This is a genomic window from Paenibacillus chartarius (assembly GCF_042432825.1).
In the GTDB taxonomy this organism is placed as follows: domain Bacteria; phylum Bacillota; class Bacilli; order Paenibacillales; family NBRC-103111; genus Gordoniibacillus; species Gordoniibacillus chartarius.
Window position 1 is genome coordinate 1 of sequence record NZ_JBHLWN010000016.1, and the last position, 56,541, is coordinate 56,541.

At 55.7% G+C, this 56,541-nt stretch carries 53 protein-coding genes, 2 pseudogenes and 1 riboswitch (1 of these 56 only partly in view); of the genes and pseudogenes, 36 read left to right on the forward strand and 19 right to left on the reverse strand.

The window, feature by feature from the left end; translation table 11 throughout:
• Positions 1-361: 361 nt before the first annotated feature.
• The 7 genes and pseudogenes from ACFFK0_RS02790 to ACFFK0_RS02820 all read right to left on the reverse strand — a co-directional run.
• Positions 362-595, reverse strand: a pseudogene (locus ACFFK0_RS02790) (transposase); the annotation flags it as partial.
• 276 nt (positions 596-871) lie between these two features.
• Positions 872-2,050: an ankyrin repeat domain-containing protein gene (locus ACFFK0_RS02795; RefSeq protein WP_377468364.1), complete on the reverse strand. Its 1,179-nt coding sequence runs from the start codon at positions 2,048-2,050 to the stop codon at positions 872-874.
• Between the two features lie 293 nt (positions 2,051-2,343).
• Positions 2,344-2,610, reverse strand: coding sequence for a helix-turn-helix domain-containing protein (locus tag ACFFK0_RS02800; RefSeq protein ID WP_377468365.1), 267 nt, complete (start codon positions 2,608-2,610; stop codon positions 2,344-2,346).
• Positions 2,603-2,779: a YvrJ family protein gene (locus ACFFK0_RS02805; RefSeq protein WP_377468366.1), complete on the reverse strand. Its 177-nt coding sequence runs from the start codon at positions 2,777-2,779 to the stop codon at positions 2,603-2,605. The genes ACFFK0_RS02800 and ACFFK0_RS02805 overlap by 8 nt, the downstream gene beginning before the upstream one ends.
• Before the next feature lie 4 nt (positions 2,780-2,783).
• A complete protein-coding gene (locus tag ACFFK0_RS02810; protein WP_377468367.1) occupies positions 2,784-3,455 on the reverse strand; it encodes a sigma-70 RNA polymerase sigma factor region 4 domain-containing protein in 672 nt (223 codons plus the stop codon).
• Between the two features lie 1,145 nt (positions 3,456-4,600).
• Positions 4,601-4,957 (reverse strand): hypothetical protein, encoded by a 357-nt coding sequence (locus tag ACFFK0_RS02815; RefSeq protein WP_377468368.1) that lies wholly within the window; start codon positions 4,955-4,957, stop codon positions 4,601-4,603.
• Positions 4,958-5,804: 847 nt separating this feature from the next.
• Positions 5,805-6,692 carry a LysR family transcriptional regulator gene (locus ACFFK0_RS02820; RefSeq protein WP_377468369.1) on the reverse strand — a complete coding sequence of 296 codons (888 nt, stop codon included), beginning with the start codon at positions 6,690-6,692 and terminating at the stop codon, positions 5,805-5,807.
• A 177-nt stretch (positions 6,693-6,869) separates the two neighbouring features.
• On the opposite strand from ACFFK0_RS02820, the gene ACFFK0_RS02825 reads away from it, so the two are divergent.
• Positions 6,870-10,061, forward strand: a complete 3,192-nt coding sequence (locus ACFFK0_RS02825) for a bifunctional cytochrome P450/NADPH--P450 reductase (protein WP_377468370.1) — start codon at positions 6,870-6,872, stop codon at positions 10,059-10,061.
• A 402-nt stretch (positions 10,062-10,463) separates the two neighbouring features.
• Here the strand turns inward: ACFFK0_RS02825 and ACFFK0_RS02830 are convergent, their stop codons facing one another.
• Positions 10,464-10,982, reverse strand: coding sequence for a DUF421 domain-containing protein (locus ACFFK0_RS02830; RefSeq protein WP_377468371.1), 519 nt, complete (start codon positions 10,980-10,982; stop codon positions 10,464-10,466).
• Positions 10,983-11,203: 221 nt separating this feature from the next.
• On the opposite strand from ACFFK0_RS02830, the gene ACFFK0_RS02835 reads away from it, so the two are divergent.
• Positions 11,204-11,563 (forward strand): YmaF family protein, encoded by a 360-nt coding sequence (locus ACFFK0_RS02835; RefSeq protein ID WP_377468372.1) that lies wholly within the window; start codon positions 11,204-11,206, stop codon positions 11,561-11,563.
• 102 nt (positions 11,564-11,665) lie between these two features.
• On the opposite strand, the gene ACFFK0_RS02840 is transcribed toward ACFFK0_RS02835, so the two are convergent.
• From ACFFK0_RS02840 to ACFFK0_RS02850, 3 genes are all read right to left on the reverse strand, one after another.
• Positions 11,666-13,255: a methyl-accepting chemotaxis protein gene (locus ACFFK0_RS02840; protein WP_377468373.1), complete on the reverse strand. Its 1,590-nt coding sequence runs from the start codon at positions 13,253-13,255 to the stop codon at positions 11,666-11,668.
• Between the two features lie 131 nt (positions 13,256-13,386).
• A riboswitch (cyclic di-GMP riboswitch) is annotated at positions 13,387-13,471 on the reverse strand.
• Positions 13,472-13,714: 243 nt separating this feature from the next.
• On the reverse strand, positions 13,715-14,581 hold the full coding sequence (locus ACFFK0_RS02845) for an SDR family oxidoreductase (RefSeq protein ID WP_377468374.1): 867 nt from the start codon (positions 14,579-14,581) through the stop codon (positions 13,715-13,717).
• 96 nt (positions 14,582-14,677) lie between these two features.
• Entirely contained in the window at positions 14,678-15,094 is a 417-nt protein-coding gene (locus ACFFK0_RS02850) for an Rrf2 family transcriptional regulator (RefSeq protein ID WP_377468375.1), read from the reverse strand.
• 93 nt (positions 15,095-15,187) lie between these two features.
• On the opposite strand from ACFFK0_RS02850, the pseudogene ACFFK0_RS02855 reads away from it, so the two are divergent.
• From ACFFK0_RS02855 to ACFFK0_RS02870, 4 genes and pseudogenes are all read left to right on the forward strand, one after another.
• Positions 15,188-15,367, forward strand: a pseudogene (locus tag ACFFK0_RS02855) (pyridine nucleotide-disulfide oxidoreductase); the annotation flags it as partial.
• Positions 15,368-15,502: 135 nt separating this feature from the next.
• A complete protein-coding gene (locus tag ACFFK0_RS02860) occupies positions 15,503-16,324 on the forward strand; it encodes a hypothetical protein (protein ID WP_377468376.1) in 822 nt (273 codons plus the stop codon).
• Between the two features lie 181 nt (positions 16,325-16,505).
• Positions 16,506-17,969 carry a hypothetical protein gene (locus ACFFK0_RS02865; RefSeq protein WP_377468377.1) on the forward strand — a complete coding sequence of 488 codons (1,464 nt, stop codon included), beginning with the start codon at positions 16,506-16,508 and terminating at the stop codon, positions 17,967-17,969.
• Positions 17,966-19,984 (forward strand): TOMM precursor leader peptide-binding protein, encoded by a 2,019-nt coding sequence (locus ACFFK0_RS02870; RefSeq protein WP_377468378.1) that lies wholly within the window; start codon positions 17,966-17,968, stop codon positions 19,982-19,984. The genes ACFFK0_RS02865 and ACFFK0_RS02870 overlap by 4 nt, the downstream gene beginning before the upstream one ends.
• Positions 19,985-20,045: 61 nt before the next feature.
• Here the strand turns inward: ACFFK0_RS02870 and ACFFK0_RS02875 are convergent, their stop codons facing one another.
• The 3 genes from ACFFK0_RS02875 to ACFFK0_RS02885 form a co-directional block, all read right to left on the reverse strand.
• Positions 20,046-20,168: a YjcZ family sporulation protein gene (locus ACFFK0_RS02875; RefSeq protein WP_377468379.1), complete on the reverse strand. Its 123-nt coding sequence runs from the start codon at positions 20,166-20,168 to the stop codon at positions 20,046-20,048.
• Positions 20,169-20,321: 153 nt separating this feature from the next.
• Positions 20,322-20,957 carry an FMN-dependent NADH-azoreductase gene (locus tag ACFFK0_RS02880; RefSeq protein ID WP_377468380.1) on the reverse strand — a complete coding sequence of 212 codons (636 nt, stop codon included), beginning with the start codon at positions 20,955-20,957 and terminating at the stop codon, positions 20,322-20,324.
• Positions 20,958-21,032: 75 nt separating this feature from the next.
• Positions 21,033-21,587, reverse strand: a complete 555-nt coding sequence (locus ACFFK0_RS02885) for a helix-turn-helix domain-containing protein (RefSeq protein WP_377468382.1) — start codon at positions 21,585-21,587, stop codon at positions 21,033-21,035.
• A gap of 183 nt (positions 21,588-21,770) precedes the next feature.
• Here ACFFK0_RS02885 and ACFFK0_RS02890 point away from each other — a divergent pair, with 183 nt between their 5' ends.
• The 5 genes from ACFFK0_RS02890 to ACFFK0_RS02910 all read left to right on the forward strand — a co-directional run bounded on the left by ACFFK0_RS02890 (position 21,771) and on the right by ACFFK0_RS02910 (position 26,174).
• The gene (locus ACFFK0_RS02890) at positions 21,771-22,145 is read left to right on the forward strand and encodes a DoxX family protein (RefSeq protein WP_377468383.1); all 375 of its coding nucleotides are present in this window, start codon (positions 21,771-21,773) and stop codon (positions 22,143-22,145) included.
• 23 nt (positions 22,146-22,168) lie between these two features.
• Positions 22,169-22,846 (forward strand): alpha/beta hydrolase, encoded by a 678-nt coding sequence (locus tag ACFFK0_RS02895; RefSeq protein WP_377468384.1) that lies wholly within the window; start codon positions 22,169-22,171, stop codon positions 22,844-22,846.
• Complete coding sequence (locus ACFFK0_RS02900; protein ID WP_377468385.1) at positions 22,843-23,613, forward strand: DODA-type extradiol aromatic ring-opening family dioxygenase; 771 nt, start codon at positions 22,843-22,845, stop codon at positions 23,611-23,613. The genes ACFFK0_RS02895 and ACFFK0_RS02900 overlap by 4 nt, the downstream gene beginning before the upstream one ends.
• Positions 23,614-23,655: 42 nt before the next feature.
• A complete protein-coding gene (locus ACFFK0_RS02905; RefSeq protein WP_377468386.1) occupies positions 23,656-25,152 on the forward strand; it encodes a hypothetical protein in 1,497 nt (498 codons plus the stop codon).
• A gap of 125 nt (positions 25,153-25,277) precedes the next feature.
• Positions 25,278-26,174 carry a putative protein N(5)-glutamine methyltransferase gene (locus ACFFK0_RS02910; RefSeq protein WP_377468387.1) on the forward strand — a complete coding sequence of 299 codons (897 nt, stop codon included), beginning with the start codon at positions 25,278-25,280 and terminating at the stop codon, positions 26,172-26,174.
• On the opposite strand, the gene ACFFK0_RS02915 is transcribed toward ACFFK0_RS02910, so the two are convergent.
• The gene (locus ACFFK0_RS02915; protein WP_377468388.1) at positions 26,142-27,416 is read right to left on the reverse strand and encodes a sensor histidine kinase; all 1,275 of its coding nucleotides are present in this window, start codon (positions 27,414-27,416) and stop codon (positions 26,142-26,144) included. The two genes, ACFFK0_RS02910 and ACFFK0_RS02915, sit on opposite strands and share 33 nt — an antisense overlap.
• Positions 27,416-28,096, reverse strand: a complete 681-nt coding sequence (locus tag ACFFK0_RS02920) for a response regulator transcription factor (RefSeq protein ID WP_377468389.1) — start codon at positions 28,094-28,096, stop codon at positions 27,416-27,418. Before ACFFK0_RS02920 ends, ACFFK0_RS02915 begins: the two co-directional genes overlap by 1 nt.
• A gap of 172 nt (positions 28,097-28,268) precedes the next feature.
• On the opposite strand from ACFFK0_RS02920, the gene ACFFK0_RS02925 reads away from it, so the two are divergent.
• From ACFFK0_RS02925 to cyoD, 9 genes are all read left to right on the forward strand, one after another.
• Positions 28,269-29,012, forward strand: coding sequence for a polyphosphate polymerase domain-containing protein (locus ACFFK0_RS02925; RefSeq protein WP_377468390.1), 744 nt, complete (start codon positions 28,269-28,271; stop codon positions 29,010-29,012).
• Positions 29,005-29,688: a DUF4956 domain-containing protein gene (locus tag ACFFK0_RS02930; RefSeq protein WP_377468392.1), complete on the forward strand. Its 684-nt coding sequence runs from the start codon at positions 29,005-29,007 to the stop codon at positions 29,686-29,688. The genes ACFFK0_RS02925 and ACFFK0_RS02930 overlap by 8 nt, the downstream gene beginning before the upstream one ends.
• 27 nt (positions 29,689-29,715) lie before the next feature.
• Positions 29,716-31,665 carry a carbohydrate-binding domain-containing protein gene (locus ACFFK0_RS02935; protein WP_377468393.1) on the forward strand — a complete coding sequence of 650 codons (1,950 nt, stop codon included), beginning with the start codon at positions 29,716-29,718 and terminating at the stop codon, positions 31,663-31,665.
• A gap of 122 nt (positions 31,666-31,787) precedes the next feature.
• Entirely contained in the window at positions 31,788-32,036 is a 249-nt protein-coding gene (locus ACFFK0_RS02940) for a hypothetical protein (RefSeq protein ID WP_377468394.1), read from the forward strand.
• Between the two features lie 99 nt (positions 32,037-32,135).
• On the forward strand, positions 32,136-32,699 hold the full coding sequence (locus tag ACFFK0_RS02945) for a Uma2 family endonuclease (RefSeq protein WP_377468395.1): 564 nt from the start codon (positions 32,136-32,138) through the stop codon (positions 32,697-32,699).
• A 362-nt stretch (positions 32,700-33,061) separates the two neighbouring features.
• Positions 33,062-34,060 carry a ubiquinol oxidase subunit II gene (gene cyoA / locus ACFFK0_RS02950; RefSeq protein ID WP_377468396.1) on the forward strand — a complete coding sequence of 333 codons (999 nt, stop codon included), beginning with the start codon at positions 33,062-33,064 and terminating at the stop codon, positions 34,058-34,060.
• A 17-nt stretch (positions 34,061-34,077) separates the two neighbouring features.
• Positions 34,078-36,048, forward strand: a complete 1,971-nt coding sequence (locus tag ACFFK0_RS02955) for a cbb3-type cytochrome c oxidase subunit I (protein ID WP_377468397.1) — start codon at positions 34,078-34,080, stop codon at positions 36,046-36,048.
• Positions 36,048-36,686: a cytochrome o ubiquinol oxidase subunit III gene (gene cyoC, locus ACFFK0_RS02960; RefSeq protein WP_377468398.1), complete on the forward strand. Its 639-nt coding sequence runs from the start codon at positions 36,048-36,050 to the stop codon at positions 36,684-36,686. The genes ACFFK0_RS02955 and cyoC overlap by 1 nt, the downstream gene beginning before the upstream one ends.
• 1 nt (position 36,687) lies before the next feature.
• Positions 36,688-37,059: a cytochrome o ubiquinol oxidase subunit IV gene (gene cyoD / locus ACFFK0_RS02965; protein ID WP_377468399.1), complete on the forward strand. Its 372-nt coding sequence runs from the start codon at positions 36,688-36,690 to the stop codon at positions 37,057-37,059.
• Between the two features lie 529 nt (positions 37,060-37,588).
• Here cyoD and ACFFK0_RS02970 read toward each other — a convergent pair.
• Positions 37,589-38,509 carry a LysR family transcriptional regulator gene (locus ACFFK0_RS02970; protein WP_377468400.1) on the reverse strand — a complete coding sequence of 307 codons (921 nt, stop codon included), beginning with the start codon at positions 38,507-38,509 and terminating at the stop codon, positions 37,589-37,591.
• A 179-nt stretch (positions 38,510-38,688) separates the two neighbouring features.
• On the opposite strand from ACFFK0_RS02970, the gene ACFFK0_RS02975 reads away from it, so the two are divergent.
• Genes ACFFK0_RS02975 through ACFFK0_RS02995 form a run of 5 tightly spaced genes read left to right on the forward strand, consistent with a single transcriptional unit; the run spans position 38,689 to position 43,446 of the window.
• Entirely contained in the window at positions 38,689-40,068 is a 1,380-nt protein-coding gene (locus ACFFK0_RS02975; RefSeq protein WP_377468401.1) for a GntP family permease, read from the forward strand.
• Positions 40,069-40,089: 21 nt separating this feature from the next.
• Positions 40,090-40,878: a 3-hydroxybutyrate dehydrogenase gene (locus ACFFK0_RS02980; RefSeq protein WP_377468402.1), complete on the forward strand. Its 789-nt coding sequence runs from the start codon at positions 40,090-40,092 to the stop codon at positions 40,876-40,878.
• A gap of 26 nt (positions 40,879-40,904) precedes the next feature.
• Positions 40,905-41,609, forward strand: coding sequence for a CoA transferase subunit A (locus tag ACFFK0_RS02985; RefSeq protein ID WP_377468403.1), 705 nt, complete (start codon positions 40,905-40,907; stop codon positions 41,607-41,609).
• Positions 41,606-42,262 carry a 3-oxoacid CoA-transferase subunit B gene (locus ACFFK0_RS02990; protein WP_377468405.1) on the forward strand — a complete coding sequence of 219 codons (657 nt, stop codon included), beginning with the start codon at positions 41,606-41,608 and terminating at the stop codon, positions 42,260-42,262. The genes ACFFK0_RS02985 and ACFFK0_RS02990 overlap by 4 nt, the downstream gene beginning before the upstream one ends.
• Positions 42,259-43,446 carry an acetyl-CoA C-acetyltransferase gene (locus ACFFK0_RS02995; RefSeq protein WP_377468406.1) on the forward strand — a complete coding sequence of 396 codons (1,188 nt, stop codon included), beginning with the start codon at positions 42,259-42,261 and terminating at the stop codon, positions 43,444-43,446. The genes ACFFK0_RS02990 and ACFFK0_RS02995 overlap by 4 nt, the downstream gene beginning before the upstream one ends.
• Positions 43,447-43,491: 45 nt before the next feature.
• Here ACFFK0_RS02995 and ACFFK0_RS03000 read toward each other — a convergent pair whose 3' ends face one another.
• Both ACFFK0_RS03000 and ACFFK0_RS03005 read right to left on the reverse strand, forming a co-directional pair.
• Positions 43,492-43,704 (reverse strand): hypothetical protein, encoded by a 213-nt coding sequence (locus ACFFK0_RS03000; protein WP_377468407.1) that lies wholly within the window; start codon positions 43,702-43,704, stop codon positions 43,492-43,494.
• Positions 43,679-43,876: a hypothetical protein gene (locus tag ACFFK0_RS03005; protein WP_377468408.1), complete on the reverse strand. Its 198-nt coding sequence runs from the start codon at positions 43,874-43,876 to the stop codon at positions 43,679-43,681. Before ACFFK0_RS03005 ends, ACFFK0_RS03000 begins: the two co-directional genes overlap by 26 nt.
• Before the next feature lie 372 nt (positions 43,877-44,248).
• Between ACFFK0_RS03005 and ACFFK0_RS03010 the strand changes: the two genes are divergently transcribed.
• The 11 genes in view from ACFFK0_RS03010 to fabG are tightly spaced (at most 51 nt apart) and all read left to right on the forward strand, a layout consistent with a single transcriptional unit that may run on beyond the window.
• Positions 44,249-45,772, forward strand: a complete 1,524-nt coding sequence (locus ACFFK0_RS03010) for a class I adenylate-forming enzyme family protein (protein ID WP_377468409.1) — start codon at positions 44,249-44,251, stop codon at positions 45,770-45,772.
• 42 nt (positions 45,773-45,814) lie between these two features.
• The gene (locus tag ACFFK0_RS03015; RefSeq protein WP_377468410.1) at positions 45,815-49,138 is read left to right on the forward strand and encodes an ATP-binding protein; all 3,324 of its coding nucleotides are present in this window, start codon (positions 45,815-45,817) and stop codon (positions 49,136-49,138) included.
• Between the two features lie 51 nt (positions 49,139-49,189).
• Positions 49,190-50,524, forward strand: coding sequence for a substrate-binding domain-containing protein (locus ACFFK0_RS03020; protein WP_377468411.1), 1,335 nt, complete (start codon positions 49,190-49,192; stop codon positions 50,522-50,524).
• Between the two features lie 21 nt (positions 50,525-50,545).
• Complete coding sequence (locus ACFFK0_RS03025) at positions 50,546-51,310, forward strand: ABC transporter ATP-binding protein (RefSeq protein WP_377468412.1); 765 nt, start codon at positions 50,546-50,548, stop codon at positions 51,308-51,310.
• Positions 51,297-52,004, forward strand: a complete 708-nt coding sequence (locus ACFFK0_RS03030) for an ABC transporter ATP-binding protein (RefSeq protein ID WP_377468413.1) — start codon at positions 51,297-51,299, stop codon at positions 52,002-52,004. Before ACFFK0_RS03025 ends, ACFFK0_RS03030 begins: the two co-directional genes overlap by 14 nt.
• Positions 52,005-52,022: 18 nt before the next feature.
• Positions 52,023-52,883, forward strand: a complete 861-nt coding sequence (locus ACFFK0_RS03035; protein ID WP_377468414.1) for a branched-chain amino acid ABC transporter permease — start codon at positions 52,023-52,025, stop codon at positions 52,881-52,883.
• 7 nt (positions 52,884-52,890) lie between these two features.
• Positions 52,891-53,901: a branched-chain amino acid ABC transporter permease gene (locus ACFFK0_RS03040; RefSeq protein ID WP_377468415.1), complete on the forward strand. Its 1,011-nt coding sequence runs from the start codon at positions 52,891-52,893 to the stop codon at positions 53,899-53,901.
• Positions 53,892-54,104 carry a hypothetical protein gene (locus ACFFK0_RS03045; protein WP_377468416.1) on the forward strand — a complete coding sequence of 71 codons (213 nt, stop codon included), beginning with the start codon at positions 53,892-53,894 and terminating at the stop codon, positions 54,102-54,104. The genes ACFFK0_RS03040 and ACFFK0_RS03045 overlap by 10 nt, the downstream gene beginning before the upstream one ends.
• Positions 54,097-55,143, forward strand: a complete 1,047-nt coding sequence (locus ACFFK0_RS03050; protein ID WP_377468417.1) for a 3-oxoacyl-ACP synthase — start codon at positions 54,097-54,099, stop codon at positions 55,141-55,143. Before ACFFK0_RS03045 ends, ACFFK0_RS03050 begins: the two co-directional genes overlap by 8 nt.
• The gene (gene phaZ / locus ACFFK0_RS03055; protein WP_377468418.1) at positions 55,140-56,075 is read left to right on the forward strand and encodes an intracellular short-chain-length polyhydroxyalkanoate depolymerase; all 936 of its coding nucleotides are present in this window, start codon (positions 55,140-55,142) and stop codon (positions 56,073-56,075) included. Before ACFFK0_RS03050 ends, phaZ begins: the two co-directional genes overlap by 4 nt.
• Positions 56,072-56,541, forward strand: the 5' portion of a protein-coding gene (fabG, locus tag ACFFK0_RS03060) for a 3-oxoacyl-ACP reductase FabG (protein ID WP_377468419.1). The gene runs 283 nt beyond the window's last position; only the first 470 of its 753 coding nucleotides appear in the window; its start codon is at positions 56,072-56,074; its stop codon lies off the right edge, out of view. The genes phaZ and fabG overlap by 4 nt, the downstream gene beginning before the upstream one ends.

Genomic DNA, 56,541 nt, shown 5'->3' on the forward strand with positions numbered 1-56,541 from the left:
GCTGCAGTCGCTTCGAGCGTGTTGGGACAAAGCGTGGTTTGTACTCGAGGCGGAACTGCATTCTAAGCCAAGTCGGTTCTCCAAAGGGCGCCAGAAAGTACCGAAGGCACAGAAGCAAGTGCCGCGGTTACGTACTACTGTGGGAATGATGAAGCCAAGAAAAAGCAAAAATTAGCGATAACCCCAAAACAAAATATCCATTAAATGGGAAACGTGTCTATTTTCTGATGCTCTCAATTTTTTGGGTTTTGAACGAGAAAACCAACTGTAAAATTTTTCAATAATTAAGGTTTCGTGTGTTCTGTGAGGTTTCTTGCAACGCTAGTGGAAAATAAGTAGATATTCGGAATAAACCAAGGAGCTAAGCGGCCTGTTCTCGCTTAGCTTCTTGGTTTTTGGCGTCCACCGAAGCCTTCTTACTCAGATTATGGGCAAGGGAAAGCAAACCGACCTCCAGATTTACTTTTGGCAAGCCTCGAAGCAGGAATCTTTTGAAGCCTAGGTTGTTCTTCATATCACCAAACACGGGCTCTGGCTCGATCATGCGCCGGACGGCCAGGGCATAACCTTCTTCGCTACGGAGTTTTTCACTGGCTTTGTAGTGTTGACGACACGAACGAGATGATTAGCAGGAATGTCCTCCTCTAAATCCATTGGCAAGCAAAGTTGGTCCATGGTATATTGAATGTACAAAGAAACCGTTCCCTTCGTAAATGGTGGGTGGTACTTCCATTTTACCAAGGAACGGTTTCTTTTTGTTGTACAAAATGAAAAGAGGCTGCCCTCAGTCATCTACGATGACTTTTGGGACAGCCCCTTGAATAGTTCAAAGGTCATCTTGTATATCAAACATTGAAGAAGAATCCGGTATTCATTTAACTCCATGGTTCAGAAGCAATTCTTTGATTTGTGAAGCGATATCCAGGTCTGAAATACTGTTCACTCTATCCAAGAGAGCTGTGCCATCCGGAAAAGTTACTTGTACATTGGCCCCGGCATCTAACAAATACTCTACAGTGCGTACTGTTTCCGTTGTATATTTTAAGAAAGTTGGAGTCAGAGCTGCAAGAAGAGGCGTATATCCGTCTGCTGACTGAACGTTTGGATCTGCCCCCTTAGTTAAAAGCCTCTTTACAAGCTCAGACTGACCTTTTGTCACCAGAAGGCTTAACGCTGTAGTTCCGTCATTTGCTTTTGTCGTTACATTCGCGCCGGCTTCAATGAGGAGGTTGATTTGATCGATTCCATACGAACAAGCGTACATTAGCGCAGTATAGCCGGTTGCATTATCTTGAATGTTCACATTGACATTTCGTTTTAATATAAAGGGAAGAAGATAACTGCGGTCGTCATTACTATATGGGACCGACCATTTCATGAAGTCGATCAGCAAAAATTCGTTTACCGTAGATGGTAGTGCGTCAAGGATGTCTTGTATTTTATCTTGGTCCTGAGCTTTACCAGCCAAAAAGAGTGCATCAATTGTACTTTTTAAGGCTGGGTGTACATCATGGATAGTTAATTTCACGCTTGAAAAATTTGTTACATCTCCTGTGCCGCGGATGTTAATTGTGTTAAGGCCTTGATCGTATTCATCGGTAATGATAGCAGTGCCCAGTAATTGATTGTTTTGATCCAAAAAATCTAAAGTGGCATTCACATAGGATCGTTCCGAAGCGTTCAAAGTTAGTTGTCCGGTAACTTTGGTTGAATTCATTTGGACATCAAAAGGAGCTGCAAGTAAGTTCGCAACGGCAATACTGGTATTATTTTTATCAGTAATGGCGGTATTCCCATATGCTAGAAGGATAGATTGACGATTATCGTCATATGCAATGCTGATCCCGGTATTTTCAGCGATATAACGAATAGGTACATAGGCATGACCGTTTACGTTTAATAGCTGGTATTGAGGATCCAGTGATTTTTCTTTCCCATTAATTAAGATCTTTGCAGGGAAAACGAAAGCCTGAATAGCGTCAGAAGCATATGCGGCTGTGGTAGCTGTTAAGGAAACCCCAAACATGAAGCCGACTAGTATCTTTTTCAATCCGTTGCCTCCTAATATTTTCTGTAACTAGTACCATTATTTTATATTCCAGTATTAAAATAGACTCTGTTATAGATCAAATGTTGCGGTCTTGATTAATTTTTTGGTTTTAGCGCTGAATAGCTTATACGAAACCAGTATGGGTATTTCCGAACAAACAACAAACCGAGATCTCCGAAAGGGAAACCTCGGTTTAAGAGATATGGAATCGCATTGAAGCAATCTTTCGCTCTACCATACAATCCAGTGATCCAGGATGAAAGCTGTCGATTGTCTACGATTGAGGGGGGAGTTTACCACTTCTGTTTTGAGGAACCTTTCCTACTGGTAATCATGTCAATAAAACCCGAATAGTCTGGAATGCTGTCCATTTCGTAATTAATAATAGCCTTGATCACTTTCTCTGATATGATCTGTTCTAAGTCATAACGTTCTTGCGGCTTTACCCTGCTACAAGCCTTTTTAATAGCTGGCTGAAACATGGTTATAATTTCCCCCAGCGATTCGCGGTCGCCATGTTTGGCTCTTTGCACAAGTTCAAATAAATCAGTTTCAGCCATCTTTCTTACGCACCTCATCTTTAAGGGCCGTTAAGAGGTCCACAATCGACGTATTCAGCGTATCCAATTTTTTCTCAAATCGAGTGAGCAGGTAGACGGTAATGACAATGGGGAAACCTAAGTTAGAAATACTGTTTGTCACTAGACTTAATGTTTGCGTATCGTCCATTAGTTTAGTTCACTTCCTTTCGATAGCCGCTCATAACAACATGTGGATGATTGCCTTTGGCAAGGCGCTGCCTCATCTTTATCAGTGCAGTCTTTCTAGTTTTTGTAATGGCTTGTTGAGAGACGCAAAGCAGGTTTGCTATCTCCGTATCTAATTGGCATAAAGAGTAAGACAAGGTAATAACCAATTTTTGCTTGTCCGTTAATCGGGTGAATGCATCATACAGGGATTCATCCTCAATAGATTCATGAAAGAGGTATGGGTCGTTTAGAAGCGGAGAGTCTCTGATAACGGAGTTCGAAATGCAATGCATGAGTTCACCGAATGTAGCGTCGCCTTCCTCATCCAATGGTTTATCAAATACGAGAAGTAACCGATTCTCATCGCGGGTACGTTTGCGTTGTATGTCAATGTTGCAAAAACGGATCAACGAGCATAAATACTTTGTAAAACGGACTCGAAAGAAATACCGACTGAAGGTTGACTCCAACTGAGAGCAATTCTCTTCTGATGGGTCTAGAAGGACTTGAGCAAGTAAAGCAAGATGTCCCTTAACATGAAAAAAGCCTTGAATTACGGGGTTTTGAAAAATAACTTCATTCTGCTTTACATACGACATGACGGCCGTGCGTTCTTCTGGTGTTTGTAATTCCTTGACCTGTAACTGTAACTGCATGGGTTCCCCCTCCTTGTAACAATCAATCTCTATATAAAGTGGGGATATTTTCTATTTTAACAACCTAAATGTAATTTTAATAATACACAAGAACATTTGTTCGTGTATTTGGTAAAAAAACAGAGATCCTAAAAATCGACCTCAATTTTGTATTATATATCATAGGATTATGTCAGAAAAGTAGTTGAATTTTAAAAAATTAATAAGGAGGGGTTCTGCACTAGTTAGTTACAAACACTTTATAACTTAGAACATGTTAACGAGGTGAACTAAACTATGAAATCCAAATTTGATCGACTCTTTATCATAAATAGTGAGTTTCAACAATTGTCGAACCGGATTCAAGAATGTGACCCTAAGATCGATCATTGTACGAGCGAATTGGAGAAATGTATCTCGCAAAATTGAAAGAACTAAAACCAAGCCGAGCTTTCCGAGAGAATCATGATTTGGTGTTCTAGAAACAGAAACAACCCCGGACCGCATTGTGTGCGGAGCCGGGTTGTTTTGATAATGTATGTCTAATTATTTGTACTCGACTATAAATTTTGTAGGAAACTTTGTACTATTATCAACGGTATGCGACTTGGTCTCGCTACTATTACCAGACGAGTACTCAATCACGTCAGGTCGAACAAGCTTCACGAAATATCGGCCGGGTTGAATCATATCTCCACCTGTTCCACGTTGATTCCACGGGATTTTTACTGAGTATCCTGTCTTCTCCTTTATTGGGCCAGTAATGGTCGGTAGTTGGTAACTGTATACAAGGTCCTTAGGTTGATTATCTTCAGTTGCGGTATACACTTCGAATTTCATATCAATAGGTTTACGTTAATGGCGGAAGTACTTGTATTGTAAAAGCGAACGGTAAAAGGATTGTACTTGTCAATTGGTAGTATCCCATTAAAGTTAAAGGGAGGGGCGAAAGACAGAACCATCGGAGGACCGTTACTAGATGAGATCCCTTGGGGTTCAAACTTCAATATATCATGAAGTATCACCTTATAAGATGCCGCGGTACCCTCAAAAGTGCAGTAAGACTGAAACGTACGGGTTTCCCCTGCTTTCATCGGCGATGATTCCTGGCGATCAATGTATACATAATCAGATGTTCCCAAAACCGCCTCATTGCGATCGAGAACTTAAAGTTTTCCATTCAAGTCTTTGTTCGCATGAATTGTCCCTGAGATCAGATTATTTGTTCCATTTTGATCCCAAGTGTTTACCTGCGTCAGTGTCACAAAACCATCTGCATCAGAAATGGCCAGGTTATTTGTATTAGAACCTGTATTATCATAAATATTAATACGGTTCACCCCATTTGTTGCATCAGAGCCGGGTATAAACTCCATTCCAGTGCTGCCAATGAAAATTCGGAAATTTTTGGACACCCCGAAATTGTTTTTCACGGGCAGATAAATGATCATTTGTTGTCCGTAATTTCCATCGAGTGGACCTGTAAAGTTACATCGATCGCTTGGAGCATCGTCCCAAATCATTACACGGTCGTTACCGAAGAATGTATCATCTGCCGAGCCAACAGTATAGGCAATACCGTTTTGGCTATCGGTCGGAGCAATTGGGTCGAAAACGAATGTGTTGTAAAATGCTCCTCCGTGGCCGCGGGAGTGGGCAGCAGACGTCTGGGCATACTGGTAAGCACCACCAGAGTTAGAGATATAAGCAAGGTCAATAAACGTAGCAGTTTGCGGGAACTCTAGTTGAGGTATTATTACCCCGGAAGTAAGCTGCCCATGCGTCCGAGTCCGTTAGACCAACACCATTGGTTAAGCCGTAATTAGAAGAAGATACAATGATGTCGAAATTGTTCGGATTATGAATAAGTAGGCAGTAGTAGATGGTCTGTGCTACGCCGTTCTTCATGACTGCGTTCTCGTGCCACAGATATACTTGACCATCACCAGTTAGAGTCGATTTGTTTAGAAAGCAGCCCTCATCCGCTGTATGGCTATATTCCACCTTTTCCGGATTGTCGGAGAAAAACAAATACCCGCCGCCAAATGTTACCGAACTGTTTCCTTTAGGTGCAAAATAGGGATTCCGCGATACTTTTGGACTTCCGCTAAGAACTGTAGGCATATCGTACACCCTCTATCAACGATTTAGTTGAAGTGAGGAGGGTTAAAGCCGAGGGACAACCCCATGTCCTCTAACTTTACTCACTTACACTATATTAAAGTGCTAGATGAATGAATCTACACAACCGAATGTGCAGAATTAATATACTTTCCTCAAGCCATGTATTCAATTTAAGCTCGTAAGGATGAAATGCCCCCTAGTACCGGTACCAAGCGATTTTGCATAACAAACTCCCAGATGATGAATTTAACTTTCCCACCTTTTATTCACTACAAACTCATAGAACGTCCTCGCGGCTGCGGTCAGATACCTCTCCGTGCTTCTCGACACACCGGTCGTTACCGTACAGTGGGGCTCGGTAATTTTCAGAACATGCAGGCGATCCTTAAGGATATCGGAGAACTTGTCCCAAAGGTGCTTGGGGATGAAAGAGATGCCCAGCCCGAGACTGACCATTTCCCCTATCACCACCGAATCGTTGCCCTCGAATAAGATATCGGGTGCGAAGCCCGCATGTACGCAAAGCTGCTCCAGCCCGTTCAGCGCATAGTAACCGTTGCTGGGACTAATAAACTTTTCATGCTTAACCTCTATCAGTCTGATTTCGTGACGATGAACGAAGCGTTCTTCTCGGGGCACCAGCAGCAGAAGCTCTTCCGTAAAAATAGGTTGCCACTCGATACCCGGGCCTTCCACTGGCTCGGAGGTTATGCACATATCGACCAAGCCTTTGTCCAGCAGCTCGTACATCGTCATGTCCCTTTGCAAATATTGGCGCACCCGAATATCGGGATGTTGGCGCAGGAAGGAAGACAGCAAGCTCGGAAAAATGCTGATGTTCGTGGTTGCGATGGAGACGGCCCCCGCGTGCAGCCGGGCCATGTCGGTAATCTTTTTCTTGGCTTGATCCAGCTCGGAGAACGACCGTTCCAGGTGGGCGAGAAATACTTCGCCATAGGCATTAAGGCGAATATGACGACCCATGCGGTCAAATAAAGGAACGCCGATATCCTCTTCCAAGCGGGAAATCGTCCGGCTGAGAGCCGGCTGGGTAATATTGAGCTCCTCGGCGGCTTGCGTCATATGCTCCAATCGTGCGACGGTTTGAAAATATCGAAGCTGCTGCAGCTCCACAAGTTTCACCTCATTTATTAACTTAATGTAATAAATATATGATTTATTATACATTGGATGTCATCATTAATCCCGATTATGATATAGACATACAACTTAGCAGGCAGTGGCAAGTAATTGATGTTAGCTGTGGTGGGCAAAATCAGGTAAGTACCTATGCTGGAGAGGAGTATTCTTATGGAAACTGCAACGGTCATCCCCCAACCGAAAACGTATGGTGTCCTCGGGAATCTGCCTTTGATCGACAAGGACTCGCCCACGTTATCCTTCTGTAAGCTCGCTGACGAGTTCGGGCCGATCTATCGGTTAGACATCTTGGGAAGATCCATTATTATCGTTTCCGGCCCCGATTTGGTGGCTGAGCTCAGCGACGAGTCGCGGTTTGACAAGTCGATCGGCCATTTAATGAAAGTGCGCGATTTTGCCGGGGACGGTTTGTTCACTAGCCTGACGGAGGAGCCGAACTGGAAAAAGGCGCATAACATTCTGATGCCGGCCTTCAGCCAGCAAGCGATGAAGGGCTACCACGCCATGATGGTGGACATCGCCGTGCAGCTGGTTCAGAAGTGGGCCCGGCTCAATCCGGACGAAAGCATCGACGTGCCTGATGACATGACGCGGCTGACGCTCGATACGATCGGCTTGTGCGGGTTCAATTACCGTTTCAATAGCTACTACAGAGAAACGCCGAATCCGTTCATCGTAAGCATGGTCCGCGCCCTGGACGAGGCGATGCATTACGGCACCCGGCTGCCGATTCAGAACATGCTGATGTTCAAAACCAAAAATCAATACGAGCGCGACATTCAATCGATGTTCTCGCTCGTTGATAAAATTATTGCGGAGCGCAAAGGGGCCGGAGACCGCGGGGAGACGGATTTGCTCGCGCGGATGCTGAGCGCCAAAGACCCCGAAACCGGGGAGCCGCTGGACGATGAAAATATTCGTTATCAGATTATTACGTTCTTGATCGCCGGCCATGAAACGACAAGCGGTCTGCTGTCGTTTACGCTGTACTTCTTGTTGAAGCACCCTGAGGTGCTGGCCAAGGCTTATGCCGAAGTGGATGAGGTGCTGACGGATGCGGTACCGACATACGAACAAGTTCTGAAGCTGAAATATATCCGAATGATCCTGAACGAATCGCTTCGCTTGTGGCCGACCGCGCCTCAATTTGCCGTGTTTGCCAAGGAAGACACGACGATCGGAGGAAAATATCCGATTAAGAAGGGTGAAGGAGCCGCCGTTATTTTACCCCAGCTTCACCGGGACCGGGGGGCATGGGGGGAGGATGCCGAGCAATTCCGTCCGGAACGGTTCGAAGACCCGGCCAAGGTACCGAACCATGCGTACAAACCGTTCGGGAACGGTCAGCGGGCTTGTATTGGCATGCAGTTCGCCCTTCACGAAGCGACGCTGGTGCTCGGGATGATTCTTCAGCAGTTCCAATTGATTGACCATACGAATTACCGGTTGAAGGTAAAGCAAACGTTGACGCTGAAACCGGATGAGTTTACATTGCGGGTTCAGTTAAGAGAGAAGAAAGCTGCCCCTGCGTTTGCGCCGAAGACGGAAGCTGTAGCAGCAGCTTCCGCTGCGGCTGCGCCAAGTCAGCATCAAACCCGGCAAGCCTCCATCATCGGTGTAAATAATAGACCCTTGCTCGTCCTATACGGCTCCAATATGGGAACGGCCGAGCGGATTGCCAGAGAGCTGGCGGATATGGCCCGGTTGCACGGCATCCGCAGCGAAGCGGCCGCTTTGAACGACCGGCTGGGCCAGCTGCCGAAGGAAGGGGCCGTCATCATCGTCACCTCGTCCTATAACGGTAAACCGCCAAGCAATGCGCGCCAGTTCGTGCAATGGCTGGAGCAGGTCGGACCGGGCGAGCTGAGCGGAGTGCGCTATTCCGTATTCGGCTGCGGCGACCACAACTGGGCGGCGACGTACCAAGACGTGCCGCGGTTCATCGACGAGAAGCTTGCCGAGAAAGGTGCTGCAAGGTTCTCGCCGCGAGGTGAAGCCGATGCGAGCGGGGACTTCGAGAAGCAGCTCGAAGACTGGAAACGGCAAATGTGGGACGATGCGATGCACACGTTCGGCCTCAAGCTGAACGCCAATGCGGAGAAGGAACGGAGCACATTGACCATGCAGCTGGTCAGCGGGCTGGCGGAAGCCCCTCTTGCTGATTCGTACGAGGCGGTTCGCGCGGCGGTCGCGGTCAACCGCGAGCTGCAGCACGCCTCCAGCGAACGAAGCACAAGGCATATCGAAATTGAACTGCCGGAAGGGGTTACGTATCGGGAAGGCGATCATCTCGGGGTGTTTCCCGGCAACAGCAAAGAGAACGTCGACCGCATTCTGAAGCGGTTCGGCTTGCATGGTCAGGATCAGGTGATCCTGACGGCGAGCGGCGTCAGCGCTTCCCATCTGCCGCTCGGCCGGGCAGTTTCGCTTGCTGCTATTCTTCGCCACAGCGTAGAGGTGCAGGAGGCAGCAACCCGTGCACAAATACGCGAGGTTGCCGCTTATACGGTATGTCCTCCGCACAAACGCGAATTGGAAGCTTTATTGGAGGAGGGAGCGTACGAGGAGCAGATTTTGCGGAAGAGAGTTTCCATGCTGGATCTTATCGAGAAGTACGAAGCCTGCGAAATACCGTTCGAGAAGTTCCTGGAGCTGCTGCCGCCGCTGAAACCGAGATACTATTCGATATCCAGCTCGCCGCGGATGAACGAAGGACGCGCCAGCATTACGGTTGGTGTCGTACGCGGCCAGTCTTGGAGCGGGAAGGGCGAATACCGCGGGGTCGCTTCGAATTACTTGGCCGAGCGCGCGGCGGGGGAGGACATCGTCATGTTCGTCCGTACGCCGGAATCCGGCTTCCAGCTGCCCGATAATCCGGAGACGCCGATCATCATGGTAGGCCCGGGTACGGGGATAGCGCCTTTCCGAGGCTTCCTGCAGGCGCGCGCGAAGCTGAAGCAGGAAGGAGCCGCTCTAGGGGAAGCTCATCTCTACTATGGCTGCAGGAACGAGGCGGACTTCCTCTACCGCGAAGAGCTGGAGCAATATGCGAGAGATGGGGTCGTTACCCTGCATACGGCATTTTCCCGGGCGGATGGTGTGCCGAAAACGTACGTGCAGCATCTTATGGCGGGCCACGCGGCGGAGCTGATCCGCATTCTGGACGGCGGCGGACGGCTGTACGTATGCGGTGACGGCACCCGGATGGCGCCGGATGTAGAAAGCGAGCTGCAGAAAGCTTATATGCAAGTCCATGGGGCCGACCGGCAAGCGGCCGAACAATGGCTGCAGCAGCTTCAATCGAATGGAAGCTATGCGAAGGATGTTTGGACGGGGATGTAATACGAGGGGGCTGCTTGGTCAAGCGGCCCCCTTTTGGATGTTCCTTTTGCGAAATAGAGGTTTCCGAAACCGTAATTTTGCTCGGGAATGGCTGGCATGCAAGTTTAGAGGACGCGGGATAGATCCCTCGAAATCCGCTATTTTGCGGGAGAGCGGGTAGATCCCCAGAATAGGGGCTTCGGAATCCTTTATACATCAGCGAAGCAGGCAAGCCTGTCATCGGGGGCATTGCATAGGCGGGCTTGAGGGGATCGATGAAAAGGAAGTCGGCGTGGAGGGCGGGGATATGCGGGTTCGCGCGAGAAATTTGAAGAAGCCAGGTCAGCCTCGATCTTGGACGCATGGGGGCTATGAGTGCCTGCTTCCTGGCCACTTGCCGTCGCTTTCTGCTGCTCCAGTTGTTTATTCCCGTAAACGGTCGAACACTTCGGCAGGTTGAGACTTCGATAATTCCACGTTTATCTTCAACAACGAGAGAAGCTCTTCCAACTCGCCGCGTGTGACGGGCCGGGCCGAATCGATTAATTCGTAGCCGAATCGCCCGTTCACTTCAACCGTTGCGGTGCGTAAGTCGGAGATTCGGGAGATACCCTTTTGGCGTATTCTCATTTCAAGCTGATCCTCGGTCAAGCGCAGCTTCCGCAGCTGCTTCGTTTGAATTTGACCGTCCTTGACAACCATGGTGGGCTTGCCGATCAAAAGCCTTTCAACAAAGGGGATGTGAAGCGCCAGCTTTTGAAAGACCACCATAATAAGAACGAATATTCCGATGCAAGCAACCGTTTGCCATATATCATTTTCGGCTACGGCATGTCCAATAATGGTTCCGATCGATAATATCGTAACCATCTCTAAAGGGGTCATTTCGGCAATGATTTTTTTTCCTGCAATTCTCAAGAGAATGAAGCCGGAAATGATCATGACGATCGCTTCATAAACGAAAGTAAACAAGGTCCCTTCGCCACATCCTTTTTACTTTCCAAATGATTTGCTTTTCATTATGTCCCGATTTATTCATCATTAGACTATTGGGAACGCCGGGGTGGGGAGTAAGTTTATCTTTAGGCTGTTGGCTCTTATCGGACAAAAATTTCGTCATTTATAATGAGCGTGAAACCGGCGAAGGGAGATGTAGGGTTTTCATGCTCAACAAAAAATTAATACTGAAAAGCAAGACGAGAATTCGGCTGGCACAGACCCATGTCCATGAGTTCACAGGCAGCACGAAATTAGCGGAAGAAGGGGAGGATCGCCACAACCACCGGTTTGCAGGGGTAACAGGAGAAGCCATCCCTTTCGGGAAAAGTCATATTCATGAAATTGACTTGTCTCGGACCGATTTCGTAGACCATTTCCACAAGCTTAAAAAAATTCGTACCGGTCCGGCCATTCCGGTCGGTAACGGTAAGCATGTTCACTTTGTTACAGGGAAAACCACGTTAAATGAAGGTCACAGGCATCCATTTAACTTTGCAACGTTGATTCAGAAGCCGCTTGTTTGAACGTCCTCACAATGATAGAAATGACACCGTCATGGTCTCCCTTCTGTTAATAGCCCAAACAGGCACCGGCCTCTATGGCCGGCGCCTGTTCGATGTGCGGGATCAGCTAACTTTGAAAATCGCGACCGACTTATTCAGCTCCATCGCCAGATGTGCCAGCGATTGGGAGGTCGAAGCGGTTTCTTGACTGCTGGCCGCTGCTTCCTCGGTACTAGCGGAAATCTTCTCAATCGAGCTCAGTACTTCCGTCGATTGTGCGGCTTGCTCCTCGCAGGCGGCGGCGATTTCCGCCACCTTATGGGCGGTTTCATTCACGACTGACAAGATCGTCTGGAACGCTTCGCCCGATTTCTTCGAAGCAGTCGTCCCTTCGCCAACGGCGTCCACGCTAAGCTTCGTATTATTTTGCATGCCGGTAATAATGGCGGTAATTTGCTTGGTCGCTTCGCTGCTTCGTTCCGCCAGCTTACGCACCTCATCGGCGACGACGGCAAACCCTCTTCCTTGTTCGCCGGCCCGTGCCGCCTCGATCGCGGCATTCAAGGCAAGCAAGTTCGTCTGCTCCGAAATATCGTCAATGACGCCAATGATTTCTCCGATTTTGTTGGAATCCTCGGCGAGCAATGTCATCTGGCGATTGATCGAATTCATTCCCTGAATCGAGTGTTCTACAACCTTGCCGCCTTCCTGCGCCATCATCATCGTTTTGTTGGACAGCTCGGATGCCTGCTCCGCGCTTTCCGCGACGGAATTGATGGCTGCGGACAATTCCTTGAACAGCTCGTTGATCGACTGCGCCTCCTGAGCCTGAACGCTGCTGCCCGTAGCGATCTCCTCGGAGCTTGCCGAGATTTGCTCTGCTGCCGCGGAGACGTTCTCTGCCGACGAGAGGATGCCGCCAACGGTTGATTTCAAGCTGTTTACCGTGTTGTTGAGCGCATTCGCCAGACGGCCGATTTCATCCTTCGAATCGATATCCGTCGTTTCCCGCAAATCGCCGTCCGCCACCTTGTCCAAAATTCCGAGCACCCGGTTCAGCGGACGAGAGATTGACCTTGCGATCGCATAGCCGAAGCTGATGCTGAGCAGCAGCGCTGCAATGACGATGGCAATCGTAATATTTCGCGTCGATGCGAAGGACGCAGCGTTTTCTTCGTTCGACTTCTCCGCTGTCCGCGTATTATAGTCGATCAAATTCGTCAAGATGTCTCTTCTTTGATTGCTTAACGTGTCCAGCTTATTGACAAAGACGGAATACGCTTCGGTGTTTTTGTTCTGAAAAGCGAGGTCCATGACTTCTTTGCGGGCTTCTTTGTATCTTGTAACAACCTGGGTGTATTTGGCGACGTTGTCCTTTTCCTCAGGGTCCAGCTGAGTGTTTTGATAATCGCTCATCAGCGTGTCCGATTCTGCAACCAGCTTCTCGATTTCTTCGTTCAGCTCTTTATTTTTGGAGTCGTTCGTAGTTATCATTAACTCAAGAATGGCGGATTCACTCTTTAATGTGTTGATTTGGATTTTGCTTAGCGCCTTGACCGGCGTCAGCTGTTCCTTGTACATCGCATCGGCATCGGCGTTCATTTCCGCCATCCCCCGGTAACCGAGAATACCGACCACGATCAGTGAAACGACGCTGATCACGATCAACAAATTGATTTTGACACCGACCTTAAGATTTTTGAATAAGCCCATTGCATGATTCCTCCGATGGTTGTGATGGGTAGTGAGCGGTTTCCTGAACCTATGTACTCCAATCGGCATGCTGCCGAGAAACAAAAAAATGCCCTAACCATTAGGGCAGTCTTGCGCTGTTGTCCCCCCCAATTGGCAACCCGGCTGCCTTAGCGCAATTGCCGTAGGCCCGAAGTTTTGCGTCCCCGTCTTTCGGCGGGTTTGCCTTTTCAGCTGGTTCGTCACATTTCGACATTATTTGATATATAATGTAATAATAACATGTTTTATGTCGATTTAAAGTAAAATTTTTTCTGGAAAAATGAGTCTGAATGAAACATCGAACATAAATGCTGAAAGTCCTTGAGAGTCCCCAGGCAGGTGATCGAGAAGCAAACTCTCGAAGAGCCAACCCCGGTGGAAGCATATCGAAATAATAAACCGGCCTCACATCCGTAAGGCCGGTTTCGTCAGAAATATTTACTTCGCAAGGTGGTTCACAATTTGGCTTAAGCCTGTGGTAATCGGCGTAACCGGCCGGCCGAGCAGCTTTTCGAAGTCGCTGCTTTCGATCTCCAGCGCGCCATCCCGAATCCCTTGCTGGATACCGACAAGAATCGGGATGACGAAATCGGGCACGCCCGCTCCCTTCAGCATGTCTGCATAAGCGGCGTCATCGATCTGATGGACAGGCACTTCCTTGTTTACCACCGTACCAAGAGCAGCCGCGAGTTGTTCCTGGGTCAACAGCTTGCCTGAGAGCTCGTAGATCGTATTGTCGTGTCCGCTGCCCGCGAGTACGGCTGCAGCCGCCTCCGCGTAATCCTGCTGCAGAGCCCAACCGACTTTCCCCGATCCTGCGGAAGTGACCCACGGCGCTCCTGCAAGCACACCCTTTATGCTGCCGAGCTCGTTCTCCAGGTACCAGTTGTTACGCAAGAACGAGTAGGGGATGCCTGTCTTGACGATGGCTTCTTCGGTCACTCGGTGCACGGGAGCCAGGAAAATCGTGCTCTCGCCCGCATTCGCCAAGCTGGTATAAGCAATAAATTTCACTCCGGCACGCGCGGCGGCGGCAACAGCATCGGTATGCTGCCGTATTCTCGTTTCGTTATCGCCGTCGGCGGAGATGATCAGCAAGCGATCGATGCCCGCGAAGGCCGTATCCAAAGTTTCCGGGCTGTCGAAATCTCCATACCGAACGTCTACTCCTTGTGCGCGCAAGCCCTCCGCTTTATTCGGATTCCGCACGCTGACGGCAAGCCGATCCGCGGGTACGGATTTTAATAATGCTTCAACGACCTTCGACCCCAAATTTCCTGTTGCGCCTGTGACTAGCAGTTTCATTGAAATACCTCCTAGTAAGATAATGTTGTAACAGATCATGTTATAACATAAATGGTTACAACGTGTATAAAATAAAAGCCCATCAAGAGCTCTCATTTATTTGAATCGCGATATCAGCTGGCTCAAAGTCGTCTGCTGCAGCTTGGTTTCCATAGCGGACTGGGCTTCCATCAATTCGGATTGAAGAGACTGCTCGATATTCCGCCCGACAAGGCATTGCGGATTCGGATTTTCATGCAAACGGAATAACTGGTTCTCTTCAATGACCTGGACCGCGCGGTAAATATCAAGCAGCGTAATATGCTCGGGACTCTTGAGCAGGGAAGCGCCGCCCACACCGGGCCGGACCTCCACGAAACCCGCCTTCTTCAGCATTCCCATGATTCTCCTGATGATAACGGGATTCGTATTGACGCTGCCCGCAATGAAATCTCCGGTACAATCGTCCGGGCTAACCGCAATCAAGGAGAGAATGTGAACGGCAATCGAGAATCGCGTGCTGATTTGTTTCATTTGCAACACCACCGTTGTAACCATTTTAGTTACTACCCCAAGCAATGTCAATGATCATTTTGCCGAGCTGCGCTTGCAGGAATGCTGCCATCTTTGTACGAAATTGCGATTATCGGTTCCGTTCCTGCCGGCGCCAGTGCGGCACTGTTTGCCGACAAAATGGGCAAGAGGACGCTGTTGATCGAGAACGACAAAGGTATGACCAGACGGGCTTGGTTTGAAACCTGCTATGCGATTATGGAAATCAGCGGACCGGATATGGTCGATTTGGGGTGAAGGACCCTTGCAGTAGGATAGAGGGAAGGTTTAAGAATCCTTATATGGAACTATTTACAAAAGATGGAACGACATGAAACAATGAAATGGTTCCTTCCGTAAGGGAACAGTACCTAAAAAGGAGTCGAAACGATGCTGCAATCCAAATGGTATTCGCTGCTCATTCTGCTTATTGTGCCGCTGATTGGTGCTTACTTCGCCGCCATCCACCCCGCTCCCGACCATGTCTACCACCAATTGTCCACCTGGCTGCTGATTCATCTGCTGTTTCCATTCGTGTTTGTGTCGCTTACGGCCTCCTTTTTTTACTTGAACCGGAACGTGGAGCGGTTGTCTGCCCATATGGCTAGATGGGGAGCCGGTATTTTCCTGTTATTTTACGTGATCTTCGAGGTGGCTACCGGGATTGGGACGGGGCTTGTGGTGCTCGGGGGAAGCAAAGTGCCCGGGCTGGACAGTAAATCCGTCGATGCGGTCGCGCAGGCGTATTTCTTCGAGATGCAGTACGGGCCGCTCTCCGCTACGGCGATGATCGCCGGGGGCGGCTGGATCGTCGCCTTGCTGGCAACCGTCGTCACTGTTACCCAGACGAAGCACGCCAAGCCGGTGCTTGCCATTGCGTGTCTTCTGGCCGTAACGTATACGATTGCCGGCATCGTCGTCAGCGATATCTCCTATCGTACCCATGTGACGGATTATCCGGAATGGGCGCTTCCGGTCATCGGCGGGATGTTTCTGCTGTTTTTCATTGCGATCGGTATTGCCGCAATGGACAGCAGCGCGCCGAGAGAACCGCTGTTCATCCTGGGACTGGCGATATTGTATACGATAAGCCATGGAGGCGACATCGGCATGATCGCTATGCTTGGGTTCGCCGCGGGGATGACCTGGCTGGCATTCGCACAAGCAAACAGGAAGCCGGTTGTGACCGAGAGCAAACCGATGGACGCATAAAAGGACGGCCTCTATGGTAGGAGGCCCACCCGCTGCCTGCAGTTCGCCTTACATTTCCCGTAAGGAGATTCTGCAGGCCTATTTGTTTTGGCGGCAGGCAGGAATAGCGAAAGGATGGTATTTCCGCCAAGCCGCCGTCATATATAGCTGTAGTGAATACGCCGGAAGGAAGTGACGGAGTATGTCGGGCAATAGCGAATTCCGTCCTGTGGCTATAGCGGGACCAGGCCGGCTCGCCGCTTCGTTGTTGCAAGCTATGGCGGAGGCGGATGTTCCCCATGTTGCGGCAGGTGCGCTCGGAAACCGGGAGGATTGGCAGCGGAAGCTGGGCTCGGCATGCTCCTTGATTTATGCAGCGGATGAACTGGAAGACGGACATCTCTCCCAACTGGAGACGTACTGCATAGAGGAACGGAAGGCTCTGCTTCCGGTTGTAAGGCTTTCGCGAAAGGTGATGGTCGGGCCTCTGCTGGGATACGAGTCGGCTATGACCTGGGAATCGCTGCTCAATCAAGTTCATTATGATGCCGTTTGCCAAGGGGAGCCGCCGGCACGGGGCCTATCGCCCTTCATCTGGCCGATCCTATCCAATATCGCAATACACTGGCTGGAACAGGCTGCTGCAGCGGCGGGTCGGCCTCGCGGTCCACATGCTTCCCAGGTTTATTTGCTGGATCTGGAGACGCTGGAAGGCCGGCTTTATGATGCGGGTCCGGGTCCTCTCGAAACGGAGAGGGTGCAGGCCTGCCCTGTTAGAGATGTGAAGGAACGGCTTCACCGCTCGGAGGCTATGCCGGACCGGGATGAGCTGTTGTCCTATTTTCATAACCTGACTTCCGAAGTAACGGGACTATTTCATGATTGGGACGACGGGGGATTGGAGCAGCTTCCGCTATCGGTTTGCCGAATCCGAACGGTCGATCCTTTATCGGCTGGACCGGCTCGTCTGCTGCCCGAGCTGACTGCTTCCGGATTCGATCCGCGGGAAGCCCGGGTAGAGGCAGGATTAGCGGGAGTTGAAGCGTATCTTGAACGAATGAGCGCACGGATGTCCGGGAAGATGCGGGACCATGAACGGGCATGCGTGGGCTTTGGAGCCGGACAGACGTTCGGGGAAGCAGTGTACCGTGCGCTGCTGCAATGTCTGGCGGAGCTGCTGGAATTGCGCTTACGGGAGCATCCGGTACCTCCGATGCGGCCATGGAGCGGGAGCGGTATCTCTGACCCGTACGGCCGGTATTGTCTTCAGGCTCTGCAAATGCTCGGCGGCCCGGCGGAAATGCTTGAAGGAGAAGAGCTGCTAGGGTGTCCCGTTATGTGGGTGAGGGTCGGCGGCTTTACATATGGAGGCATCGGCCTAAGCCGAGAAGGAGCTGTTCGCCATGCGCTGCAGGGAGCGCTTCAGGCTATACAGCTTGGGGAGATTTCGGGGACTGACGCTGCAGCGTTCCCATTCGCAGTGAAGCCGGTTTCCCGCTCCTTCACTGCGGAGAGCTCGGCTCCGGTACGCCTGAAATCGGTCATTTCTACGTTGGCGGGCAGCGGCATCCGTCTGCATGTGAGCGATATTCGCCCAAGATCCGTCTTATCCGAGAACCGGCTGCAGCTGGTCAGTGTAATGTTACGGGAGGGATCGGCACAATGACGACGCAAATTGCCGTAATCGGTACGGGGCGCCTGGCGGATAGGGTTGGCAAGCTGCTGTCGGCAAGAAACGCGCTCGTCCGGATGAACGATTTGTCTGCGGGCATTCCGGCTTCTGCAGATATCGCGCTGCTGCTTAGTGACGATTGGCCGGCATGGGATGAGCTTGAGTTGAGAGAGATTTTGCAAGAGAAGGGGATTCCGTGGCTTCGCGCCTTTGCGTTCCAGGGCGAGGGCGTGATCGGGCCTCTCGTACGCCCCGGTACACCGGGCTGTTCGCAATGTGCAGAGCTCAGACTGCGCGATATCGGGGCGGACTCCGACGGCAGCGATAGCTTTGGCTATGGCCATAGCGACGACGGTGGTGATGGCGACGGCGATGGCGGCGGCAGTAGCGGTGTTGAGGGAGAAGGTGGAGTTGAAGGCGCAGGTGAAGGTGCAGGCGAGGCCTGCTCCTCAACGGGACTGAGGCACGTGGCTTTGATGGTAGCAACCGAAGCGGAGAAGGCTCTAAGCGGACACGCCCACACGATGGAACATATTTACATCGTGAACCTGTACACGCTCGGTGCCGCCTTGCATGTCATTCTGCCGGACCCGTCGTGCTCCGTATGCGGAGAGGGGCTGCCGGAGGACAGCGCGGAGCTTGCGCAGATCGCTCTTCAGCCAGCGCCCAAATCGGCGTCCGACCGCTACCGCTGCCGTCCGCTGGATGAGCTGGGGCCGGCGCTAATCCGCGATTATCTTGATGAAAGAACGGGACTGCTCGACCGCAAGACCAACGACCTGCTTTCTCCATTTGCTGTCGTTGATATGAGGCTGCCCTCGTATATGCTCGGTGACGAGATTGTCGGAGGCCGAAGCCATTCCTATGAGGCCAGCACAATAACGGCCGTTCTGGAAGGTCTGGAGCGTTACTGCGGGCAAATCGCGCGCGGCAAACGCACTGTCGTTTACGACAGCTATACGAACTTACAGGCCGCGTCACCGGTGCTGGACCCACGGTCCGCAGGGTTGTATGCCGACGAGCAGTATCGGCTGCCCGATTTTCCCTACGAGCCGTTTGACGAGGACCGCGAGCTGGAGTGGGTATGGGGCTATTCGCTCCTGCAGGATCAGCCGATTCTCGTACCGGAGCAAATGATTTACTATCGCGCGGGTTACACGTACGGGTTCGTTCAGGCAAGCTCGAACGGATGTGCACTCGGAGGCAGTTTGGAGGAAGCGATCCTGCACGGCTGTCTGGAGATCGTTGAACGCGATGCGTTCCTGATGAGCTGGTACGGTCGGTTGCCGCTCCGCCGGTTGGACCCGCATTCTGCGAATGACCGGGAGCTGCTGCTCATGATCGATAAGCTAGAGACAGTACTCGGATACGAGGTGCAGCTCTTTAATATGACGACGGAGGTCGGCATACCGAGTATTTGGGTGCTGGCCCGCAGCCGGGAGCCCAACCGGTTTGCGTTCCTTTGCGGAGCGGGCGCCCATTTCGACCCCGTACGCGCGGCGAAAGGCGCTATTCATGAATTGGCGTCGATGCTGCCCCATTTTCAAATCAAATACGACCTGAAGCGCGGAGAGCTCATGAACCTGTACGGGAACCCGGATTTAGTGGAAAGCATCGAGCATCATTCGCTCGTATACGGGCTGCCGCAAGCCGAAGAGCGGTTTGCCTTCCTGCTTAACGGCGGCCGCCCGCCGCGATCATTCCGGGAAGAGTTCCAGCCGGGGCCGGCACGCATGGATTTGCGGGAAGATCTTACGGACTTTATGGAGAAAATGAAGCGGCTGGAGCTAGACGTAATCGTGGTCGATCAAACGTGTCCGGAAATCCGGAGAAACGGGCTGCACTGTGTGAAGGTGCTCATACCGGGTATGGTGCCGATCACCTTCGGCCATCGGATCAGACGAACGACCGGGCTCCCGCGGCTGCTTCATGTACCTGTAGAACTGGGCTATGCGGAGCGGCCGCTGACAGTGGAGCAGCTGAATCCGTATCCGCATCCGTTTTACTAGAGGCTGTCACGGAAAAAAAGCCGCTTCGCATGGAGGCGGCTTTCCGTTTGAAGGAATCAAACTACAGGAGGAATGCGCGGCTCACGATAACCAGGAGGATGAACAGAACCAGGATTGCTGCTGTGCTAGTGAAAACGCCGCCGAAGCCTGCGCCTGCTGCAGCTGCTGCCGTTGCGAATGCCATGGAACAAAACCCCTTTCGTGGAGATTGATTGATGTTACAAAGCCATTGTACGCAGCTGCGGCGAAGCTTGATTGGACGTATATCCCGTATTGACGAATAACCAAGAAGGCCCATTCTCCGCCGAGAATGGGCCTTATGCTTGCTTTGCGTTATTTAGAACCGCTTTGCCGCTTCCTTCGCTTTCTCAATCGCCTTTGCTTTAATTTCATCAGCCTTGTCCGGCATAGCGGCCATGCCTTCGACGAACAGGCCCTCGAAGCTCGGCACGCCGTGGAACTGCATGATTTTGCCCAGGTAGCTGTGACCGCTCTCGAAGCCGGCTGCCGGCCCCTCCGAATAGATGCCGCCGGAGGCTTGGATATGAATGGCCTTCTTCGTGCCAAGCAGACCGACCGGACCTTGCTCGGTATACTTGAACGTTTTGCCCGCTACGCAGATTGCGTCGATGTAGGCCTTCAGAACGGGCGGGAAGGAAAAATTCCACATCGGGGAAACATACACATACTTGTCGGCCGCGACGTATTGATCGACAATGTCGCCGAGGCGGGTAACCTTCGCCTTCTCGTCAGCCGTAAGCGAGCCTATTTCCGCGCCCGAGCGCAGCTTGCCCCATCCGTTGAATACGTCCAGATCGATGTGCGGGACGTCGATCTTGTACAAATCCAGATGCACGATTTCGTCGGACGGATTCGCCTCGCGATAAGCTTCGATGAATTCTTTTCCCACAGCCATACTGTAGGAGAATTGGTGATCGTGCGGATGAGCGGTGATATACAGTACGGTTGCCATGCAGGTTGCTCTCTCCTTCAACATGTAATCTCGTCCGTCCCGAAGACCGACGGTTTAGGTTTCCCCTGCGTTCCATTATGAATACCATTCCGGCTTGGAATCCGTCTCCGTATACAACGCGATCAGGACAACAGCCGTCTCCTCGCCGACGTTGCGCACCGAGTGAGGAATGCAGGCATTCCAGCTGAACGAATCCCCCTCGAAGAATTCGGCGCTGTCCTCCCCTTGCTCGGCATAGATTTTCCCGGATATAACCAAATGCACCTCTTCGCCTTCGTGGGCGTGCGGCTGCTCGCCCGTCGAAGTACCGGGAGGCAGCTCCACCAGCATCATGCGTACGTTCTTCGTCGCACTAAGGTGTCCCACTTTAAGCCGGTCGGGGCCGCTCGACGTCATTCGCCGCTCGTCCTTGCGGACGATCTGCATGCGCTCTTCTTTACGCAGCAGCAAATAGGCCAGAGGCACCTTCAACGCTTTGGCGATACTCTCTAATGTTGCGATGGAGGGAGACGTTTTATTCGTTTCGACTTGGCTCATAAACCCTTGGGACAAGCCGGTTTCTTCGCAAATTTGGGCGATCGTAATATTTTTCCGCTTGCGGATGGATCGTATCGTTGAACCGATATCCATGGCGCCATCACTCCGATTAAAATATTTGTAATACGAATGTTATATCTATATTATCAATTTTTTGATTGACATTCCAGCGGTCCATGAGTTAAATTATGAATACGAAATAAATATTCACAATACTAATATTTCTTCGGGAGAGTGGTTCAAATGAAGCAAGGGGCAGTATGGGTGGCAACGGTAATGAGAGTAGTGCTGGGTATCCTGTTCACGGCACACGGCATTAGCAAGGTTCAGATGGGATTGGACAATGTAGCCGGATGGTTCGGTTCGCTGGGAATTCCCGGATGGTTCGGTTATGTCGTCGCGATTATTGAGCTGGCAGGGGGCATTCTGTTGATGGCAGGCCTCTTCACACGTTATGTATCGGTATTGCTCGCGCTTGTGATGGTCGGGGCTATCGTCACGGTGAAGTTCAAGGCCGGTCTTCTCGGCAACGGGCAGATGGCAGGCTATGAGCTGGATTTGGCTTTGCTGGTCATGACGGTTCATTTCATCTTCGCCGGGCCTGCGCGGTTGTCCGTGGACAGCTTGTTCTTGCCCAAATCAAGCGCCTAATATTTCCGGAAGGGGGTATCCCTATGAAACCGATTTTCGAGTATGACCTTCATTTGCCTGCCGGTATGGAATCTGGACGGACGTATCCGGCGATCTTCACGCTGCACGGGAAAGGCTCGAACGAGCGCAATATGCATGTACTGACGGAGTCTTTGACGAAAGATTTTATTATTATCGCCATTCGAGGCGGCCTTACTCTCGGTGCGGGATTTCAGTATTACGAGCTTAAGAGTCTGGGCCATCCGATCCGGGAGTCGTTCGACCTGGCGGTTCGGTCGCTGCAGGAGTTTATCGCTTATGCGACGGAGCGGTATCCGATCGATGCGCAGCGGCGCTACGTACTGGGCTTCTCGCAGGGGGCCATTCTGGCGATGACGCTGGCGCTGACGATGGGAGAACAGCTTAAAGGGATCGTAGCACTTAACGGGTACGTGCCCGATTTTGTAAAGACCGAGTACCCGCTGCAGCCGGTGGAGCGCGTGTCCGTATTTGTCTCGCACGGGGAGTTCGACGGCGTATTCCCGGTAAGGATCGGGTATGAGACAGCGGCGTACTGGCGAGAGCTGAACGCTGGGCTGACCTTCACGATCTATCCGTCGGAGCATACCGTGACGGATGAGAACCGGCGGGACTTTACCGAGTGGCTTCTTCGCGATGCCGGTCTCGGGCTGCTACACACTAAAGGAGGGGACATTCAATGATGCCGTCATACTTTTTCGCCCATGGGGCGCCGTCGCTCGTGCTGGAGCGTCATGCTTATACCGACTTTATCCGCCGTTTTGCCGCAGACATGCCGAAGCCGAAAGCGATTGTGCTGTTCTCCGCGCACTGGGAGGAGACGACGCAAGCGGTAAGCGCGGTGGACACGTACGGTACGATCTACGATTTCGGCGGATTCCAGGAGGAGCTGTACCGGATGACGTATCCGGCTCCGGGGGATCGCGCTTTGGCGGAAGAGATCCGTTCTCTATTCACGGCGCATGGCATACCGAGTACAATGGATGAAGAAAGAGGACTCGATCACGGGGCCTGGGCGGTGCTGAAGCTGATGTATCCCGGGGCGGATATTCCGGTTGTGGCGTTGTCAGTTAACCGCTATTTGACGAACGAGCAGCAGTATGAAGTCGGCAAAGCGCTGGCAAAGCTGCGGGAGCGGGATGTGCTGATCATCGGCAGCGGCGGTACGGTCCACAATCTGCGCAGAGTGAACTGGCGGGCGGATGCGGTCGACGAGTGGGCGGCAGCTTTCGACGAATGGCTGGCAAGCACGCTGGAAGCGTGGGATTTGGACGCGCTGTTCGCTTACCGGGAGCAGGCCCCATACGCGCGGGAAGCGGTTCCGACGAACGAGCACTTCATTCCGCTGCTGCTTGCCATGGGGGCGGCGGATGAGAGCCGGAAGGCGGAGCTGCTGCACCGAAGCTATCAATACGGTAATTTGAGCCTAAGCTGCTGGAAATTCGGGTAAGTTGCGTTACTTCCTGCGGGGGCATAGTGAAGAGGTGGACGGATGAAGACAGCGGTGATGGCTCACGCCGAACGGATCATGATTCTCCTGCTAGCCGGGATTTATATTGCAGGCCAGCTTACGCACGGAACATGGGTGACCCCGGTGCTCGGGAGCATGGTGTTCATCGCCATTGTGCTGCTGCTGCCCCGGCTGCGGGGGATGACCCTGTGGCTGACGGCCGGTTTTCTGGTGCTCGGAGCGTGGCTGATGCTGGTGCAGAAGGCGGACGCCTGCACCTGGTTTCAGGCTGCCGGCATGAATGTCACGCTTGTCACGCTGTTTGTGTTTGCACCGTTGTTCGGCATCCCCGTCCGGCTTCCGGCGTACGTAGAGGCTCTTAAGCGCTTCTATGAGACGACCTTGAAGAGCCGGACTTTGCTGTTCGCCGGCACGCAGCTGCTGACGCAGGTTATGGGCGTATTCATTAACGTAGGCGCGATTCCGGTCGTGCACCCGATCGCCTTCGTTAAGCCTCAATCTCCGCTGATGTCCAGGCTGCTGGCCGGGGCCATGAATCGGGGCTTTGCCGGCGCAATCTTCTGGTCCCCGTATTTTGCCGCGATGGCGCTTGTGACGTCGGCTCTGTCGCTCCGGTGGTCGGAGCTGCTGCCGTATTTGCTGGGGCTTGCGGGGATCAGCTTTGCTGTCAGCTTGGCAGTCGATTTCAAAGGGCTGCTGCAGGCGGAGCGGGAAGAACAGAAGGAAAATGCAGACGAAGGTACGGAGGTGAACATGGCGCGGGAGCCGGAGAGAGGGGCGGCAGGGTCTGCGGTGACTATGGTATCTGCGCCGCCGGGGGTTGCAGGCGCAGCCGAGCCGGTCCGTTCGGAGCCGGAAGCCGTTCCCGCTGCAAGCAGGCCTAAGGCGGGGTTCCCCGCGGGGCTTGCCGTCTACTTGGCTTCGGCGATCGCCGCCGTGTTGGCGGCCGAGCTTCTTCTCGCGCTGCCGATGGTGCTGGTCACGTGCTTCACCGCAGTTCTGTTTCCGCTGGCCTGGTGCTTGTTTAAGGGGTATGCGGCTACATATCGGGAAGGCTTGACAAACCATCTAAACGTTACTCTGCCGGCACTGAAGAAGGAAATCACGCTGTTTCTGGCGGCCGGCTTCTTCAGCGGCGCAATCGGCACGACCGGGTTCGGGGCGTCGATTCCGCCGCTCTTGTCGGCGGTTCCGCTGCCGATCGCTTTTACTTTCTCCGCAGCTGTAGTTGTGCTCATTACGGCGACGTCGGTTATCGGCCTTCATCCGATCGTTACGGTCACGATATTGGCTGCCAGCGTGGACCCCGCTCAGGTGGACATTAGCTTGACGTATTTTGCCGTCCTGCTTCTTGGAAGCTGGGGCATTTCGAACACGATATCGCCCGCCTCCGCCGTCAACAATTTGCTGGCCGGGTTGTTCAAGCAGCCGGTGTTTGATTTTGCCGTGCCGAATTATCGGTTCGCCGCCGGGATGGCTGTCGTGCTGCTGCTTTACTTGGCCGTTGCGGTTAGGTGAGGGCTCGGAACGGATAGCCGTTCATCCAAGAAACGGGCAGTTTCGTTATAATTGTATTTTCCAAACCGGGGGCAAGGAGTGACAAGTATACTGAAGGTATAACCTCAGGTAAAGCAGGAGGATTTGTGCACAATTATCATCATCGGCATGAAAGCGTAAAGTACGCGGGGATTGTCACCCGGCTTCGAAATGCGGGTTGTGTCTTTGCAGAGGAAGAGGCGAGGCTGATCCTTTCATCCGCACAATCTCCTCAAGAACTCTCTAATATGGTGGAGCGGCGTGTCGCCGGGCTCCCCCTCGAGCACGTTATCGGATGGGTGGAGTTTTGCGGTTTACGGATTCAGGTAGACCCGGGCGTCTTTGTGCCGCGCCATCGAACCGAGTTTCTAGCCCGTCAGGCAATCGCCCTCGCGCAGCCGGGAGACGTAGTTGTCGACTTGTGCTGCGGCACCGGCGCGTTAGGGGCTGCTTTAGCCGCGGAGCTGAAGCATATTGAGCTGCATGCGGTCGATATTGACCCGGCAGCGGTGCAGTGCGCCCGTTCTAATATCCGTTCCGGCAACGGGATCGTTTACGAGGGGGATCTCTTTGAGCCGCTTCCCGTTCGGCTTCACAATCGGGTCCATATTCTTATCGCCAATGCCCCTTACGTACCTAGCGAGGCCATTCCGCTTCTTCCGCCGGAAGCTCGTATCCATGAGTCGCTTGCCGCACTCGATGGCGGAGCTGATGGACTTGACGTTCTGCGTAGAATTGCCGCTTCCGCATCGTCTTGGCTTGCTAAGGGCGGTTACCTTCTAGTTGAAACGAGCGAACGGCAGGCGTTATTGACCGAAGACCTCTTTGCCCGATACGGACTCCACCCCAGAACCATTCGATCGGAAGAGCAGGATGCGACGGTTATTATCGGAATGCGAACAAACCAAGAAGCCGCCTCGCAAGCAGACCATCTACCCGCCAGGACAGCCCCTCCAATACCCGAACGCGGCTCAGCCGGCAATCGGCAGCTCCACAACAAATGAAACCTTGCCGCCCTCTAGGTTCCGCGCATAGATGCGGCCGCGATGCTGATCGATAATGGCTTTGGCGATCGCCAGCCCGAGGCCGTAGCTCCCTTGGCTGCGGGTCCGTGACGGGTCGGTACGGTAAAACCGGTCGAAGATACGGTCCAGATGCTCTTCGGCGATGCCTTCGCCCGTATTCGTCACGGTCAGCACGATGTTCTGGCTGCGCTTCTTCAAGACGACCTCCATAGATCCGCCGGCAGTCGTATATTTCACGGCATTGTCGAGCAGGATCATAGCGACCTGCTTGTACTGCTCGATGCTGCCGCGCGCCGTGAGCGCAGGCTCAATCTCGTAGGACAGGCCGATGTTAGCCTCGAAGATGACCGCTTCCATCGTGAGAATGACTTGCTCCAGGGCATCGCTGACGTCGAAAGGCGCGTGCATGACGCTTGGATTCGTTTGATCGATTTGTGCCAAATAGAGCAGCTCGCTCGTCAGCGTCGACATGCGCTCCGATTCCGATTTGATGAACTGCAGCCACTTGGCTTGATTGCGAATCGTGTCGTCCGGATTGCCCAGCAATACATCGACATTCGTGTTGATGACGGCAAGCGGTGTTTTGAGCTCGTGAGAGGCGTCGGCGATGAACTGCTTCTGCTTATTGAACGCTTCCTGTACGGGCCCGATGGAACGATTCGCGAAAAATCGGCTGATGAAGAAGATCAGGACCAGCATAACGGATGCCACGATCAGAAACGCATATACTAATTTTGTTAAAAAGCTCCTCTGCGCGTTAATATCGACGAAGGAAATCATATAGCCGTCGGGGGAGGGCTGCACGAGATAGGCCCAATAATTGTCGTCCAGCTTCAGCTTGCCCTGAGACCGGGTTCCGCCGCCGGACAAGGCCGAAGCTGCGGCTTCCGTATAAAACTCATCCCCCAGCTCATACCGGGAGGCGGCCGATTTCACTTTGCCTTCTTTGTCGGTTACGAGCGTGAAGGACATGGAGCGCCCCTGCGGACCGTCCATCCTCGGCTCGCCCATCCCCGAAGACGGAGCGGGCTTCATCGAACCCGAACCCGGATTGCCCATCGGCTTGCGCGAAACATCCATCGCCTTGTGCAGATCCATATCGATATCGCGGCGTAAATTTTGATCCACAATGATATAGATCGAAGCGAATGCCAGCAGCATCATAATCGAGATGGTCACCATGTTCAGCAGCAAAAACTTGTTCCGCAGTCTCCGAAACATTACTCCTTCACCTCCAATACATAACCCACGCCCCGAATCGTATTGATGGCGACCGAAGACTGCAGGAACACGAGCTTCTTCCGCAGGAACGAAACGTACACCTCCACATTGTTATGCTCGGCCTCCGAATCGAACCCCCACAGCTTCTCAATAATGAGCTCCTTCGGCGTGACGGCCTGCTTCCTTGTGATCAAGAGCTGCAGCAGCTCGCTTTCCTTCAAAATCAATTTGATCTCCTTGCCGCGGCAAGTGAGCTTCAATGTCGATGTATTCAGCCCGATGTCGCCGAATTGCAGCCCTTGCTCCGGCACGACGACGTCCCCTTTGCGCCTGAGCGCCGCACGAATGCGGGCCAGCAGCTCCTCCGTGACGAACGGCTTGGCCACATAATCGTCGGCTCCGTAGTCGAGACCCGACACTTTGTCGGTCGTCTCGCCCCTTGCCGTAAGCAGGATGACCGGAGTCGAGTTCCCTTCCTTCCGGATCGTCTGCAAGATCGTAAGGCCGCTCATTCCCGGCAGCATGATATCCAGCAGCAGCAGGTCATAGATGCCGCTTCGCGCATAGTCGAGACCGGAGCTGCCGTCATGAACGATATCGACGGAATAATGATGCTTGCGCAAAATTTGGCCCAGCGCCTCGGCGAGATGAGCTTCATCCTCCACAATCAGAATTCTCATCCAACTCTTCCTCTCTATAGTAAATAGCCCGTTGTCGCAGCACCATTATAGCACTTCGCACCTTTAAGCAACCTTAAATGCAGCGTTTAAGGTTCATTAAAGGTTGCCGCCCTAAGATAAAGCCATCAACGGGATAACGTCAGCAAGCAAGACGCAGGAAGGAGCGACAGCCATGGCTATTGAGGTATTCAACCGGTATGAGAACAAGTACATGCTCGACGAGCAAAGCTTTCGCACGATTCATGACAAGCTGCTGCAGTATATGGAGCTTGATGAATATAACAGGAAGCATACGTTCTATTCCATCAGTAATATTTACTTCGATACGAACGACCATGCTTTAATACGAAAGTCATTGATGAAGCCCAAGTACAAAGAGAAGCTGCGGCTTCGCGCCTACGGCGTTCCGGAGCCGGGAGCCAAGGTGTATCTGGAGCTCAAGAAGAAAGTGTACGGGATCGTCAACAAGCGAAGAACTGCGCTGCGAACGGAGGAAGCCTACGACTTCGTGCGGACGGGCCACAAGCCCGAGCTTGCTCCCTATATGAACGGCCAGGTGCTGAACGAGATTGAGTATTTCCTGCAGCGCTACGATCTGGCGCCGAAGGTGTACTTGGCCTATGACCGGATTGCGATGTTCAGCAAGGAGAGCCGCGATCTGCGAATTACGTTCGACTGCAACATCCGGTCGAGGCGAACCGATCTGCGGCTGGAGAGCGGGGACCACGGCGAGCCGCTGATGGAAGACGGCTTCTGGCTCATGGAAGTTAAAGCGGAGAAGACGATTCCCGTCTGGCTCGCTCATATGCTGTCCGAGCACCGGATGTTCCGAACGAGCTTCTCGAAGTACGGCAATGAATTTATGAAAATGCGCACGATGCAGCAGCAACTGAAAGGAGAACGTGCATATGCTTGACACCCTGTTTGCGGCGACGTCCGCCAGCACCACGCTGACTTTTACTCACGCCATTTTAACGATCGTAGTCTCCTTCGTCTTAGGAGGAATCATCAGCTTCACTTATATGAAGACAAGCAAGCAGTCGTATTCGCAAAATTTTGCGCTCACCATGATCCTCATTCCGTCGATTATCGCCATCATTATTTTGCTGATCGGCAACAACGTCGCGCGAGCGTTCTCCTTGGCCGGAGCGTTCTCGATCATCCGTTTCCGAAGCGCCCCCGGGGATCCGAAGGATATCGCGTATGTGCTGTTCACGATGGCTACCGGCCTTGCCTGCGGCGTCGGCATGTACGGCTACGCGGTGCTGTTTACCGTGATCCTGTGCGCCCTGATGGCGGTTCTCCACAAATTCAGGTTCGGCGCCAGACGGAGCTCGCAGAAGCTGCTCAAAATCATGGTGCCTGAGGATTTGGGCTATGAAGAAGCGTTCCAGGAAGTGTTCAACCAATTTCAAGTTGCTTATGAGCTTAAGAAGGTAAAGACGACCGAGCTGGGCAGCCTCTTCGAGCTGGTGTATGTGATCACGATGAAGGCGGAGACGAGCCAGAAGCAGCTGATCGACGCCCTGCGCTGCCGAAACGGCAACCTGAACATTACGTTAGCGATGAATCCGGAAGCATCCGACTACTAATAACCAATAACGAAAGGGAAGATTCCTATGAAAACGACATTGAAAACACTGACGAAGCAGAAAATGTTCCTTGCGCTCCTTAGCGCAGCAGTAATTTTGCCGGCTTGCTCGAGCCAATCGGCCACCCAGGACGCCGCCAGTGCGGCGGCCCCTGCAGCGGCGGTCCAGTCGGCGGCAGGCTTCACCTCGGCAGCGGCTTCGGCGCAGGCACCGATACCGGTTGAGTACAGCTACAGCCAAGAAGACGAGAACACCGATTGGCTGTCGACCAATCCGGTCTATGTGGAGCTTAGCGCCGCAGGCGCCTCCATTCAAGGCTCGGGGGCCGAAGCGAATGGCCGCACCGTCACGATTAAAGCGGCGGGTACGTATGTGCTGAGCGGCAAATGGGAGCAAGGACAGATCGTTGTCGATGCGGCGAAGGAAGATAAGATTCGGATCGTGCTGAACGGCGTGGAGATTACGAGCAAAGACAGCTCCGCCATCTATGTGAAGCAAGCGGATAAGGTGTTTATTACCCTGCACGAAGGTACGAAGAACGTCGTCACGGATGCGGGCCAATATGCGGCGGTCGACGCTTCGACGGACGAGCCGAGTGCGGCGATCTTCAGCAAGGACGATTTGACGATTAACGGAACCGGCTCGCTCATGGTTCGGGGCCAATATAAAGATGCCATTGCAAGTAAGGACGATCTGAAAATTACCGGCGGCGACATTACGGTTTACGCGGCCGACGACGGGCTGATGGGCAGAGATTTGGTGGCGATCAAGGATGGCAACGTGACCATCGAGGCTGCCGGGGACGGCATCAAGGCAACGAACGATACGGATGCGTCGCAAGGCAATATCGGTATTGACGGCGGCACGTTCCGGATCAAGGCCGGAAGAGACGGCCTGCAAGCGGCGGCGTCCGTGCAAGTGAACGGCGGTTCGTTCACCATCACATCGGGCGGCGGCAGTGCGAGCGCTCCGGCGAAAGTTAGCGAGGAGCCTGGCGGCGGCATGAGAGGTCCGATGCAAGGGGGAGCGGCTGCTCCGGCTGCAACTGCAACGGCAGCGAGTGCGACAGAGTCGGAAAGCGGCAAAGCGATTAAAGCGGCGCTCGGCATTACGATTGCGAAGGGAACGTTCACTCTGGATTCTGCCGATGATGCGATCCACAGCAACAACACGGTGACGATTTCGGGCGGAGAGTTTGCGATCACTTCGGGGGACGACGGTGTTCATGCGGATTCTGCCATTCTGATCAGCGGCGGCAGCATTCACGTGAAGAAGAGCTACGAAGGCATCGAGAGCGCCAACATTACGATTTCCGGCGGAGACGTGGACGTGGTGAGCAGCGACGACGGCATCAACGTTTCCGGAGGGGCGGACGGATCTTCGGTGAACGGGCGTCCGGGTCAAAACCAGTTCAGCGCCGGGGCGTCATCCTCCAATAGCAAGCTGACGATTTCGGGCGGCACGGTCCATGTGAACTCGAACGGCGACGGTCTGGATGCGAACGGCTCCATCGCGATGTCCGGCGGTACCGTCTACGTCAGCGGTCCGACGTCGAACAACAACGCTGCGCTCGATTATGACGGTACGTTCGACTTGACGGGCGGCGTGCTGGTCGCGGCCGGCAGCTCGGGCATGGCGCAAGCGCCGACGGAAGCATCCGCGCAGAAGTCGATCCTGATGACGTATTCCCAGTCGCAGCAGGCCGGAACGATGGTGGAGCTGAAGGATAAGAGCGGCGCGACGCTGGCCAGCTTCGCTCCCGACAAGAGCTACCAGACGGTCGTCATCGGTTCGCCGGAGCTGAAGCAGGACGCCTCGTACATGCTGTATACCGGCGGGACGAAGACGGTGGAATTCACGGCGGGCGCCGCAGTTACTTGGCTCAACGAGTCCGGCGTGACGACAGCGAGAACGTCCGGTCCGGGAGGAGCGGGCGGCGGTCAGCGCGGCGGCCGGGCGCCGATGAACAGACAGTAACGGCTTCGAAAGAAAGTGACAACTTTTTGATCAAAATTTGAACAAATATTGAACAACTCGGAGAGATTTGTGATATAATGAAATTAACAATATCTTAATCTCTCCGGGGAAGTGATTCGATCATGACAACAAAGACAGTGGAACGGAAGACCGATCGGGAAGGGAAAGGCCTGTTCATCGCGATGCACATCGCTGCATGGGCGGCGTTGGCCATCGGCCTGCTGCTTTGCGTGACCAGCTTGAACCACTTCAGCGATACCAACTCGTCCTTGATGACGGGGATCGGCTTCATGGTAGGCAGCGTGTTCATTTATATGATCGGTACGGCAATGAATCTGGTGCACAAGCGGAATACAGAGTCGGAATCTTGATTGGGAGAAGCGGCGCGGCCGTTTGCAGGGAGCTGATCTTCATGCCATAATGATGGCTGAGGACAGCTCTTTTGTTTTATCAAATAAGGGGGACCTTCCATGGAATCCAATCGTCTTCCCGCCCGAGCGACTTATGCAGATTATATAACCTGGAATGATGACTTTCGTTACGAGATTGTGGACTTCGTTCCATACCTGGTGGCTGCACCGTCAGTCGAACACCAAAGAATTGTCGGCCGATTATTCAGGAAAATCGCCGATCGCCTGGACGGGAGTCCATGCGAGCCTTTCGTAAGCCCGTTTGATGTACGTCTTGCCGACCGTCATGCTCCCCACCATCAAGTCGGACATGTCCTTCAGCCGGACATTACCGTCATTTGCGATCACTCAGGCTTGGACGATAAGGGCTACAGCGGCGTTCCGGCATTGATTATCGAGGTGGTGTCTCCTTCTTCCGCCAAGATGGACCGCTGGTTGAAATACAATGCTTATCAGCAGCACGGAGTTCCAGAATATTGGATCGTGATTCCCGCCGAGCAGCTTATTGAGGTGCATGTGCTGGAGCATGGAACGTATCGGCGGCAGGCAGTCTACGGTATCGATGAAACCGCGGTTTCGCGTCAAATTCCCGGACTCGCTATCCCGATGAGCTCCATATTCTAATATGATCTGAAGAGAGAACGATCTCCACGGCATAACGCTGGCTGTGAAGATCGTTCTTTTTGCTGCAGCCGGAAGGTTGCGTACCAGCATTTATAACCTAGCCGCGCAGCACAAAAGCAGGTACTCTTGTGGATATATAATTGGCTGGCCCCTGCATGGATTTGCCCGCTTACGCCTAATTACTCCATTTTTTACTGTAAATAAGGCGAAAGGTTGAACAAAATTTTACGGAAATAAGGCAGTAAATTGACGCCTTTGTTAACAGCCCCCCGCAGCGCTCGGGAACGTGATATAGTGAGCGCAAAGACATCATATCGCTGTGACAAAAGTTAGATTCAAGGGATGCAGGGAGTGAGAGAACTATGAAAAATAGCGCAGCATTTATCCGCAAAATGGCCTCGCTTGGCCTGCTGGCTGCGATCACGCTGCTGGCCTCGGGCTGCCAGTCGATGATCGTGTTCGATCCGAAGGGTCCGGTCGGTGCGGATCAGCGCGACTTGATTTATTTTACGATGCTGCTCTGCTTGATTATCCTCGTGCCGGTGCTGGCGCTTACGGGATGGATCGTGTGGCGGTTCCGCGACAAGGCGGGCAACGACGCGCCTTATCAGCCGAAGTGGGAGCACAGCACGAAGCTCGAGATTATTTGGTGGGGCATTCCGATTGTTGTTATCGGCGTGCTTGCTATCGTGACGGCGAAGTATACGTATAAGCTCGACCCGGCGAAGCCGCTCGCCTCCGAAGTGAAGCCGATCACGGTCCAGGTGACGTCGCTCGACTGGAAGTGGCTGTTCCAATATCCGGAGCTGGGAATTGCGACCGTTAACCAGCTGACGATTCCGGAGGATACGCCGATCCGCTTCGAGCTGACCTCCGACGGGCCGATGAACTCGTTCTGGGTGCCGCAGCTTGGCGGGATGATTTACACGATGTCCGGCATGGCGACGACGCTGCATTTGCAGGCTGATGAGCCGGGCTCCTATATGGGGACGGGTGCGAACTTTACGGGGCGCGATTTTGCCAAGATGCAGTTCACGACGAAAGCCGTCACCCGCGCAGAGTTTGACAGCTGGGTAAAGGAAGTGAAGGCGTCCGGCAAGGCGCTGACGGAGGAGGGCTACCTGCAGCTGGCGCAGCCGGGCACGTCGGAGCCGCTCACCTTCTCTTCGATACCGATGGGACTGTTCCAGCGTATCGTTCACGGGTACTCGATGAGCCGCGGGGCTCCGGCCGGGTACAATCAGAAGGCGAAGACGCTCAGCGATCTGCATGGCGAAGGCGACGAGGGCCATGAGCAGCCGGCGCCGCAACCGATGCCGGCTGTACCAAATATGAACCATACGAACGGTCATAACCACTAAGTAAAGGAGGGACCTCCATGCTCGATCAAATCAAAGATTTCATGTCGTGGTTTTTCGTCACCGGCGATCCGCTCATTTACGGGGCGGACGTGGCGATCGGCCTTACGACGGTTGCGATCATTTTCGTCCTGTCGTATTTCAAAAAATGGGGCTGGCTGTGGCGCGAATGGCTGACGACCGTCGACCACAAGCGCGTAGGCATTATGTATATCATCGCTTCGCTGCTCATGCTGTTCCGCGGCGGGGTCGACGCCTTGCTGATGCGGACGCAGCTCGCTTTTCCCGATATGCAGTTCCTGAACGCGGAGCACTACAATCAAATTTTCACAACGCACGGCGTTATTATGATTTTGTTCATGGCGATGCCGCTCATGTTCGGCTTGTTCAACATCGCCGTACCGCTTCAGCTCGGGGCGCGCGACGTCGCCTTCCCGTTCCTGAACGCGCTCAGCTTCTGGCTGTTCTTCATGGGCGCAATGCTGTTCAATATGTCGTTCGTCATCGGCGGTTCGGCCGATTCGGGCTGGCTGGCGTATCCGCCGCTGTCGGAGATGTCGCATAGCCCGGGCGTCGGGCAAGATTTTTACATCTGGGGCATTCAGATTTCCGGTATCGGCTCGCTCATGACGGGTATTAACTTTATTGTAACCATCATCAAGATGCGCGCACCGGGCATGACCTGGTCGAAGGTGCCGATGTTTACATGGTCCGTCCTGTCGAGCTGCATCACGATCATCATCGCCTTCCCGGTGCTGACGGTTACGCTGGCGCTGCTGTTCCTCGACCGCTATCTCGGGGCGCACTTCTTCACGATGGACGGCGGCGGCAACTCGATGATGTATATCAACATGATCTGGATGTGGGGTCACCCGGAAGTGTACATCGTCGTTCTGCCGGCGTTCGGGATCTTCTCCGAGATCGTATCCACGTTCTCCAAGAAGCGTCTGTTCGGTTATGCGTCGATGGTGTTCGCGATGATGAGCATTTCGGTCATGTCGTATTTCACCTGGCTTCACCACTTCTTCACGATGGGCTCGGGCGCTAACGTCAACTTATTCTTTGCGATAACGACGATGATTATTGCGATTCCGACCGGTGTGAAAATTTTCAACTGGCTGTTCACGATGTTCCGCGGCCGGATTTCGTTCTCGACGCCGATGCTGTGGACGATCGCTTTCATTCCGTGCTTCGTTGTCGGCGGGATGACGGGTGTGATGCTGTCGGTTGCGCCGGCGGACTTCCAGTTCCACAACTCGTACTTCCTGATCGCGCACTTCCATCAGGTGCTGATCGGCGGCGTGGTCTTCGGCTACTTCGCAGGTCTTTACTACTGGTGGCCGAAAATGTTCGGCTTCAAGCTGAACGAGAAGATCGGCAAATGGGCGTTCTGGATTTGGAACATCGGCTTTTACGTATGCTTTATGCCGCAGTACTTCCTCGGCCTCGACGGCATGACGCGCCGCGTCAGCTCGTACGGCTGGGATAAAGGCTGGTGGGAGCTGAACTTCACGTCGACGATCGGCGGCTTCCTGATGGGTCTCGGCTTTATTTTCCAAGTGTGGCAAATCGCTCACAGCATTAAGTTCATGGAGAAGGACACAACCGGCGATCCTTGGAACGGACGTACGCTGGAATGGTCGATTCCTTCCCCGGCGCCGCTGTACAACTTTGCAACAACACCGGTGGTGACCGATCGCGACGACTGGTGGGAAGAGAAGGAGCGCATCGCAGCGGGCCAAGCGCCAAAGCCGAAGCCGGCTCTGGAGCCGATTCATATGCCGCGCAACTCGGCGCTGCCGTTCCTGCAGTCGATATGCTGGTTCCTGGTCGGATTCGGCCTTGTGTTCCACTGGCTGTGGATCGCGATTCCGGGCCTCATCGGGGTGTTCGCGACGATGCTGGCGCATTCGTTCAATTACAATACGGATTACTATATTCCTGTCGATGAAATCGAACGCACGGAAGCTGCGGCAAGGAGGGCAATATAATGGCTCATTCCGCTAATCATTTGGGGACGCATGCTGCGGCGGCGCATGGAGCCGGTCATGACGGGCACGACGGCCATCATGATCTGGAGGAGATGCGCAAGTTCGGATTTTGGATATTCCTGATTACCGACGTCATCTTGTTCTCCGCGCTGTTCGCTGTCTATATCGTTTTGCACGGAAATACGGCCGGCGGTCCGGGGATGAAGGATATCATCGAGATGCCGGGAATTATTGCGGAGACGTTCATCCTGCTGACGAGCTCGTTCACGAGCGGGCTCGCGGTGCTGATGATGAACCGCGGCAGCAAGGGCGGGCTGATCGGCTGGCTGATCGTGACGATCGCGCTGGGCGCCTGCTTTATCGGGCTCGAGGTGGCCGAATTCGCCAAGCTGATTCACGAGGGTCATACGATCTCGACCAGCGCGTTCTTCTCGGCGTTCTTCACGCTCGTCGGCACGCACGGTTTGCACGTTTCGCTCGGCATTTGCTGGATTACGGCGGTTATTTTCCAGCTGGCGCGCCACGGCATTACGCCGGTAACGCAGCGCAAGGTTCATATTACAAGCTTGTATTGGCACTTTCTTGATGCGGTGTGGATCTTCGTGTTCACGATCGTTTACCTGATGGGGGTGATGTGAGATGGCGCAAGCTAACAACGGCACACACGGCGGTCATGGGCATGGTGCGCATGGTCATGGCGGACATGGCAACGGCGACGGCCAAGGGCACGGCTCGGTGAAGGAGTATGTCATCGGCTTCGCTCTCTCGATCATCCTGACGATTATCCCGCTGATGATCGTGTTGAACGGCTGGATGAAGGGGGCGGCAGCCGCCGCCGTCCTGCTCGGCTGCGCGGCGCTGCAGTTCGCCGTACAGCTTCTGTTCTTCATGCATTTGCGTGAGGAGAAGGGGCCGCGGTACAACCTGATGACGCTGATCCTCGGCATCGTGGTCGCGCTCACCGTCGTCATCGGCTCGATTTGGATTATGTCGAACAATCCGATGTATTGATGGGAAGTGAAGATAGCCGTCTCCCGGTTTTGCTGCCGGGGGGCGGCTTTTTTAGTGGTTAGGACATATGTGAGGTTAAATTTGGGTGTAAGTTATGAAATATCGTACTCGCTTCCGTGAGGTAGCGGATCCGAACGATCTCTTGGATTTACGTATGCGGTACCGTTCATCCTGGCGTCATGTGAGACGCTCCATACTGCTCATTTCAGAGCAGTCTTATGTCTAGTTGTTTGTTTGTGAGCAAAAATCCATGTAAATGTACAGGAATCTTTACCCTACCTGGGACGTGTAGAGCATATGCCTGCTAATGTGCAGGAATCTGTGCGGGTTAAGCCTTTGCCGGGCTGTTTTTATCGAAAAGAATGTAAAATCCCAGTAATCGAACCGTGGAGTAGCAGCCTGACTCAGGTTCCTGCACTTTTGCAGGCATTCTTCTACAAACGACTCCGTGCTGAAGTCTGGTTCGTATAGCGAAGGTATTTTTCCTCGTTAGGCCGGTAAATGTTGCTCACCCATTCCCGATATCATCCTAATCTTGATTAAGAGATGAAGACGAGCCTGCTGCGATCATATTGACATATTCGCGGGAGAGGCTCATGAACCGCTTCATCGCGTAGGTTAAATATTTTTCCTTGCGCCAGATCATGGCCAAATTCCATGGGATGACGGGCTCGACGAGAGTCACGGTGCGGACGCGGGGATTGACGATTTTGTTGCAAATCGCCCCCGGCATAATGCTGACGCCCAGGTTCTCGGCAACCATCTCGGCGAGAAGATCCCAATGGCTGCTCTCATACAAAATCTTCGGGTCAAAGCCCTGCTGCTGGCATGCCTTCATGACGTGCTCCCGCACCGCAAACCCCCGCGGAAACATGATGAACGGGTCTGCACGAAGCTCGTTTAATCCGATCTCGGTACGGTCGGAAAGCGGGTGGGCGACGTGCAGGGTAACGGCCAGCTTTTCCTCAATTAACGGCATAACCCCGAACTCCGTTTCGTCCACCGGGGCGACCACAACGCCCAGATCGATCTCTCCTTCGGAGATGAGCAGCTCGATCTTCTTGGCGCCTTCCTCGAAAATTTGAAATTCAATATTCGGATACAGTCTGTGAAACTCGGCGAAAACACGCGGGAAAAATACGGTGGAGACGACGGGAGGCAGTCCGAGCTTCATACGGCCCGTCTTCAGCTCCGATACATCGGCCAGCTTCACGTACAAATCGTCCACAGCCTGGAGAATCGTCTGGATTTGCGGCATGGCCGCGGCTCCGCTGTCCGTCAGCTTCACGGCTTTGCTCGAGCGGTCGAACAGGTCGACGCCGAGCTCGTCCTCCAGGCTCTTGATGATCTTGCTCAAGGTAGGCTGGGTCAGATGCAGCGTCTCGGCGGCCTTCGTGACGTTGCGCTGCTTGGCCACTTCCAGCACATATCGCAAATTTCTGACTTCCACATGCATGGCTCCTTTTATGACAAGACGGTCCATAACTTTTTAGCATGATTGGTATGCAAGGATTGAATTTTACGAATGCGCGGGGTCCGTTGTACACTGACTCATGAAAGCGCTAGCAATGGACGTGCCAAATCTGTACAACAAATCCATTATATCAAACAGCAAAGGGGAATTGTACGATGGTCATCCAAGTGATTGCCATATTTTTGGCGCTGGGCTTGCTCATGGTTTTCGCCTACCGGGGTTTTCCGGTCGTGATTTTCGCGCCGATCTTCGTACTGGTTGCCGTAGCGATCTCGGGCCAGGCGCTGCTGCCGAGCTATTCCGAGACGTACATGACGAATGCGGCCAACTATATTAAGACGTATTTTCCGATTTTCCTGTTAGGCGCAGTCTTCGGCAAAATGATGGAGATGAGCGGGGCGGCGTCCTCGATCGCGCAATCGATCGTCAAGGCGCTAGGCTCCAAGAGGGCCATACTGTCCGTCGTGCTTGCTTGCGCGGTGCTCACTTACGGCGGCGTGTCGCTGTTCGTTGTCGCTTTCGCGGTGTATCCGTTCGCTGCGGCCATCTTCCGGGAGGCCGACATTCCGAAGCGGCTCATTCCCGGCACGATCGCGCTTGGCGCGTTTACGTTCACGATGGATGCGTTCCCCGGAACGCCGCAAATTCAAAATATTATTCCGACAGCCTACTTCGGAACGGATGCTTACGCAGCCCCTGCCGTTGGAATTGTAAGCGGTTTAATCGTGCTGATCGGCGGGTTGCTGTGGCTCGAACGCAGGCGCAAGCAGGCGGCGGATGCCGGTGAGGACTACGGCCACAATCACAAGAACGAGCCGGAAGCGGACACCGATCAAAAGTTTCCGCCGCTCTGGCTGTCGCTGCTGCCGCTTGTGCTCGTGCTTGTGTTTAACTATTTGTTCAGCCGCGGCGCCTTCCCTGTGGCTCAGTGGTACAGCGCCGAGACGCTGCAGTCGTTCAAGATCGCGAGCGTGAGCACGGTGGCCTCCTCGTGGGCGCTCATTCTGGCGCTGTGCATCGGCATAATTGCGGCAGGCTGCATCAATTTCCGGGTCGTCCGGCATAAGCTGGCGGTCGGCTTGACGGCGGCGGCGATGGGCTCGCTGCTGGCGATTTTCAATACGGCCTCCGAGGTCGGCTTCGGTAACGTCGTAAAGACGCTCCCGGGCTTCAAGCTCGTTCAAGATTGGGTGCTCGGCGCCAACGTGCATCCGCTCATTTCGGAGGCGCTGTCGGTGAACATTCTGGCGGGGATTACCGGTTCGGCATCCGGCGGCTTGTCGATTGCAATGGATGTCATGGGCAAGCAGTACCTCGCTGCAGCCCAGGCGGCCGGCATCAGCCCGGAGCTGCTGCACCGGATCGCCTCGATGGCTTCGGGCGGGATGGATACGCTGCCGCACAACGGCGCGGTCATTACGCTGCTGGGCATTACGGGGCTGACGCATAAACAATCTTACAAGGACATTTTCGCCATTACGATCTTGAAAACGTTAACGGTCGTCGTGGTCGCGATCGTATTATCCTTATTTTAATCGTCAGGGGAGGTTGTCGGCGTGAGCAAACGTCTTCTGGAGCAGAAAGTCGCTCTCATCACCGGAGCCGGCAGCGGCATTGGACTGCAGCTGGCCCGCAGCTTCGTGCAGGAGGGGGCGGCGGTTGTCGTCGCGGATATTAATTTGGAGAAAGCTCAGGACGCTGCGGAGGAGCTTCGCAATGAAGGCGGCGCAGCGATAGGGGTCGGATGCGATGTCGCGGATGAGGCGCTTTATCGCGAGGCCATCGACAGTGCGGTGGATACGTTCGGCGGCCTGCATATTCTCGTCAACAACGCCGGCCTGCAGCACGTCGCAGCGATAGAAGATTTTCCGGTAGAGAAATTCGACCAGATGCTGAAGGTGATGCTGACCGGCGCTTTCATTGGCATCAAGTATGCGTTCCCGATCATGAAGCGGCAGAAGTACGGGCGAGTCATCAACATGGCTTCCATTAACGGCGTGATCGGCTTTGCCGGCAAGGCCGCTTACAACAGCGCCAAGCACGGTCTGATCGGACTGACGAAGGTAGCCGCGCTGGAAGGGGCGGAGCACGGGATCACCGTTAACGCGCTGTGCCCCGGCTATACCGATACGCCGCTTGTGCGCGGACAGCTGGAGGATTTGGCGCGAACGCGCGGAGTTCCGCTGGAGAGCGTGCTGGAGGAGGTCATCTACCCGCTCGTACCGCAGAAGCGGCTGCTGACCGTCGAGGAAATCGCCGATTACGCGGTGTTGATTGCAAGCGACAAGCTGCGGGGGGTAACCGGCTCCTCGCTGCTGATCGACGGCGGCTACACGGCGCAGTAAGAGTGACATATTAGGGGGAGAAGGCAATGGGGAAAGTGGTCGGTACCGTCCGGGAGGCGGTGCAGGATATCGGCGACGGGGCGACGATTATCGTCGGCGGCTTCGGCCTGTGCGGCATTCCGGAGCATAGCATTGCGGCGCTGCGCGAGAAGGGCAGCAAAGAACTGACCATCGTCAGCAACAATTGCGGCGTCGACGGCTGGGGGCTCGGGATCCTGCTGGAAAATCGCCAAATCCGCAAAATGGTGTCGTCCTACGTGGGCGAGAACAAAACGTTCGAGGCGCAATTTTTGAGCGGTGAGCTGGAGGTCGAGCTGGTGCCGCAGGGGACGCTCGCGGAGCGGATTCGTGCCGGGGGCGCGGGGATCCCCGGATTTTATACGGCGACCGGAGTAGGAACGGTCATTGCGGAAGGCAAAGAGCATAAAGAGTTCGGCGGGCGCACGTATATGCTGGAGCAGGCGATTGTCGGGGATTTTGCGCTGGTGAAGGCGTGGAAGGCGGATCCGTTCGGCAACCTGGTGTTCCGGAAGACGTCGCGCAACTTCAATCCGCTCGCCGCGGCGGCGGGGCGCATCACGATCGTTGAGGTGGAGGAGCTGGTGCCGCTAGGTGCACTGGACCCGGACGAGATCCATACCCCCGGCATCTATGTACAGCGCATTGTGCTCGGCGGCACCTACGAGAAGCGGATCGAGCGCCGTACGGTAAGGGAGGCGAACGCAGGATGAGCGAGGGCCGGATCAAAATCGTACGCCGCGCCGTGCAGGAGATTCGTGACGGCATGAACGTCAATCTCGGGATCGGCATGCCGACGCAAATCGCCAATTGGATTCCGAAGGAATGGAACGTCATGCTGCAGTCGGAGAACGGGCTTCTCGGGATTGGGCCGTTTCCTGTCGCAGGGGAAGAGGACGCCGACCTGATCAACGCGGGCAAAGAGACGGTCACGGCCGTGCCGGGGGCGTCGTTCTTCGACAGTGCGGAGTCGTTCGCAATGATTCGAGGCGGTCATATTGATCTCGCGATTCTCGGCGGGATGGAGGTTGCGGAGAACGGCGACCTCGCGAATTGGATGATCCCCGGCAAAATGGTCAAAGGCATGGGCGGCGCCATGGACCTCGTCAGCGGTGCGAGGCGCATCGTCGTTATTATGGAGCACGTCAGCAAGAACGGGGAATCGAAGGTGAAGACGAGCTGCACGCTGCCATTAACCGGAAAGGGCGTCGTGCACCGGCTGATTACGGACCTCGCGGTGTTTGACTTCACGCCGGACGGTATGGTGCTCGTTGAGCTGCAGGAAGGCGTTTCGATCGAGGAAGTGCGGCAGAAGACGGAAGCGCGGTTTACGGTGAGTCCGGATGTCGGAGGGGATGAACAATGAGCAGGGAGGCAGTGATTGTCAGCGCCGTGCGAACGGCGATCGGCTCCTTTCAGGGAACGCTGGCGGGCATTTCGGCCACGCAGCTTGGCGGGCTCGTCATCCGCGAAGCGCTTGGCCGGGCGGGAATCAGCGAGAACAGCATCGACGAAGTGATTATGGGCAACGTGCTGTCGGCGGGCTTGGGGCAAAATCCGGCACGCCAAGCTTGGCTCGCCGGCGAAGGCTACCCGAACACCGTCCCGGCCACAACGATCAATAAGGTGTGCGGCTCGGGCCTCAAGGCCGTCATGCTGGCGGCGCAGTCCGTTCGTCTGGGAGACAGCGACGTTGTGGTGGCAGGCGGTATGGAAAGCATGAGCCGGGCTCCGTATTTGCTGGAAGGCGCGCGGTCCGGGCTGCGAATGGGCGACGCCGGGCTGGTCGACTCGATGATCCGCGACGGCTTGTGGTGTGCGTCGTGTGACATTCATATGGGGATTACGGCGGAAAATATCGCCCGGAGCTACGGCATTTCCCGCGAGGAGCAGGATCGCTTCGCGGCGTGGAGCCAGCGGAAGGCGGAGCAGGCGATGGCCGAGGACCGGTTCCGGGAGGAGATCGTGCCGGTTCTCATTCCGCAGAAGAAAGGGGATCCGGTCGTGTTTGACCGCGATGAGTTCCCCAGAGCCGGGACGACGGCAGAGACACTGGGCAAGCTGCGGCCGGCTTTTGCGAAGGACGGCACCGTCACGGCGGGCAACGCTTCCGGCATTAATGACGGTGCGGCAGCCGTTGTCGTCATGTCGGCGGACAAGGCCGAGTCGCTCGGGCTGAAGCCGCTGGCGTACATCCGCGGCTATGCAAGCGCGGCGCTGGATCCGTCGGTCATGGGGCTGGCTCCGATCGAAGCGACGCGCAAGCTGCTGCGGCAAACGGGCCTGGGCGTGGAGGAGATCGACTTGTTCGAGCTGAACGAAGCGTTTGCGGCGCAGGCGATCGCCGTCGGCCGGGACTTGGGCGTGCCCGACGAGCGGCTGAACGTGAACGGTGGAGCGATCGCGCTCGGCCACCCGATCGGCGCCAGCGGGGCCCGGGTGCTCGTGACGCTGCTGCATGAGCTGGGCCGGCGCGGAGGCCGCTATGGCGTTGCCTCGCTGTGCATCGGCGGCGGGCAAGGCGTTTCGATGCTGGTGGAGCGGGTATAATTGGAGCTTTGCGCTTTTGCGGGGCTGTCCCGGAAGTAGATGAATCTACTTGGGGACAGCTTCTTTGTGCAAGTGAGCGGAGACTTCTTTATTCACCAGCCATATTCCGAAGGAAACAAGAACAAGGGCGATGATGTTCTTGATCTCCCAAATCGTATCCCCCAAGTAAATCGACGACAGCGCGGTTCCGAAGACGGGAACCAGGAAGTTATACACCGATACGCGCCCGACCTTAAAGCAGTAAAGCAAGTCCGGCAAGTGTAAAGCGGTATCCGGCAAAGACGAACTTGGAGGGGATGTCTTCCGGCGAAATGTCAAATAAGAGAAACCCGATTTTAATGGCCGGATAAGAGCTTCCCCAGAACAGACAACAAACTGCAGCAATAATTGCTACGAATTTTACGTTGGTATACCATGATTTGTCCTTCAAAATAGCCGCTTCCTTTTCTCTTATCTTCTTGCTGCGCGAAGCTTAGCGTTATTAACAATATCATGGCTAATTATTTTCTGTACTACGTTTGTTGCTTAACTATTGACGTATCTTGCCATCATTCAACCATCGTATCGACGCGTTCCCTACGTCCTCCACCCTCTGTAACCGGTTTGTAACCGCAGTCATGTTTACTAAATACAAACAGGCTGAAGGTGGGACCAGGATGAACGAGCGATGGAGGAAGAGCGAACTGCGGGCGGCCGGAGACCGCTGCCTGGCGGCCGGCCGCTTGAATAGAGGCGCGGCAAAGCTTGCCGATGCACGGAGGTGCCCGGGTCTAAGGCACAACGCCCGGGGAGGTGAGTCTGCATGAACGGGATCGTGAACTGGTGGGACCAGCGCTGCATCTTAAGCGCCGACCGGACCGCCGTCATCGACGCCGACAGCGGCGAGCGCTGGACGTATGCCCGGCTGAACGAGCGGGTTCGCCGTCTTGCCGCACTTCTCCAATCCATGGGCATCCGGCGCGGCGACCGGCTTGCCCTGCTTGCGCCGAATGACGTTGCCTACTTCGAATGGCTGTTCGCCTGCGCGAAGCTGGGAGCCGTGCTCGTACCGCTTAACTGGCGGCTCGCGAAGACGGAGCTGGACTACATTCTGGGCGATTGCCAGCCGAGGCTGATCGGGTATCACGATTGCTTTGCCGGGCTTGCGCATAGGTTAAAGTATCCGGCTATTTCGGTAAAGGTAGCGGTACAGCACGACGTCACGGCGGAAACCGTCAACGAGACGGCCGCCTATGCCGCCGAACTGCCGGCTCCGCAGCGGCAAAAGGACCTCTCTCCCGACGACCCGTACCTCATCATTTACACCGGCGGTACGACGGGAATGCCGAAGGGAGTCGTGCTCAGCCACGGCTCGGTGTTCTGGAACGCCGCCAACACGGTTGTGACCTGGCAGCTGAGCGAAGCGGACGTGACTCCGACGTATATGCCGATGTTTCACACGGGCGGCATGAACGCGTTGTCGCTGCCGGTGCTGCATGCAGGCGGTACGGTTGTCGTTGTGAAGGATTTTCAGCCGAAGCTAGCGATTGAGCTGCTGAACCGCGAGAAATGCACCATCGCGCTGCTCGTGCCTACGATGTACCACATGCTGGTACAGTCGGAGCATTTTGCCGCCGCTTCGTTTCCCGCCATGCATACGTTTGTATCCGGAGGGGCGCCTTGTCCGCTTCCTTTGTATGAAGCATTCGAAGCGAAGGGCCTGGCGTTTAAGGAAGGCTACGGGCTGACGGAGGCGGGGCCGAACAATTTTTACATTCATCCTTCGGAGGCGGCGCGCAAGCGGGGGTCCGTCGGCCGTCCGATGCTCTATAACGAGGTGAGGCTGGCGGATGATCAAGGACGCGAGGTGCCTGTCGGCGAGGTCGGCGAAATTTGGCTGCGCGGCGGTCATCTGTTTCATTCGTATTGGAATCGGCCGGACGAAACGCAGGAGGCTATGCACGAGGAAGGCTGGCTGAAGACGGGCGACCTGGGGCGGCGCGACACGGACGGCTGCTATTATATCGTCGGCCGCAAGAAAGATATGATCATTACCGGGGGAGAAAATGTTTATCCGCTCGAAGTGGAGCACCGGCTTCGGCAGCATCCTGCCGTTGCCGACGCAGCGGTGGTCGGTGTGCCCGACCCGAAATGGGGCGAGGCGGTGTCGGCGGCCGTCGCGCTCCTGCCGGGCGCGAAGGTGACGGAAGAGGAGCTTAAAGCGTATTGCGCGCAATCGCTCGGCAAATACAAGGTGCCCAAGCGGTTTCTGTTCCTGGAGAAGCTGCCGGCAACTCCCGTCGGTAAGATCGACAAGAAACAAATCGTTGCGTTCATGCTACAATAGTTGGTAAAACTAACGTTCCTTTCCGCAGAGAGGAGAACGACCATGAAAGCAGGCACTGTGCTCAAGACGAAGCTGACGCCGCCGCAAGCCAAGAAGAAAATATTGCGCCGGGCGTCGCTGGCGAGGAAGCTAAAGCGGATCGGCGAGCATCCGCTCACGCTGGTACAGTCGGGTCCGGGCTTCGGCAAGAGCACGGCCGTTGCGGCGCATTTGCGCGACAGCGCTGCGGGCGTCTGCTGGTATACGATCGGTGCTAGGGACGATGACCTGTACCCCTTTATGACCTATATCGTGCATGCCGTTCGCGAGCGGCATCCTCAGTTCGGCATGGAGCTGCTCGGTTATCTCGGCCAGGGCGAGCATTATGTGCGGGAGAAGGAGCTGTATTTGCTGTTCGATTCCTTCTTGAACGAGCTCGCTTCGATCGAGGAGGAGGTTATCTGCGTGCTGGACGATTATCATCTTGTCGAGCATGTCGAGACGATCGATCAGTTTCTGCAATATTGGCTGCAGCATATGCCGGCCGCCGTGCACCTCGTGCTGCTCAGCCGCACGCGTCCGGAGTGGGCCGGGCTGACCGCGATGCGGGTGAGAGGCGAGCTGCTGGAGCTGACGGAGGCGGATTTGGCGTTCAGCGAGGAAGAGATTGAGGTGCTGTTCACCGACTGCTACGAATATCCGATCTCGGCCGAGGAGGCGCAGCACATTTACCGGACGACGGAAGGGTGGGCGATTGCCGTTCAGTTAATTTGGCAGCGCTTACTTCTGACGGGCAGCGATCTTAAGGCCGTTCTGTCGGACCCTGCGTTAACGATGGAGGAGTTGTTCCGCTTTCTGGTGCAGGAGGTGTTTCAGAAGCAGACGCCGGATATTCGCCGGTTTCTGATGCAGTCCAGCATTCTGGAGGAGCTGACCGCCGACGCCTGCGACCGGGTGCTGGAGCGCAGCGATTCCCGCCCGCTGCTGGCGAAGCTGTGCAGTCAGAGCTTGTTTCTATTTCATCTCGGGGGCGGCCACTACCGGTATCACGCGCTGTTTCGCAATTTCCTGTACAGCCGGCTGAACGCCGAGCCTGACGCGTACCGGCAGCTGCTGCGCCGGGCGGCCGTCTATTATGAGTCAGTGCAGCTATATCGTGCAGCGCTGGATTGTTTATCCGCGGCCGAAGAGCCGATGGCGGCGGGGCGGCTGCTGGAGCGCTGCGGAGCGGCGCTCATCGAACGGGGCCAGCTGGAGACGATGCTGGATTGGCTGCGCCGCTTGCCGGACGACGTGAAGGACGGCTGTTACCGGCTCCGAACGTATGAGGGCGAGGTGTACCGGTATCGCTGCCTGTACGAAAAGGCGCTGTCCGCCTATGCGCTGAGCGAGAGGCTTGCGGCGCAGGCCGGGGACGGCCTGGGACGCGCTCTTGCGCTTGAAGGGCAGGCGCGGGTGTATCTGGATACGATCCAGCCGGGCCTGGCCGGTGCGTATTTGCAGCAGGCGATTGAGCTGCTCGAAGCGGTAAAGCAGCCGCACTCACCGGGCCGCCCCCGATCCCCGTACAGCGACAGCGTCAGCCCCGGCGAGCTGCTAACCCGCTTGTACGGCCTCATGGCGGAGAATCTCGTCAACTCCGGCCGTGCTGCAGCCGCCGAGGCTTGGTTTGCAAAGAGCCGGGGCCGGCGCGAGACGGGACCGGAGGATCAGCTGGAGGTGCGGCTCCATCTGCGGACCGGGCGGCTGAAGCATGCCAAGCGGCTGGCGGAGCGTATGCTGCATGAGGCAAGGACCCAGGGCGCGTCATCGCGCGCATCCTCGCCCGCGCCCTTGAGCGCCTCCCCGCTGCCCCGCTCGCACCGCGAGCTCGAGCTGCTGCTGGCGCTGATCGAGGCGATGCTCGGACGGCCGGAGCCTGCCAAGCAGCTGGCTGAAGCCGGCATGCTGCTCGGCATTCGGCTGAACGCGCCGTTCGTGGAGGCCGTCGGCTGGATGCGGATGGGCCACTCCGCGCAGCTGCTGCCGAAGTACGATCCGGAAGTGGCCGTGCGATGCTATCAAGCGGCGCAGGAGATTATGGAACGGCTCGACGTACCGCGCGGCAAGGCGGAGCCGCTGATGGGGCTATGCCTGCTTTACGGGCGGGAGGGCGCCTACGAGCTTGCCGTTCAGTACGGCGAGGAAGCGCTGGAAGCAACGCTCCGCGTGGAAGACGAGTGGCTGTCCGGCTATATTCGCATAGCGCTGGGCATCGCCGCGTTTCATGCCGAGCGCTGGCAGGAAGCGGATGCCGTATTCTCGGGCTGCGGGGAGCTGTTTCTGCGCTGCGGGGACAGCTACGGCGTCAGCGCGGCGCTGCTCTGGCAGGCGATGCTCGCTTACCGGCTGGAGCAGGACGACCGGTTCCGCAGCGTCATGGAACGGCTGCTGCAGATGCTGCAGAACGGCGGCTATGACGAGCTGATTCAGAAGCGGACGCTGTTCGGTCCCCGCGACGTGCAGCAGCTTGCGCCGCTGCTCATCGAGGCGCAGAAGCTGCGGCTTGAGAGCGGTTATGTGTCCATGCTGCTGACGGGTCTCGGCATGGAGCACATGACGTATCATCCGGGCTACACGCTTCGGATTGAGACGCTGGGCGGCTTCCGGGTATGGCTTGGCGAGCGCGAGCTGGAGGAGAAAGACTGGCAGCGCGGCAAAGCGAAGGAGCTGTTCCAGCTGCTTGTCGTGAAGCGCCAGCACTTGCTGCCGAAGGAGGAGCTGCTGGCCGCGCTGTACCCGGACGCGGACGAGAAGGGCGCCGCCCGCGACTTCAAGGTGGCGCTCAATGCGCTGAATATGGCGCTCGAGCCGCACCGCCGGGCGCGGTCCAGCCCGTTCTTCATCCAGCGGCACGGCTCCTCCTACGGGCTGAACCTCGCCGCAGGCTTTGAGCTCGACGCCGTCGAGTTCGAGAGCCGCGTCAAGGCCGGGCTGGAGGAGCCGGACGGCGGCAAGGCGCGGGGGCTGCTGGAGCGCGGACTGGAGCTGTACCGGGGCGATTACATGCCGGACCGGCGCTATGAGGATTGGTGCATCGAGGAGCGGGAGCGCTTATCGGTGCTGTATTTGCGCGGGGCGGAGCGGCTTGCGAAGCTTCTGGTGCAGGCGGGGGAGTGGGACCGGGCCATCCGCTGGTGCGAATCGATCGTGCAGAAGGATTCGTGCTGGGAGGAGGCGTACCGGCTGCTTATGCTTTGCCATCTGAGACAGGGCAGCCGCAGTCAGGCCTCGCGCTGGTATCAGAAGTGCTGCCAGGCGCTGGAGCGGGAAATGGGCGTCGAGCCGATGAGCGCGACCAGGGAGCTGTACGTGAAGCTTCTGGATGCGGATGTAACTCATTTGTAACCGCTGTCTTATACGATGAAGGCATTCCGATCCTGAGGGGGAGTTCGTTCCATGGTCAAGAAACTGGCAGTACGAACGGCAGGTATGGCGCTGTTGACGTTATCGCTGGTGCTGGTAACGGCATGCGGCGGCGCAGGCGGCACGGGCAGTGCAAGCGGCTCGGGCAGCGCAGGCGGCGACAGCGGCAGCGGCGGAAGCACAAGCACAAACAACGGCGCTAGCACGAACAGCAGCGGTGCTGCCAAGCCGTCCGGCAACACCGCAGCCGCAGGCAAGACGCCGATCAAGATCGGCGTGCTCGCCTCGATGACCGGCGCGCTCGAAAGCTACGGCAAGCAAACGAGCTGGGGCTTCGAAATGGGCATCGACTACGCGACGAAAGGAACGAAGGAGCTGAACGGCCGTCCGATCCAGATTATCGTCGAAGATACCGAGACGAAGCCCGACGTCGCCGTGCAGAAGGCAACGAAGCTGCTCGAGAAAGACAAGGTCGACTTCCTGGTCGGCTCCTCCTCGTCCGGCGACACGCTGGCCGTTCTCCCGCTGGCTGAAGAGAACAAGAAAATTATGGTCGTCGAGCCGGCCGTTGCCGACAGCATCACCGGCGCGAACTGGAACAAATATGTGTTCCGCACGGCGCGCAACTCCTCGCAGGATGCGGTGGCCGGAGCGGCGGCGATCGCGAAGCAGGGCGTGAAGATCGCTACGCTCGCTCCTGACAGCGCTTTCGGGCGCGACGGTATCAGCGCCTTCAAGTCAGCCGCTGCGAAGCTGGGCGCAACGATTACGACCGAGCAGTACCCGGCGGCGGCTGCAACCGATTTTACGGCGAATATCCAGAAAATAATCGAGTCCAAGCCGGATTACCTGTTCGTCGTATGGGCCGGTGCGAACACGCCTTGGAAGCAGCTTCAGGATATGAAGGTGCAGGACAAAGGCATCAAGATTTCCACAGGCGCCCCCGATATCGCCGCGCTGAAGACGATGAACGATCTGATCGGCATGGAAGGCTTCTCGGTGTATTACAACAGCCTGCCCAATAACGATGTCAACCAATGGCTTGTCGAAGAAAACAAGAAGCGGTTCAACGGAGAGCTTCCCGATCTGTTTACGCCGGGCGGCATGTCGGCGGCGATCGCCATTACGGAAGCGATCAAGAAGACGGGCGGCGATCTGAACGCCGATAAGCTGATCCAGGCGATGGAGGGCATGAGCTTCGAGACGCCGAAGGGGACGATGACGTTCCGGGCCGAGGATCATCAAGCTCTGCAGACGATGTACGCAATTAAGCTGGTGAAGAAGGAGGGGGTCGACCATCCGGTGCCGGAGCTGATTCGCGAGCTGAAGCCGGAGGAAACCGCACCGCCGATTCTCAACAAAAAATAAGCTCGAGGGAGCGCTGTGCATATGAAGCCGATACTCGAAACCCGCGACCTAACGGTTGCGTTCGGCGGACATACGGCGGTGAACGGGGTGGAGCTGACGGTTCCGCCCTGTCATTTCAAATCCATTATCGGTCCGAACGGAGCGGGGAAGACGACGCTGTTCAACCTGCTGAGCGGCCAGCTGAAGCCGACGCGCGGTGAAGTATGGTTCAAGGGCGAGAACATTACGAATATGCCGCCGCATCTGCGCACCCGGCGCGGCTTAGGCCGGTCGTTCCAGATTACAAACGTGTTCCCCAACCTCACCGTGCTGGAAAATGTCCGCCTCGCCGTTCAATCCAGAGAGTCCATCCGGTTCCATCTCTTCCGCCATTTCTCCGCTTACCGCAGGCTGCTGGATGAGGCGTACGCCTTGCTGGACACGGTGCTGCTGGCGGATAAGGCGGACTCCCCGGCATGTCTATTGGCACACGGGGAGAAGCGCAAGCTGGAGATCGCCATGCTGCTGGCGCTAGATGCCGAGCTGCTGTTACTCGACGAGCCGACGGCGGGCATCTCCATTGAAGAGGTGCCGGCGATCCTGGAGGTCATTCAGGCGATCCGCGACCGGCGCGACCGGTCGATCGTGCTGATCGAGCACAAGATGGAGATGGTGCTGCATCTGTCGGATTCGCTCACCGTGCTGTTCAACGGGCGGCTGCTGGCGGACGGAACGCCGGAGGAGATCATGCGCAGCGAGCAGGTGCAATCCGCTTACCTGGGAGGCTTGTACGATGATGCTTCTTAATGTCGAGGGGATTGAAACGTATATCGGACAATATCATATCCTGCAGGGCGTCAGCTTTAGCGTTGCGCCAGGCGAAATTACGGTGCTGTTCGGCCGCAACGGCGCAGGGAAGACGACGACGCTGCGCTCGATCATGGGCCTTACCCCGATCTCGGGCGGCCGCATCACGTTCCGCGGTGAACAGATCGGCACACTGCCGACGTATGCCGTCGCCCGCAAAGGGATCGGCTACGTGCCGGAGGATCAAGGACTGTTTCCCGATCTGACCATCGAGGAGAATCTCCGGCTGGCGATGCCGGCTGCGAGGAACGAGGCCGCATTGGAGCGGCGGGAGTGGATTCTCGAGCTGTTCCCCGACCTGAAGACGTTCTGGACCCGCAAGAGCGGTCACCTCAGCGGCGGCCAGAAGCAGATGCTGGCGATCGCCCGGGCCTATGTAGGGGACAATGAGCTGCTCTTGATCGACGAGCCGAGCAAGGGGCTGGCGCCCATCATGGTAGAGAAGGTCATGCAGTCGATCGAGCAAATCAAGAAGAAGACGACGGTGCTGCTGGTCGAGCAAAATTATTTTATGGCCAGTACGATCGGCGACCGCTATTTTATCGTGGATGAGGGCCGTGTCGTGACGGGCGGGCCCATGAAGCAGCTCAAGGAAGACCCGGATACGCGCAAGCGGTACCTGGGCATCGCGTAGGGAGGGGGCCAAGGCACCTTGGATACGATCGCAAGTCTAGTGATCAACGGCCTGGCGACCGGCATGCTCATCTTCCTGCTGGCGGCAGGGCTTACGCTCATTTTCGGTCTCATGGACGTCTTGAACTTCGGGCACGGCGGACTGTTTGCTTGGGGAGCTTATGCCGGCGTATGGATCTACACGTCGACCGGCAGCTTCCTCGCCGGGGTCATCGGCGCCGTTATCATCGGCGCGGGCCTCGGCTATGTGATGGAGCGGGTCGTGATTCGGCCGGTGTACGGCAGCCATGTGCAGCAAATTCTCGTAACGCTCGGCGTCATGCTGGTGCTTAGCGAGCTGCTGAAGGTGTTCTGGGGGCCGAATCCGATCAGCGCCCCGGTTCCGGGTATGCTTGACGGGAGCTGGAGCGTCGGGAATGTGATTTTGATCAAATACCGGCTCTTCATCATTGCGGTCGGCGTACTCGCGCTGATCGGGCTGCAGCTGCTGATGAACCGCTCGCGGCTTGGGCTTATCGTTCGTGCGGGCGTGCAAAACAAAGAGATGGTGCAGGCGCTCGGCATTCCGATTCACCGCGTATTCACGCTCGTGTTTATGCTCGGAGCCGGCATGGCTGCGCTCGGCGGGGCGCTGCTGGCGCCGTATTCGGGGATCGTGTTCGCCGAGATGGGGATGCAGTTCGCGATACTGGCGTTCATCGTCGTCGTGATCGGCGGCATGGGCAGCATTCGCGGCTCGGCCTTCGCCTCGGTGCTGGTCGGCCTGTCCGGCTCTCTGATGGCTTACTATATGCCGGATTTGTCTCTGGCGGTCAACATGCTGCTGATGCTCGCCGTCCTGCTGGTGAAGCCGTCCGGACTGCTCGGCGCGAAGGGGTGAGGAGATTATGCTGCGCAAAGCTCCAACAGGGAGAGCTGCAGTGACGCTCTATTGCGGAATCGCTGCCGTGCTGGCGCTGCTGCCGCTGATCAGCGATTCCAAGAGCATGCTGGTGATGCTTACGAAAATTTGCATCTTCGCGATATTTGCCGTCAGCTATGATCTGCTGCTCGGCTTCACGGGCATCGTCTCGTTCGGCCACGCGATGTTCTTCGGCATCGGCGCCTATAGTGTCGGCATCATGATGCATGGCGGCGGGCACACCATCGGCGAACTGCTGCTGGCGGTGCTGATCGGGTTCGTCATATCGGCGGTGGTCAGCTTCGTGATCGGGCTGCTGTCGCTGCGCCTCAAGAGCCATTACTACGCGATGCTGACGCTGGCGTGCGCCGGATTATTCCAGGTTGCGGGGGAGAAATGGCGCACGCTCACCCAGGGCGGCGAAGGGTTCACGTTTCAAATTCCGGATGCGCTGAAGGACCGGCAGCTGTTTTATTGGGTCGTACTCGCGCTGCTGGTCATCGTCTTCTTCGCCATGCGGCGCTTTACGCAAAGTCCGGCAGGGCGGGTGCTGCAAGCAATCCGCGAAAATGAACAGCGGGTGCAGTCGCTCGGCTACAGCATCGTTCCTTATAAGCTGCTGACGAGCGTCGTGGCGGGGATCGCCGCTTCGCTCGCCGGAGCTCTGTATGCGGTGTCGCTGCGCTTCGTGAACACGAGCGTGTTTTCCACCGATGTGACGCTGGAGGCGCTGCTGATGACGATTATCGGAGGTGTCGGTACGCTGTACGGCGGCATCATCGGGGCGGCGATCATGGAGCTGGCGCACAACGGATTGTCGGGTCTGGCCAAGACGTACGCCATCTTCGACCGCTGGATTATTTTCTTCGGCTTGCTCTACATCGTCGTCGTCATGGTATTCCCGCTCGGCATTGCAGGTACGGTGCGTTCTTGGTGGCGGAAGCGGCGGACGATTCCCAGTCCCAGTGAGAGGAAGGTGCAGCGAACATGGCATTAGAATCGGGTCAGGTCGTTTCCTTTGTGCTTCGCTTCAGCCCGTCTCCGTCCCCGGCTCCGGCGGAGGCGGATGCGGAGGATCGGCAGTGGCGCATTCGGATCACTCACGTCCAAGAGCAGGAGGAGACGATGTTCGTGTCGGTGGAGGAAGCGTTCCGTTATATGAAGGAAGCGCTGCGGGCGAGGGGGCTTCGGCATGAATGACGATAAGGGGGCGAGCGGCGCGGCGGCAGTCGGGCTGCTCAGCCTGGCGACATATGTGCCGTCCGCCTTCATGTCGGCCCGGGATATCGCCGAAGCGTCGGGACTGCCGGAGGATGTGGTCGAGCAGAAGCTCGGCATTCGCCGCAAGCCCGTCCCGGGGCCGGACGATCACAGCTGCGAAATGGGCATTCTCGCGGCGCGGCTCGCCATCGGCAAGGCGGGCATCGATCCGGGGGACATCGATCTGGTCATCTATATTGGGGAAGAGCATAAGGAATATCCGGTATGGACGGCGGCGCTGCAGCTCCAGCATGCCGTCGGCGCCGTCAACGCTTGGGCGTTCGACGCGGCGCTGCGCTGCGGGACGACGATTATGGCGCTCAAGGTCGCCAAGAGCTTGATGCTTGCGGACGCCTCGATCCGCACCGTGCTGCTGGCAGGCGGGTATCGCAACGTCGACCTGATCGACTATTCGAATCCTCGCACCCGGTTTATGTACAATCTGGCGGCGGGCGGCGGCGCGATGCTGCTTCGCCGGGGGGTGCCGCAGCATGAGGTGCTGGAGAGCCATCTCATTACGGACGGCTCGTTCGCGCAGGACGTCATCGTCCCGGCCGGCGGCACGAAGCAGCCGCTGACGCCGGAGCTGCTGGCACAGCGGCAGCCGCAGCTGGACGTTCCGGACCCGGAGGCGATGAAGCGGCGGCTCGATCGGACGTCGATGCAGCGGTTCCTGGAGGTTGTCAAGCGGGCCGTCGAGAAGAGCGGCTATCGGCTGGAGGATATCGCGTATTTAGCTATTTTGCATATGAAGCGGTCGGCTCATGATTACATTTTGCGGGAGCTGGGGCTGCGCGAGGAACAGTCGCTCTACCTGCAGGACTACGGCCATATCGGACAGATCGATCAAATTTTGAGCCTGGAGCTGGGGCTTGAGCAAGGCAAAATCAAAGATGGCGACCTCGTCGTGCTCGTCAGCGCCGGTATCGGCTATGCGTGGGGAGCGACGGCGATCCGCTGGGGAGGAAACAAGGGATGACGGCAAAGATCACTTTAAAGCAAGTGCAGCTGCCAAACGGAGAAACGATAGGGTACCGGGAGCGTGAGGGAAGTCCGGACGGGCCGCTGCTCGTGCTCGTACACGGCAACATGAATTCGTCGCAGCACTGGGATTTGCTATTAGAGCAGCTGGATGCGCGGCTGCGCTTACTCGCGGTCGATCTGCCGGGCTTCGGTATTTCATCCTATAATCGGCCGATCTCCGGACTCGGCGACTACGCAGAGCAGCTGGAGCTGTTTGCGGATGCGCTTGGCTTGACATCCTTCTCGCTGATCGGCTGGTCGATGGGAGGCGGTGTTGTGATGCAATACGCCGCCGACCACCCGGAGCGGGTGGAGAGGCTCATCCTGCTGTCGTCCGTCTCGACGCGCGGCTATCCGTTCTTCGCGGACGGGGCCGACGGTCAGCCGGACCTGTCACGGCGGCTTCGGACGGCGGAGGAGGCGCGCGCGCTGTCTCGTACCCGGATGATCGACGGTGCGGCAGAGCGCAGAGACCGTGAATTCATGCGCTGGCTGTTCGATGCTGCGGTCTACAATGTCGGTAAGCCGCCTGCCGAGCGGTACGAGACGTATATCGACGATATTTTGACGCAGCGAAATTTAGCCGATATCTATCACGCTTTGAACACGTTTAACATCAGCGGGACGGACCATGACGCTGCGCCCGGCAGCGGTGATGTCGACCGCATTCAAGCGCCGGTGCTTGTTATTTGGGGGAAACAGGACTTGGTCATTCAGGAATGGATGACGCGCGAGCTGGTGAACGACCTCGGGCCGCGGGCAACGCTAGTCGAGCTGGAAGCGTGCGGCCATTCGGCGCTTGTCGATGCGCTGCCGGCACTAACGAGCGAGGTGGAGCGGTTCGTGCTGGGCGGCGGCAAGTCCGCGGCAGAGGAAGTGTCGGCATGAGACTGGCAGGCAAAATCGCGCTCATCACCGGCGGCGCCGGAGGCATCGGCCGGGAAACGGGGCTGCTGTTCGTGCGGGAAGGGGCTTGCGTAGCGCTGGCCGATTTCGACGAGGGCGCCGGGCACGCTGCGCTGGCGGAGCTTGCGGCTGCGGCCGACGACGCTGCCGAACGAGTGCAATTCGTGAAGGTCGACGTATCCGATCCGGCTTCCGTAGAAGCGATGGTGGAGGCCGTGATCGCCCGCTTCGGCACGCTGGATATCCTGATCAACAATGCCGGCATCACCCGCGACAGCATGCTGAGCCGAATGACGCTCGACCAGTGGCATAACGTCATCGATGTGAACCTGAGCGGGGTATTTTACTGCACGAAATATGCCGCTCCCTACTTGGTAGCGAAGGGCAAGGGCCGTATCATCAATACCTCCTCGATTGTCGGCGTGCAGGGGAATATCGGCCAGACGAA

What these genes read in the sequence shown, in the direction of transcription:
- ACFFK0_RS02800 (WP_377468365.1), bottom strand. Translation starts at nt 2,610, where the DNA reads ATGGCTGAAACTGATTTATTTGAACTTGTGCAAAGAGCCAAACATGGC.
- ACFFK0_RS02805 (WP_377468366.1), bottom strand. Translation starts at nt 2,779, where the DNA reads ATGGACGATACGCAAACATTAAGTCTAGTGACAAACAGTATTTCTAAC.
- ACFFK0_RS02810 (WP_377468367.1), bottom strand. Translation starts at nt 3,455, where the DNA reads ATGCAGTTACAGTTACAGGTCAAGGAATTACAAACACCAGAAGAACGC.
- ACFFK0_RS02815 (WP_377468368.1), bottom strand. Translation starts at nt 4,957, where the DNA reads ATGATTTGGGACGATGCTCCAAGCGATCGATGTAACTTTACAGGTCCA.
- ACFFK0_RS02825 (WP_377468370.1), top strand. Translation starts at nt 6,870, where the DNA reads ATGGAAACTGCAACGGTCATCCCCCAACCGAAAACGTATGGTGTCCTC.
- ACFFK0_RS02830 (WP_377468371.1), bottom strand. Translation starts at nt 10,982, where the DNA reads ATGATCATTTCCGGCTTCATTCTCTTGAGAATTGCAGGAAAAAAAATC.
- ACFFK0_RS02835 (WP_377468372.1), top strand. Translation starts at nt 11,204, where the DNA reads ATGCTCAACAAAAAATTAATACTGAAAAGCAAGACGAGAATTCGGCTG.
- ACFFK0_RS02840 (WP_377468373.1), bottom strand. Translation starts at nt 13,255, where the DNA reads ATGGGCTTATTCAAAAATCTTAAGGTCGGTGTCAAAATCAATTTGTTG.
- ACFFK0_RS02845 (WP_377468374.1), bottom strand. Translation starts at nt 14,581, where the DNA reads ATGAAACTGCTAGTCACAGGCGCAACAGGAAATTTGGGGTCGAAGGTC.
- ACFFK0_RS02850 (WP_377468375.1), bottom strand. Translation starts at nt 15,094, where the DNA reads ATGAAACAAATCAGCACGCGATTCTCGATTGCCGTTCACATTCTCTCC.
- ACFFK0_RS02860 (WP_377468376.1), top strand. Translation starts at nt 15,503, where the DNA reads ATGCTGCAATCCAAATGGTATTCGCTGCTCATTCTGCTTATTGTGCCG.
- ACFFK0_RS02865 (WP_377468377.1), top strand. Translation starts at nt 16,506, where the DNA reads ATGTCGGGCAATAGCGAATTCCGTCCTGTGGCTATAGCGGGACCAGGC.
- ACFFK0_RS02870 (WP_377468378.1), top strand. Translation starts at nt 17,966, where the DNA reads ATGACGACGCAAATTGCCGTAATCGGTACGGGGCGCCTGGCGGATAGG.
- ACFFK0_RS02875 (WP_377468379.1), bottom strand. Translation starts at nt 20,168, where the DNA reads ATGGCATTCGCAACGGCAGCAGCTGCAGCAGGCGCAGGCTTCGGCGGC.
- ACFFK0_RS02880 (WP_377468380.1), bottom strand. Translation starts at nt 20,957, where the DNA reads ATGGCAACCGTACTGTATATCACCGCTCATCCGCACGATCACCAATTC.
- ACFFK0_RS02885 (WP_377468382.1), bottom strand. Translation starts at nt 21,587, where the DNA reads ATGGATATCGGTTCAACGATACGATCCATCCGCAAGCGGAAAAATATT.
- ACFFK0_RS02890 (WP_377468383.1), top strand. Translation starts at nt 21,771, where the DNA reads ATGAGAGTAGTGCTGGGTATCCTGTTCACGGCACACGGCATTAGCAAG.
- ACFFK0_RS02895 (WP_377468384.1), top strand. Translation starts at nt 22,169, where the DNA reads ATGAAACCGATTTTCGAGTATGACCTTCATTTGCCTGCCGGTATGGAA.
- ACFFK0_RS02900 (WP_377468385.1), top strand. Translation starts at nt 22,843, where the DNA reads ATGATGCCGTCATACTTTTTCGCCCATGGGGCGCCGTCGCTCGTGCTG.
- ACFFK0_RS02905 (WP_377468386.1), top strand. Translation starts at nt 23,656, where the DNA reads ATGAAGACAGCGGTGATGGCTCACGCCGAACGGATCATGATTCTCCTG.
- ACFFK0_RS02915 (WP_377468388.1), bottom strand. Translation starts at nt 27,416, where the DNA reads ATGTTTCGGAGACTGCGGAACAAGTTTTTGCTGCTGAACATGGTGACC.
- ACFFK0_RS02920 (WP_377468389.1), bottom strand. Translation starts at nt 28,096, where the DNA reads ATGAGAATTCTGATTGTGGAGGATGAAGCTCATCTCGCCGAGGCGCTG.
- ACFFK0_RS02925 (WP_377468390.1), top strand. Translation starts at nt 28,269, where the DNA reads ATGGCTATTGAGGTATTCAACCGGTATGAGAACAAGTACATGCTCGAC.
- ACFFK0_RS02930 (WP_377468392.1), top strand. Translation starts at nt 29,005, where the DNA reads ATGCTTGACACCCTGTTTGCGGCGACGTCCGCCAGCACCACGCTGACT.
- ACFFK0_RS02935 (WP_377468393.1), top strand. Translation starts at nt 29,716, where the DNA reads ATGAAAACGACATTGAAAACACTGACGAAGCAGAAAATGTTCCTTGCG.
- ACFFK0_RS02940 (WP_377468394.1), top strand. Translation starts at nt 31,788, where the DNA reads ATGACAACAAAGACAGTGGAACGGAAGACCGATCGGGAAGGGAAAGGC.
- ACFFK0_RS02945 (WP_377468395.1), top strand. Translation starts at nt 32,136, where the DNA reads ATGGAATCCAATCGTCTTCCCGCCCGAGCGACTTATGCAGATTATATA.
- cyoA (WP_377468396.1), top strand. Translation starts at nt 33,062, where the DNA reads ATGAAAAATAGCGCAGCATTTATCCGCAAAATGGCCTCGCTTGGCCTG.
- ACFFK0_RS02955 (WP_377468397.1), top strand. Translation starts at nt 34,078, where the DNA reads ATGCTCGATCAAATCAAAGATTTCATGTCGTGGTTTTTCGTCACCGGC.
- cyoC (WP_377468398.1), top strand. Translation starts at nt 36,048, where the DNA reads ATGGCTCATTCCGCTAATCATTTGGGGACGCATGCTGCGGCGGCGCAT.
- cyoD (WP_377468399.1), top strand. Translation starts at nt 36,688, where the DNA reads ATGGCGCAAGCTAACAACGGCACACACGGCGGTCATGGGCATGGTGCG.
- ACFFK0_RS02975 (WP_377468401.1), top strand. Translation starts at nt 38,689, where the DNA reads ATGGTCATCCAAGTGATTGCCATATTTTTGGCGCTGGGCTTGCTCATG.
- ACFFK0_RS02985 (WP_377468403.1), top strand. Translation starts at nt 40,905, where the DNA reads ATGGGGAAAGTGGTCGGTACCGTCCGGGAGGCGGTGCAGGATATCGGC.
- ACFFK0_RS02990 (WP_377468405.1), top strand. Translation starts at nt 41,606, where the DNA reads ATGAGCGAGGGCCGGATCAAAATCGTACGCCGCGCCGTGCAGGAGATT.
- ACFFK0_RS02995 (WP_377468406.1), top strand. Translation starts at nt 42,259, where the DNA reads ATGAGCAGGGAGGCAGTGATTGTCAGCGCCGTGCGAACGGCGATCGGC.
- ACFFK0_RS03010 (WP_377468409.1), top strand. Translation starts at nt 44,249, where the DNA reads ATGAACGGGATCGTGAACTGGTGGGACCAGCGCTGCATCTTAAGCGCC.
- ACFFK0_RS03015 (WP_377468410.1), top strand. Translation starts at nt 45,815, where the DNA reads ATGAAAGCAGGCACTGTGCTCAAGACGAAGCTGACGCCGCCGCAAGCC.
- ACFFK0_RS03020 (WP_377468411.1), top strand. Translation starts at nt 49,190, where the DNA reads ATGGTCAAGAAACTGGCAGTACGAACGGCAGGTATGGCGCTGTTGACG.
- ACFFK0_RS03025 (WP_377468412.1), top strand. Translation starts at nt 50,546, where the DNA reads ATGAAGCCGATACTCGAAACCCGCGACCTAACGGTTGCGTTCGGCGGA.
- ACFFK0_RS03030 (WP_377468413.1), top strand. Translation starts at nt 51,297, where the DNA reads ATGATGCTTCTTAATGTCGAGGGGATTGAAACGTATATCGGACAATAT.
- ACFFK0_RS03040 (WP_377468415.1), top strand. Translation starts at nt 52,891, where the DNA reads ATGCTGCGCAAAGCTCCAACAGGGAGAGCTGCAGTGACGCTCTATTGC.
- ACFFK0_RS03045 (WP_377468416.1), top strand. Translation starts at nt 53,892, where the DNA reads ATGGCATTAGAATCGGGTCAGGTCGTTTCCTTTGTGCTTCGCTTCAGC.
- ACFFK0_RS03050 (WP_377468417.1), top strand. Translation starts at nt 54,097, where the DNA reads ATGAATGACGATAAGGGGGCGAGCGGCGCGGCGGCAGTCGGGCTGCTC.
- phaZ (WP_377468418.1), top strand. Translation starts at nt 55,140, where the DNA reads ATGACGGCAAAGATCACTTTAAAGCAAGTGCAGCTGCCAAACGGAGAA.